The organism is Isoptericola sp. Y581 (genome assembly GCF_059445475.1).
Genome location: NZ_JCAIUK010000001.1, coordinates 1 through 55262, shown reverse-complemented (window position 1 = coordinate 55262; position 55262 = coordinate 1). Strand labels below are relative to the sequence as shown.

Annotated in this window: 56 protein-coding genes, 1 tRNA gene, 1 other RNA gene and 1 riboswitch (1 of these 59 running past the window's edge); of the genes, 28 read left to right on the top strand and 30 right to left on the bottom strand. The window is 71.6% G+C overall.

Going from position 1 to position 55262, the window contains the following annotated elements; genetic code table 11:
* The 7 genes from AC1C2W_RS00290 to AC1C2W_RS00260 form a co-directional block, all read right to left on the bottom strand.
* On the bottom strand, positions 1-386 hold the start of the coding sequence (locus AC1C2W_RS00290) for a TSUP family transporter (protein ID WP_495388355.1). 397 nt of this gene lie to the left of the window's left edge; 386 of the gene's 783 nt are visible here — the first part of the coding sequence; its start codon is at positions 384-386; its stop codon lies beyond the left edge, outside the window.
* Positions 387-407: 21 nt separating this feature from the next.
* Positions 408-977 (bottom strand): DUF5063 domain-containing protein, encoded by a 570-nt coding sequence (locus tag AC1C2W_RS00285; RefSeq protein WP_495388356.1) that lies wholly within the window; start codon positions 975-977, stop codon positions 408-410.
* A 62-nt stretch (positions 978-1039) separates the two neighbouring features.
* Positions 1040-1639, bottom strand: coding sequence for a recombination mediator RecR (gene recR, locus AC1C2W_RS00280; RefSeq protein WP_495388357.1), 600 nt, complete (start codon positions 1637-1639; stop codon positions 1040-1042).
* A gap of 19 nt (positions 1640-1658) precedes the next feature.
* Positions 1659-2264, bottom strand: a complete 606-nt coding sequence (locus AC1C2W_RS00275; protein ID WP_495388358.1) for a response regulator — start codon at positions 2262-2264, stop codon at positions 1659-1661.
* The gene (locus AC1C2W_RS00270; RefSeq protein ID WP_495388359.1) at positions 2261-3517 is read right to left on the bottom strand and encodes a sensor histidine kinase; all 1257 of its coding nucleotides are present in this window, start codon (positions 3515-3517) and stop codon (positions 2261-2263) included. The genes AC1C2W_RS00275 and AC1C2W_RS00270 overlap by 4 nt, the downstream gene beginning before the upstream one ends.
* A 41-nt stretch (positions 3518-3558) precedes the next feature.
* Positions 3559-4407, bottom strand: coding sequence for an ABC transporter permease (locus AC1C2W_RS00265; protein ID WP_495412050.1), 849 nt, complete (start codon positions 4405-4407; stop codon positions 3559-3561).
* Complete coding sequence (locus AC1C2W_RS00260) at positions 4404-5369, bottom strand: ABC transporter ATP-binding protein (RefSeq protein ID WP_495388361.1); 966 nt, start codon at positions 5367-5369, stop codon at positions 4404-4406. The genes AC1C2W_RS00265 and AC1C2W_RS00260 overlap by 4 nt, the downstream gene beginning before the upstream one ends.
* Before the next feature lie 344 nt (positions 5370-5713).
* On the opposite strand from AC1C2W_RS00260, the gene AC1C2W_RS00255 reads away from it, so the two are divergent.
* Complete coding sequence (locus AC1C2W_RS00255) at positions 5714-6229, top strand: NUDIX hydrolase (RefSeq protein WP_495412049.1); 516 nt, start codon at positions 5714-5716, stop codon at positions 6227-6229.
* 74 nt (positions 6230-6303) lie between these two features.
* Here AC1C2W_RS00255 and AC1C2W_RS00250 read toward each other — a convergent pair whose 3' ends face one another.
* From AC1C2W_RS00250 to AC1C2W_RS00235, 4 genes are read right to left on the bottom strand one after another with little or no spacing between them, the layout of a single operon-like run.
* Complete coding sequence (locus tag AC1C2W_RS00250) at positions 6304-6708, bottom strand: VOC family protein (protein ID WP_495388363.1); 405 nt, start codon at positions 6706-6708, stop codon at positions 6304-6306.
* Entirely contained in the window at positions 6705-7148 is a 444-nt protein-coding gene (locus AC1C2W_RS00245; RefSeq protein ID WP_495388364.1) for an NUDIX hydrolase, read from the bottom strand. Before AC1C2W_RS00245 ends, AC1C2W_RS00250 begins: the two co-directional genes overlap by 4 nt.
* Before the next feature lies 1 nt (position 7149).
* On the bottom strand, positions 7150-9927 hold the full coding sequence (locus tag AC1C2W_RS00240; RefSeq protein WP_495412048.1) for a DNA polymerase III subunit gamma and tau: 2778 nt from the start codon (positions 9925-9927) through the stop codon (positions 7150-7152).
* Positions 9928-9972: 45 nt separating this feature from the next.
* A complete protein-coding gene (locus AC1C2W_RS00235) occupies positions 9973-10497 on the bottom strand; it encodes a MarR family winged helix-turn-helix transcriptional regulator (protein WP_495388366.1) in 525 nt (174 codons plus the stop codon).
* Between the two features lie 74 nt (positions 10498-10571).
* Between AC1C2W_RS00235 and AC1C2W_RS00230 the strand changes: the two genes are divergently transcribed.
* Genes AC1C2W_RS00230 through AC1C2W_RS00215 form a run of 4 tightly spaced genes read left to right on the top strand, consistent with a single transcriptional unit; the run spans position 10572 to position 13234 of the window.
* Positions 10572-11108 (top strand): hypothetical protein, encoded by a 537-nt coding sequence (locus tag AC1C2W_RS00230; protein ID WP_495412047.1) that lies wholly within the window; start codon positions 10572-10574, stop codon positions 11106-11108.
* A 29-nt stretch (positions 11109-11137) separates the two neighbouring features.
* Complete coding sequence (locus AC1C2W_RS00225) at positions 11138-11692, top strand: TetR/AcrR family transcriptional regulator (RefSeq protein WP_495388368.1); 555 nt, start codon at positions 11138-11140, stop codon at positions 11690-11692.
* Positions 11685-12449: an ABC transporter ATP-binding protein gene (locus tag AC1C2W_RS00220; protein ID WP_495388369.1), complete on the top strand. Its 765-nt coding sequence runs from the start codon at positions 11685-11687 to the stop codon at positions 12447-12449. Before AC1C2W_RS00225 ends, AC1C2W_RS00220 begins: the two co-directional genes overlap by 8 nt.
* Positions 12446-13234 (top strand): hypothetical protein, encoded by a 789-nt coding sequence (locus tag AC1C2W_RS00215; RefSeq protein WP_495412046.1) that lies wholly within the window; start codon positions 12446-12448, stop codon positions 13232-13234. The genes AC1C2W_RS00220 and AC1C2W_RS00215 overlap by 4 nt, the downstream gene beginning before the upstream one ends.
* A gap of 149 nt (positions 13235-13383) precedes the next feature.
* Here AC1C2W_RS00215 and AC1C2W_RS00210 read toward each other — a convergent pair whose 3' ends face one another.
* From AC1C2W_RS00210 to ffs, 4 genes are all read right to left on the bottom strand, one after another.
* Positions 13384-14046, bottom strand: a complete 663-nt coding sequence (locus AC1C2W_RS00210) for a methionine ABC transporter permease (RefSeq protein ID WP_495412045.1) — start codon at positions 14044-14046, stop codon at positions 13384-13386.
* Positions 14043-15152, bottom strand: a complete 1110-nt coding sequence (locus AC1C2W_RS00205; protein ID WP_495388372.1) for a methionine ABC transporter ATP-binding protein — start codon at positions 15150-15152, stop codon at positions 14043-14045. Before AC1C2W_RS00205 ends, AC1C2W_RS00210 begins: the two co-directional genes overlap by 4 nt.
* 106 nt (positions 15153-15258) lie before the next feature.
* Positions 15259-16146, bottom strand: a complete 888-nt coding sequence (locus tag AC1C2W_RS00200; protein WP_495388373.1) for a MetQ/NlpA family ABC transporter substrate-binding protein — start codon at positions 16144-16146, stop codon at positions 15259-15261.
* A gap of 434 nt (positions 16147-16580) precedes the next feature.
* Positions 16581-16677: signal recognition particle sRNA small type (ffs, locus tag AC1C2W_RS00195), an RNA gene on the bottom strand.
* A gap of 174 nt (positions 16678-16851) precedes the next feature.
* Between ffs and AC1C2W_RS00190 the strand changes: the two genes are divergently transcribed.
* The 4 genes from AC1C2W_RS00190 (at position 16852) to AC1C2W_RS00175 (ending at position 18951) form a co-directional block, all read left to right on the top strand.
* Positions 16852-16936, top strand: a tRNA-Ser gene (locus AC1C2W_RS00190).
* Positions 16937-17083: 147 nt separating this feature from the next.
* The gene (locus AC1C2W_RS00185; RefSeq protein WP_495412044.1) at positions 17084-17845 is read left to right on the top strand and encodes a methyltransferase domain-containing protein; all 762 of its coding nucleotides are present in this window, start codon (positions 17084-17086) and stop codon (positions 17843-17845) included.
* Between the two features lie 112 nt (positions 17846-17957).
* Positions 17958-18254 carry a type II toxin-antitoxin system VapB family antitoxin gene (locus AC1C2W_RS00180; RefSeq protein ID WP_495388375.1) on the top strand — a complete coding sequence of 99 codons (297 nt, stop codon included), beginning with the start codon at positions 17958-17960 and terminating at the stop codon, positions 18252-18254.
* Between the two features lie 49 nt (positions 18255-18303).
* The gene (locus AC1C2W_RS00175; RefSeq protein WP_495388376.1) at positions 18304-18951 is read left to right on the top strand and encodes a LytR C-terminal domain-containing protein; all 648 of its coding nucleotides are present in this window, start codon (positions 18304-18306) and stop codon (positions 18949-18951) included.
* 11 nt (positions 18952-18962) lie between these two features.
* Here the strand turns inward: AC1C2W_RS00175 and AC1C2W_RS00170 are convergent, their stop codons facing one another.
* From AC1C2W_RS00170 to AC1C2W_RS00160, 3 genes are all read right to left on the bottom strand, one after another.
* A complete protein-coding gene (locus AC1C2W_RS00170; RefSeq protein ID WP_495388377.1) occupies positions 18963-20321 on the bottom strand; it encodes a uracil-xanthine permease family protein in 1359 nt (452 codons plus the stop codon).
* 144 nt (positions 20322-20465) lie between these two features.
* Positions 20466-21389 (bottom strand): LLM class F420-dependent oxidoreductase, encoded by a 924-nt coding sequence (locus AC1C2W_RS00165; protein WP_495412043.1) that lies wholly within the window; start codon positions 21387-21389, stop codon positions 20466-20468.
* Positions 21390-21415: 26 nt separating this feature from the next.
* Positions 21416-22069 (bottom strand): mycothiol-dependent nitroreductase Rv2466c family protein, encoded by a 654-nt coding sequence (locus tag AC1C2W_RS00160; RefSeq protein WP_495412042.1) that lies wholly within the window; start codon positions 22067-22069, stop codon positions 21416-21418.
* Positions 22070-22113: 44 nt separating this feature from the next.
* On the opposite strand from AC1C2W_RS00160, the gene AC1C2W_RS00155 reads away from it, so the two are divergent.
* The 4 genes from AC1C2W_RS00155 to pnuC all read left to right on the top strand — a co-directional run bounded on the left by AC1C2W_RS00155 (position 22114) and on the right by pnuC (position 25639).
* Positions 22114-22353 carry a hypothetical protein gene (locus AC1C2W_RS00155; protein ID WP_495412041.1) on the top strand — a complete coding sequence of 80 codons (240 nt, stop codon included), beginning with the start codon at positions 22114-22116 and terminating at the stop codon, positions 22351-22353.
* Positions 22354-22509: 156 nt separating this feature from the next.
* Complete coding sequence (locus tag AC1C2W_RS00150; RefSeq protein WP_495412040.1) at positions 22510-23610, top strand: class I SAM-dependent methyltransferase; 1101 nt, start codon at positions 22510-22512, stop codon at positions 23608-23610.
* A 70-nt stretch (positions 23611-23680) separates the two neighbouring features.
* Positions 23681-24541: a TetR/AcrR family transcriptional regulator gene (locus AC1C2W_RS00145; RefSeq protein WP_495412039.1), complete on the top strand. Its 861-nt coding sequence runs from the start codon at positions 23681-23683 to the stop codon at positions 24539-24541.
* Between the two features lie 132 nt (positions 24542-24673).
* Positions 24674-24804: riboswitch (FMN riboswitch) on the top strand.
* 121 nt (positions 24805-24925) lie between these two features.
* Positions 24926-25639, top strand: coding sequence for a nicotinamide riboside transporter PnuC (gene pnuC, locus AC1C2W_RS00140; RefSeq protein WP_495388383.1), 714 nt, complete (start codon positions 24926-24928; stop codon positions 25637-25639).
* 4 nt (positions 25640-25643) lie between these two features.
* Here pnuC and AC1C2W_RS00135 read toward each other — a convergent pair whose 3' ends face one another.
* On the bottom strand, positions 25644-26369 hold the full coding sequence (locus tag AC1C2W_RS00135) for a hypothetical protein (protein WP_495412038.1): 726 nt from the start codon (positions 26367-26369) through the stop codon (positions 25644-25646).
* Between the two features lie 40 nt (positions 26370-26409).
* On the opposite strand from AC1C2W_RS00135, the gene AC1C2W_RS00130 reads away from it, so the two are divergent.
* Positions 26410-27096: a GOLPH3/VPS74 family protein gene (locus AC1C2W_RS00130; RefSeq protein WP_495412037.1), complete on the top strand. Its 687-nt coding sequence runs from the start codon at positions 26410-26412 to the stop codon at positions 27094-27096.
* An 8-nt stretch (positions 27097-27104) separates the two neighbouring features.
* Positions 27105-27635: a histidine phosphatase family protein gene (locus AC1C2W_RS00125; RefSeq protein ID WP_495412036.1), complete on the top strand. Its 531-nt coding sequence runs from the start codon at positions 27105-27107 to the stop codon at positions 27633-27635.
* Between the two features lie 154 nt (positions 27636-27789).
* Here AC1C2W_RS00125 and AC1C2W_RS00120 read toward each other — a convergent pair whose 3' ends face one another.
* A complete protein-coding gene (locus AC1C2W_RS00120; RefSeq protein ID WP_495388387.1) occupies positions 27790-29034 on the bottom strand; it encodes an acyl-CoA dehydrogenase family protein in 1245 nt (414 codons plus the stop codon).
* A 179-nt stretch (positions 29035-29213) separates the two neighbouring features.
* On the opposite strand from AC1C2W_RS00120, the gene AC1C2W_RS00115 reads away from it, so the two are divergent.
* Positions 29214-29708: an NUDIX hydrolase gene (locus AC1C2W_RS00115; RefSeq protein ID WP_495412035.1), complete on the top strand. Its 495-nt coding sequence runs from the start codon at positions 29214-29216 to the stop codon at positions 29706-29708.
* Positions 29709-29805: 97 nt separating this feature from the next.
* Here AC1C2W_RS00115 and AC1C2W_RS00110 read toward each other — a convergent pair whose 3' ends face one another.
* Positions 29806-31179, bottom strand: a complete 1374-nt coding sequence (locus tag AC1C2W_RS00110; protein WP_495412034.1) for an Nramp family divalent metal transporter — start codon at positions 31177-31179, stop codon at positions 29806-29808.
* A gap of 127 nt (positions 31180-31306) precedes the next feature.
* On the opposite strand from AC1C2W_RS00110, the gene AC1C2W_RS00105 reads away from it, so the two are divergent.
* From AC1C2W_RS00105 to AC1C2W_RS00090, 4 genes are all read left to right on the top strand, one after another.
* The gene (locus AC1C2W_RS00105; RefSeq protein WP_495412033.1) at positions 31307-32632 is read left to right on the top strand and encodes a glycosyltransferase 87 family protein; all 1326 of its coding nucleotides are present in this window, start codon (positions 31307-31309) and stop codon (positions 32630-32632) included.
* 150 nt (positions 32633-32782) lie between these two features.
* Entirely contained in the window at positions 32783-33745 is a 963-nt protein-coding gene (locus tag AC1C2W_RS00100; protein WP_495412032.1) for a choice-of-anchor I family protein, read from the top strand.
* 50 nt (positions 33746-33795) lie between these two features.
* Positions 33796-34470 (top strand): ANTAR domain-containing protein, encoded by a 675-nt coding sequence (locus tag AC1C2W_RS00095; protein WP_495412031.1) that lies wholly within the window; start codon positions 33796-33798, stop codon positions 34468-34470.
* 75 nt (positions 34471-34545) lie between these two features.
* The gene (locus tag AC1C2W_RS00090; RefSeq protein ID WP_495412030.1) at positions 34546-35253 is read left to right on the top strand and encodes a GAF and ANTAR domain-containing protein; all 708 of its coding nucleotides are present in this window, start codon (positions 34546-34548) and stop codon (positions 35251-35253) included.
* A 21-nt stretch (positions 35254-35274) separates the two neighbouring features.
* On the opposite strand, the gene AC1C2W_RS00085 is transcribed toward AC1C2W_RS00090, so the two are convergent.
* On the bottom strand, positions 35275-35949 hold the full coding sequence (locus AC1C2W_RS00085) for a PAS and ANTAR domain-containing protein (protein ID WP_495412029.1): 675 nt from the start codon (positions 35947-35949) through the stop codon (positions 35275-35277).
* A gap of 102 nt (positions 35950-36051) precedes the next feature.
* Positions 36052-36591, bottom strand: a complete 540-nt coding sequence (locus AC1C2W_RS00080) for a PadR family transcriptional regulator (RefSeq protein ID WP_495388395.1) — start codon at positions 36589-36591, stop codon at positions 36052-36054.
* Positions 36592-36673: 82 nt separating this feature from the next.
* Here AC1C2W_RS00080 and AC1C2W_RS00075 point away from each other — a divergent pair, with 82 nt between their 5' ends.
* The gene (locus AC1C2W_RS00075; protein ID WP_495412028.1) at positions 36674-37741 is read left to right on the top strand and encodes a serine hydrolase domain-containing protein; all 1068 of its coding nucleotides are present in this window, start codon (positions 36674-36676) and stop codon (positions 37739-37741) included.
* A gap of 10 nt (positions 37742-37751) precedes the next feature.
* On the opposite strand, the gene AC1C2W_RS00070 is transcribed toward AC1C2W_RS00075, so the two are convergent.
* On the bottom strand, positions 37752-39593 hold the full coding sequence (locus tag AC1C2W_RS00070) for a GTP-binding protein (RefSeq protein ID WP_495412027.1): 1842 nt from the start codon (positions 39591-39593) through the stop codon (positions 37752-37754).
* 180 nt (positions 39594-39773) lie between these two features.
* Between AC1C2W_RS00070 and AC1C2W_RS00065 the strand changes: the two genes are divergently transcribed.
* The 3 genes from AC1C2W_RS00065 to AC1C2W_RS00055 are packed head-to-tail and all read left to right on the top strand — an operon-like array spanning position 39774 to position 41573.
* Positions 39774-40316: an AAA family ATPase gene (locus AC1C2W_RS00065; protein WP_495388398.1), complete on the top strand. Its 543-nt coding sequence runs from the start codon at positions 39774-39776 to the stop codon at positions 40314-40316.
* 53 nt (positions 40317-40369) lie between these two features.
* Positions 40370-40915, top strand: coding sequence for a GNAT family N-acetyltransferase (locus AC1C2W_RS00060; protein ID WP_495412335.1), 546 nt, complete (start codon positions 40370-40372; stop codon positions 40913-40915).
* 46 nt (positions 40916-40961) lie between these two features.
* Positions 40962-41573, top strand: coding sequence for a dihydrofolate reductase family protein (locus AC1C2W_RS00055; protein ID WP_495388399.1), 612 nt, complete (start codon positions 40962-40964; stop codon positions 41571-41573).
* On the opposite strand, the gene AC1C2W_RS00050 is transcribed toward AC1C2W_RS00055, so the two are convergent.
* The 3 genes from AC1C2W_RS00050 to AC1C2W_RS00040 form a co-directional block, all read right to left on the bottom strand.
* On the bottom strand, positions 41555-42073 hold the full coding sequence (locus tag AC1C2W_RS00050; protein WP_495412026.1) for a hypothetical protein: 519 nt from the start codon (positions 42071-42073) through the stop codon (positions 41555-41557). The two genes, AC1C2W_RS00055 and AC1C2W_RS00050, sit on opposite strands and share 19 nt — an antisense overlap.
* A 267-nt stretch (positions 42074-42340) precedes the next feature.
* Positions 42341-44095 carry an arginine--tRNA ligase gene (gene argS / locus AC1C2W_RS00045; protein ID WP_495412025.1) on the bottom strand — a complete coding sequence of 585 codons (1755 nt, stop codon included), beginning with the start codon at positions 44093-44095 and terminating at the stop codon, positions 42341-42343.
* A gap of 77 nt (positions 44096-44172) precedes the next feature.
* Positions 44173-44496, bottom strand: coding sequence for a hypothetical protein (locus AC1C2W_RS00040; protein WP_495412024.1), 324 nt, complete (start codon positions 44494-44496; stop codon positions 44173-44175).
* Between the two features lie 283 nt (positions 44497-44779).
* Here AC1C2W_RS00040 and AC1C2W_RS00035 point away from each other — a divergent pair, with 283 nt between their 5' ends.
* A complete protein-coding gene (locus tag AC1C2W_RS00035) occupies positions 44780-45172 on the top strand; it encodes a hypothetical protein (protein WP_495412023.1) in 393 nt (130 codons plus the stop codon).
* Between the two features lie 33 nt (positions 45173-45205).
* Here the strand turns inward: AC1C2W_RS00035 and AC1C2W_RS00030 are convergent, their stop codons facing one another.
* Positions 45206-45877, bottom strand: a complete 672-nt coding sequence (locus tag AC1C2W_RS00030) for a Type 1 glutamine amidotransferase-like domain-containing protein (protein WP_495388404.1) — start codon at positions 45875-45877, stop codon at positions 45206-45208.
* Positions 45878-48700: 2823 nt separating this feature from the next.
* Entirely contained in the window at positions 48701-48949 is a 249-nt protein-coding gene (locus tag AC1C2W_RS00025; RefSeq protein WP_495388406.1) for a hypothetical protein, read from the bottom strand.
* Between the two features lie 146 nt (positions 48950-49095).
* Between AC1C2W_RS00025 and AC1C2W_RS00020 the strand changes: the two genes are divergently transcribed.
* From AC1C2W_RS00020 to AC1C2W_RS00010, 3 genes are all read left to right on the top strand, one after another.
* On the top strand, positions 49096-49461 hold the full coding sequence (locus AC1C2W_RS00020) for a hypothetical protein (RefSeq protein ID WP_495388407.1): 366 nt from the start codon (positions 49096-49098) through the stop codon (positions 49459-49461).
* A 514-nt stretch (positions 49462-49975) separates the two neighbouring features.
* Complete coding sequence (locus tag AC1C2W_RS00015) at positions 49976-50464, top strand: hypothetical protein (RefSeq protein ID WP_495388408.1); 489 nt, start codon at positions 49976-49978, stop codon at positions 50462-50464.
* A gap of 365 nt (positions 50465-50829) precedes the next feature.
* A complete protein-coding gene (locus AC1C2W_RS00010) occupies positions 50830-51087 on the top strand; it encodes a hypothetical protein (RefSeq protein WP_495388409.1) in 258 nt (85 codons plus the stop codon).
* 326 nt (positions 51088-51413) lie between these two features.
* Here the strand turns inward: AC1C2W_RS00010 and AC1C2W_RS00005 are convergent, their stop codons facing one another.
* Complete coding sequence (locus tag AC1C2W_RS00005) at positions 51414-55133, bottom strand: hypothetical protein (protein WP_495412022.1); 3720 nt, start codon at positions 55131-55133, stop codon at positions 51414-51416.
* Positions 55134-55262: the final 129 nt, after the last annotated feature.

The following is a 55262-nucleotide window of genomic DNA, read 5'->3' as shown; positions in this document are numbered from 1 at the left end:
TCGTGCGCGCCGAGCTTCGGCTTCAGCACCGTGTAGGTGGCCACCACGACGAGGACGACGAGGATGATCGGCTTGAACAGGTCGGCGGGGATGCGGCTCGCCAGCGCCGCCCCGCCGAACGCCCCGACCAGCGCCGCGATCGCCATCGGCCCCGCGGTGGTGAGGTCCGGCCCCACCCGCCGGTAGTACGTGATCGAGCTGGTCGACGTGCCCATGATCGAGCCGAGCTTGTTCGTCGCGAGCGCCTGCACCGGCGAGATCCCCGGCACCAGCAGCAGCGCCGGCAGCTGGATCAGCCCGCCGCCGCCCACCACCGCGTCGACCCAGCCGGCGGTCAGTCCGGCGAGGACGAGCAGGACGATCGTCAGGACGTCGAGGTCAGGCACGCGCGAATTTTGCCACGCCGCTCAAGAGTGCAGCGCGTCGTACTCCGCCTCGGCGGCGACGTCGTCCTCGACGTCGAGCCGCAGGTGCGCGAGCACGCCCTGGAGCACGCGCAACGCCGACGACGCACGCTCACCCCACGACGACAGGTAGCTGAACTGCCACCACCACAGCCCCTCGAGCTCGTGCCCGTCGTCGAAGTGCTGCAGCCCCTTGGCGAGCTCCTCGGCCACGCAGGCCAGGTCGCCGGAGATCGTGGCCGGGGTGACCTCGGCGTTCAGCGCCGGGTCGGACACCTCGACGTAGTCGTCGAAGCCGTCGAACATCTTCGCGAGCGCGTCGCGCAGCGGGTCGACGTCGGTCTCTGGGCCGGCGTCGGGCTCGAAGCGTTCGGCGGGCACGACGTCGACGATCGCCGCGAGGCGCGCGCCCGCGGCCAGCAGGTCCGACGTCGCGAGGATGAGCAGGGAGAGCTCGGCCCCCGGCGCGGCACCGGACGCCACCTGCGTCGTCGTCGACAGGAACACGCGTGCCTGCGCCGACATCTGCTCGGCGACGTCCCGGAACTCCGAGCTGGCCTCGATCTCGCCCACGATGCTGCCTCCTTCGTCGTGCCGGCGGCCGTCGGGTCTCGACAGGCTCGACCAGCGGGGAATCAGCCGCCGACGACCCGCCGGCCCTCGAAAGCACGTCCGAGAGTGACCTCGTCCGCGTACTCCAAGTCTCCCCCGACGGGCAGGCCCGACGCGAGACGAGAGACGGTCACACCCATCGGCGCGATGAGGCGCGACAGGTACGTGGCCGTGGCCTCGCCCTCGACGTTCGGGTCGGTGGCGAGGATGACCTCGGTGACCGTGTTGTCGGCCAGACGGGACATGAGCTGGCTGATGCGCAGGTCGTCGGGGCCGACGTTGTCGATCGGGTTGATGGCGCCGCCGAGCACGTGGTACTTGCCGCGGAACTCGCGCGTGCGCTCGATCGCGACCACGTCCTTGGGCTCCTCGACGACGCAGATCACGTCGACGCTGCGGCGCGGGTCGGCGCAGATGCGGCACATCGCGGACTCCGCGACGTTGCCGCACGTCTCGCAGAACTGCACGCGCGCCTTGACCTCGGTGAGCGCGTCGGCCAGCCGGCGCACGTCCGAGGTGTCGGCCGCGAGCAGGTGGAACGCGATGCGCTGCGCGCTCTTGGGCCCGACGCCGGGAAGGCGGCCGAGCTCGTCGATCAGGTCCTGGACTGCGCCCTCGTACACAAGGGGTCAGCCTACGGGCTCAGACCCATCCCTTGGCCCGCGCGAGCCGCACGGCCTCGTGCCGGTTCGCCACCCCCAGCTTCGCCACCGCGGAGGAGAGGTAGTTGCGCACCGTCCCGGGAGCCAGCGAGGCGCGCTCGGCGATCTCCTCGACCGGAGCGCCGTCGGCGGCGAGCTCGAGCACGTCCGCCTCCCGCGGGGTCAGCGGCGAGTCGCCGGCGGAGATCGCGTCGGCGGCCAGCTCGGGGTCCACGTACCGCCCGCCGCCCGCGACCTGCCGCACCGCGCCGGCCAGCACTGCCGCGGAGACCGACTTCGGCAGGAAGCCGCACACCCCGGCCGCGAGCGCCTTCTTGAGGTAGCCGGGCCGTCCGTGGCTCGTGACGATCACGACGCCGCACTCGGGCACGGAGGAACGCACGGTCTCGGCGACCTCGATTCCGTTGGCGCCCGGCATCTGCAGGTCGAGGACCGCGACGTCGGGCCGGTGCCGCTCGATCGTCGCCACGGCCTCCGGCCCGTCGCCCGCCACCGCCACGATCTCCAGGTCGTCCTCGAGGTCCAGGAGCTGCGCGACCGCGTCGCGGATCAGCGCCTCGTCGTCGGCGAGCACCACGCGGATCATGCGGCCTCCCCGCCGGCGGGCACCCGGGCCGTGAGGACGAAACGGTCGTCGTCGGCCGCGACGTCGAGCGCACCCCCGACGCCGGCGAGCCGCTCACGCAGCCCGACGAGCCCGGCGCCGCCCTCCAGCCCGGCGACCCCGGCGACTCCCGCCCGGGCGCCGTCGTTGCTCACCCTCAGCACCATCTCTCCCGTCCCCTCCTGCACACTCAGATCGATCCGGCTCTCCCGGGCGGCCGAGTGCCGCACGATGTTCGTCACGGCCTCGCGCACGGTCCACGCGAGCGCGTCGGCCTGCGGGGCCGCGAGGTCCGGCACGTCGCCCACCACCCGCACGGACACCCCGGCGGCGCGCAGCACGGACCGGGCGCCGTCGAGCTCGGTCGCCAGGTCGGCGGCACGATAGCCAGCGACGACGCCGCGCACCTCGCGGAGCGAGTCGTGCGCGAGGGTGCGCACCTCGTCCATCTCGTCGGCGCCCCGCGGGTCCCCCCTGCGCGCGAGCGCGGCGGCGAGCTCGGACTTCACCGCGACGGCGGACAGTGCGCGGCCGACGACGTCGTGCATGTCCCGGGCGATGCGCAGCCGCTCCTCCGCGACCGCGAGCCGTGCCGACGTCTGCCGCGCGGCGTCGAGCTCGCGCACCACCTCGAGTATCCACATGGACAGTCGCAACGTACCGGCCCAGAACAGGACGAAGAGGTACGTCAGCACCGCGAAGGCGACGGCCCCGGGGGCCTGCCCGGCGCCGGTACCGGTGGCGAGCCGCACCACAACCACGACGAGCGGCACCGCGAGCCCCGCCAGCGCCACCGCGCGGATCCGGAGCGCGACGGCAAGCGCCCCGAGGGTGGCGCCCCCGCACACGGCGATCATCGCGGTGCGCGGGTCGTCGATGATCCCACCGCCGGCGGACGGCGGCAGCACCACGACCGCGGTCACCACCACGGCGCACGTCGCCAGGAGCAGGCCGACGACGACGGGCCGCGGCCGTCGCCCGGTCACCAGCGGCCCGTCGAACCCCGCGTGCACGGTCGCGAGGCAGAGCCCGACGTGTGCCGCGGCGAGGGCCACCAGGGTGATCGTCGCGCCGGTGCCGGGCAGCTCCGCCTCGGTGTTCGACACCGCCACGACCGCGTAGAGGTAGAAGAACGGCTCGAGCAGCACGAACAGGTACAGGCTGACGCGGGTGTACATCTCGACCCCGCGCGCGCCTCCGGCCAGGAGCGCGGTAGGCGGGTGGGCGGTCTTCACGGGCACAGCCTGCCACGACGCGCCCCGGCCGGGTTGGCTCGTCACCGACGCGGCTCCCAGCGCATCCACCGGCGCGCCGCGAGCAGGCCGAGCACGGTCCAGGCGGCCAGGACGGCGACGGGGAGGCCCGCCGCGGCGAACGTCTCGCCGAAGGTCAGCACCCGGCCGTCCGGGTCGATGCCGCCCGCCCCGAGCAGCATGAGGTCGGTGATCGGGCGCAGTGGCGTGAACGTGCCGACGGTGGTCAGCACCCCGCTGGAAGCGCCGGGCCCGCCGAACAGGCCGGCGAACGGCATCGCCACGATCAGCAGCGGGAGGGTCGTGAGCTGCGCGGACTCGACCGTCCGCGACAGGCCCGACGTCGCGGCCGCGAGCACCGTGAGCATCGCGGCCCCGCCCAGCACGGCCACCACGATCAGCAGCGGGTTCACGAACGGGGGCGGCTCGAGGAACACCGACACCGCGACGATGCCCAGCACGGTCTGCGCCAGCGCGACCGCGAGGGCCGGGACGGCGGCGCCGGCGAGGATCTCCGCCTTCGAGCACTCGCCCACGAGGTAGCGCTTGAGCACCAGCTCCTCGCGGCGCGCCACGTACGCGACCGTGAGGTTGTAGTAGACGACGAACGCGAGCGCCATGAACACCAGGAGATTCAGGAGCACCGCGCCCTGGACCCCCGAACCTGCGTCCGTCCCGCCACCGATGCCGCCGAGCGCGCTGGCCAGCGCGACGGTCAGGGGCGGCAGGGCGAGCGCGTTGAACAGGGCCGTGCGGTTGCGCACGAGCAGGCGGAGCTCCGCGCGGGCCAGCGTCGAAACCCGGCGCAGGCTGACGCGCCGTGCCGGGGGCGGGGTCGCCCGCCGGGACGCGGTCGGGGTCGTCGTGGTCATGCCGCCACCTCCGAGGTGTCGATCCGGTCGGTGCCGGCGTCGTCCATGGCGAGGAACGCCTGCTCGAGCGACGCGGACCGGGCATCCAGGTCGTCAAGGCGCAGCTGCCGGGCGTCGGCCCACTGCAGCAGGGTGAACAGGTCGTCCTGCAGGCTCGTGGTGCGCAGCCGCAGGCGGCCCGTGTGGTCGACGTCGGGCGTGCCGACGGCGCCGGCGAGCGCCGGCAGGTCGGCCGCCGTGGGCACGACCGCGCGGCCGCCGGTGTTCCGCACCACGAACTCCAGCCGGGCGGGCTCGCCGGCGACGATGTCGGCCACGGCCCCGGTCCGCACGATGCGGCCGTCCTGGAGTATCGCGATGCGGTCCGCGAGCTCCTCCGCCTCCTCGAGGTAGTGGGTGGTGAGCAGCACGGTGGTGCCCGCGGCGAGCATGTCCTGCACCAGGCGCCAGGTGGCGCGGCGGCTCTCCGGGTCGAGGCCGGTGGTGGGCTCGTCGAGGAACAGCACCTCGGGGTCGCCCATGGTCGCGAGGGCCAGGTCGAGGCGACGCTTCTCGCCGCCCGACAGGCTCGCGACCCGCACGTCGGCGCGGTGGGAGAGGTTGACGGCGGCGAGCACGTCGTCGACCGGGCGCGGCCGGGTGAGCGTGCCGGCCCAGGTGCGGGCGGTCTCCACGACGGTGAGGTCGCCGGAGAAGCCCGCGCTCTGCAGCATGATCCCGAGCGAGCCGACGACCTTGCGCCGCTCGCGGTAGGGGTCATGGCCCAGCACGCGGACCGTCCCGCCGTCGGACGGGGCGAGCCCCTCCACGAGCTCGACGAACGACGTCTTGCCGGCGCCGTTGGAGCCCAGCAGCGCGACGAGCTCGCCGCGACGGACGTCGAGGTCGACCCCGCGGACGGCCTCGAAGGTGCCGTACCGCCGCCGCGCCCCGCGGACGTTGATGATGGGTTCCGAAGTCATGACCCCAGCCTCGTGGGGGCGCGTCGCCGCAGGTAGTGCCGCCGCTCACCGGTTCCCGTGAACCGCGCACGGGGGGGCCATGACATCTGTCACGACGCCCCGTGCTTCGCGACGTCGGACGGCAAGCCGACCAGCCACGTGGTGCCCGGGGAACGGAGATCGTTCACGAGCGCGTGCATGGCGGGGAAGTGAGGAACGCTCGGCGGGGATGGCGAGGGCCAGCCGGGAAGTCTCACCTTCCGGGACGCGGGGGTGCACACACCCCGCGAGGTAGTCCCGATCTCGGCGAGGTAGTTCGAGACGGCGCGAGGTAGTTCGAGCCTGCCGCGGGGCAGGATGTCCGCATGGCACCCGGAGAAGACACCGACGAGATCGTCGCCCTGTACGACCAGGCCGGGAACGTGACGGGCAGCGCCCGCCGGTCGCGGGTACGCACGGAGAACCTGCGGCACGCCGCGACTGCCGTCGTCGTGCGCAACACCGCCGGCGACGTCTATGTGCACCGCCGCACCGACACCAAGGACCTCTACCCCGGCCGGTACGACTTCTGCGCCGGCGGCGTGCTGCGCGCCGGGGAGGACCCTCTCGAGTCCGCGCGGCGCGAGCTGGCCGAGGAGCTCGGCGCCACCGGCGTCGAGCTCGTACCCCTCGGCGTGGCCGACTACGCGGACGAGCACACGCGGATGCACGGCTTCATCTACGAGTGCACCTACGACGGGCCGATCACCTGGCAGCCGAAGGAGGTCGCCTGGGGCGCGTGGGTCACCCCGGCCCGCCTGCTCGAGATGCTGGATGAGTTGCCGTTCATGCCCGACAGCGTCGCCAACCTCTCGATCTGGCTCGACACCCTGCCGAGGTAGAGCCACCGTCGACGGAGAGGTGCTGGCGACCCTGCTCGAGGTGGTGCAGGACAGCGCGAGGTAGCTCGGCAGGTTCACCGTGCGACGAGCTCGACCTCGAAGCCGTCCTCGTCGACGAGGTAGGCCGCGCAATGCTCGGGGCCGCCGGCGAACGGGTGCCGGTCGGCGAAGAGCAGGCTCCAGCCGTGGGCGGAGGCCGCGTCGACGAGCGCGTCCAGCTGCTCGCGGGTGCCGGCGTGCAGGGCGAGGTGGTTGAGCCCCGGACGACGGCGGTCGTGCGCGTCGGCGGTCATCGCCGGGCTCTGCTCGACGACGACGTAGGCCGCGCCGAGCCGCCAGGAGCGGCCGTGCTCCCAGGTCTGGAACGGCTGGTATCCGAGGGCTCCGAGGAGCCAGCCCCACGACCGTTCCGCGCGGGCGAGGTCCGGCACCCACAGCTCGACGTGGTGGACGGCGCCGCGGTGCGCGCCGACGGTCACGCGGCTCCCGAGGCGTCGTCCCCGGTCGGTGCGACGAGCTCTGCCAGCAGGTCGACGGACAGCGGCGCGATCGGGTGGGTCGTGACCGGGCGGGCCGGGTCCACCCACACGTGCTCGGCGAGCTCCGCCTGCACCCGCAGGTCGAAGCCGGCGGGCAGGTCGAGCGTGAAGACGTGGGCGTCGACGACGTGGTCGGGCTCGTTGGCGGCGACGGCGGCGCGTCGGCCCAGCGGGCGGACGCCGGCCGGGTCGACGGCGAGGGCGATCTCCTCGGCGCACTCGCGCACCAGCGCGGCGACCGGGTCCTCACCGGGCTCGATCTTGCCGCCCACCTGCATGAACGCGCTGGTGCCCCGCTTGCGTACGAGCAGCGCGCGGCCGTCGCCGCGCACGATGACGGCCGCGACGATGTGCAGCGTCGTGGTGGTTCGCGCGGTCATGTCAGGGCTGCTCCGAGATCTCGTCGATGACCTTGCCCCCGAGCACCTGGACCACGAGCGGGACCCCCATCAGCCCGGACGACGTGATGTCCGGGTCGTCGGCGGACCGCTCGTCGTCCATCGGCGCGACGTCGGCGGCGGACCCGCGGGCACGGGTGGACGGCCGTCCACCCGACTGCTGCGCCTCGCGCACCCGACGCTCGGCCGCCTGGCGCGGCGTCTCCCGGACGGCCGGGCCGCTCGGCGCCGCCGGGGCGGCGGGCGCCGACGGCGCGCTGACCGCCGGCTCCTGCGCCCACGGCGGCGGCGGGCCGGCCGACTCGTCCGGGGCGTGCGCGGCGTCGGGCGTCGAGCCGGTGTCGGGCTGGGCCTCCGGGATCGACTCGGGGATTGCGTCAGGCATCGAGCCGGGCGCGGGCTCGCGCGCCCACTCCACGGGCTCGGCGGTGGGCGTGCCTGCGAGCCAGGCGGCGTCCGCCTCGTCGACGTCCGCCCGCGCGGGCGGGGCCGGGCGCTCGACGACGGCCACTCCCCCGCCGCCCTGGGCGACGCTCGCCGACGCGCGCGGTCCGGCGTCGGGCGCGCTGGCGGCCGAGACGGTGCCGACGGGCGTCGTTCCGGATCCCGCGCTCGACCCCCTGGGTGCCACGTCGGGCCAGCCACCGTCGTCCGGGGCATCGGACGCTCCCGGGCCGGGCCAGGCCGGCGGAGCCGTCGGAGCCGGCGGGGCGGACCCCGCGGCGGGCGGGGCGGTCGGCGGGGCGGTGGGCGGCGGGCCGCCCTGTCCGCCGAAGGACGGTGTGGCGCCGCCGCCGTCGCGCCCCTCGTCGACGGTGGCCTCGACGCGCACCTGCACGCCGAGGGTCTGGTAGACGGAGTCGCTCACGGCGTCGACGTGCCGGGGCTGCGAGAACGTGCGGGCCATCCCGGAGGCCGCGAAGCCGAGCCGCAGGACGCCGCCGTCGAGGGACACCACCTGCGCGTTGGGCCCCACCAGCGCCCGCGTCACCGGGCTGCCGATGTTGGCGACGACCTCGTCCCACCGGCGGCGGACCATCTCGGCCGTCGTGCCCTGATCGGACGCCGCGGGCGTCGTGGAAGCAGCAGGGGGCTCGGCCGCCGCGTCGGCCGGGGCGCTCGGCGCCGAGGCGGCGGGCGGCGTGTCGGACCGGTCGTCGGCGGGCTCCGCGCCTGTGCTCGCGGCAGGGTCAGCGTCAGCCAGGGTCTCTTCCGCGGCCGCCGGTTCGGCGCTGGGCTCGCGCGGTTCCGGCGCGTCCTCGACCGGCGCAGCGTCGCCGTCAGCCGCGTGGTCGACCGAAGCAGCGTCATCGACCGGCGCGGCGTCATCGTCCGGCGCACTCGCCCCGGGAGGCACCCGCGGGGCGGGCTCCTCGGTCACCGGGGCGGCGGGGGCGGCGTCAGGAGCAGGCGCCGGCGCCAGGGCGCTCTCCGCTGCGGCGTCCGTGCGACGGCTGGCCTCCAGCGCCGCGCGCGCGGCGGCGGCGCCGTTGAGGCCGCCGGCCGTCGGGGCGGACGGCGCGGGGTCGCGCGGACCCCCCGCCGAGTCCGAGCCGCCGCCGGGCGACGCTGTCGCCAGACCGCCGCCAGCCGCGGCGCCACGCTCGAGCCGGTCGATCCGCGCGGCCAGGCCCAGCGCGCCGTCGTCGGCCCCGGGCAGCAGCAGCCGGGCGCACAGGAGCTCCAGGTGCAGCCTGGGCGACGTGGCACCCGTCATCTCCGTGAGCGCGCCGTTGACCAGGTCCGCGGCCCGCGACAGCTCGGCCACGCCGAGGCGCCCGGCCTGCGTGCGCATCCGCTCGAGCTGGTCAGCCGGCAGCCCGCGCAGCACGGCCTCGGCCGCGTCGCCGGAGACGGCGATGACGATGAGGTCGCGCAGCCGCTCCAGCACGTCCTCCACGAACCGGCGCGGCTCGTGCCCCGTCGCGACCACCTGGTCCACGACGCGGAATATCGAGGCGCCGTCGCGCGCCGCGAGGGCGTCGACGACGTCGTCGAGCAGCGTGGCGTGCGTGAAGCCGAGCAGCCCGACGGCGGCGTCGTACCCCACCACGCCGCCCGTCGCGCCCGCGATGAGCTGGTCCAGCACCGACAGCGAGTCGCGCACGGAGCCGCCGCCGGCGCGGGTCACGAGCGGCACCACGCCGGCGGCGAGCTCGACCCCCTCGGCCGCGGTGAGCTGCTCGAGGTACGGGCCCAGCACGTCCGGCGGGACGAGCCGGAACGGGTAGTGGTGGGTGCGGGAGCGGATGGTGCCGATCACCTTGTCCGGCTCCGTCGTCGCGAAGATGAACTTCACGTGCGAGGGCGGCTCCTCGACGATCTTGAGCAGGGCGTTGAAGCCCTGCGGCGTCACCATGTGCGCCTCGTCGAGGATGAAGATCTTGTACCGGTCGCGCGCGGGGGCGAAGGTGGCGCGCTCGCGCAGGTCGCGCGCGTCGTCGACGCCGTTGTGGCTGGCCGCGTCGATCTCGACCACGTCGAGCGAGCCGGAGCCGCCGCGCGCCAGCTCGGCGCACGAGTCGCACTCCCCGCACGGCGTGTCGATCGGGTTCTCCGGCGTGTTGCGCGCGCAGTTCAACGTGCGCGCCAGGATGCGGGCCGACGTCGTCTTGCCGCAGCCGCGCGGCCCGGAGAACAGGTAGGCGTGGTTCACGCGCCCGCTGCGCAGCGCCTGCATGAGCGGTGCGGTGACGTGCTCCTGGCCGATCACCTCGGCGAACGTCTCGGGCCGGTAGCGGCGATACAGAGCGGTGGTCACCCCGGCAACTCTAGACGCCCGGACCGACAGCCACGTGGACCGTCCTCAGCCCTCGGACGACGCGCCCGGCGACGCGCCCGACGACCGGCGTCGGGCGATCTCGTCCACCTGCTCGCGCAGCGTGGCCGTCGTGAGCTCGACCCAGCGGGCGACGACGGCGAGCTCGTCCGGGGTGAACTGCGCCGTCACCCCGGCCATACCCTCCCCCAGGCCCGCGAACGCCTCGGCGACCTCCGGCGACGGCTCCGCGGTGGCCGCGATGACCAGGCGGCGGCGGTCGGCGGGGTCGCGCTCACGCCGCGCGTGCCCGCCCCGTTCCAGCCGGTCGACCAGCCCCGTCACGGCCCCCGCGCTCAGGCCGGTGCGGTGCGCGAGGTCGGTCGCCGACATCGGCCCGTCCCGTCGCAGCATCCCCAGCGCCTTGTGGTCACCCGCCGACAGCCCGCGCAGCGAGCCGACCGCGTCGTGGAACAGCACGACGGCGTCGCTGAGCTCCGTCCCGAGCGCCGTCCCTGCCGTGTCGGGCCCGTCCGCCGCGGTGCCGTCTTCGGTGCCGTCTTCGTCCGTCACCCCTCTATCCTCCACCACACCAGATAGTTTAGACTACTGAATCATTCAGTAGGCCGAACTAAGAAGGAGTCGTCATGCACATCGCCATCCACGAGGCCTGGACCGTGTTCGGCCAGGCCCTCTCGTTCACCGGTCGGCACTACCTCGTCGTCGCGGGCCTCGGCGTCCTCGCCTCCGCGCAGCGCTTCCTCGCGGTCGGCGGCGACGAGCGCTTCGCCTGGGCCGGGGGCGTGCCCGGCGAGGTCTTCACGACCGCCGTCCGCCTGCTGTTCCTGGCCTGGGTGGTCCGCGCCCTGTTCGCGGGGTCGGACGTCGCGTGGTCGCAGGTCGGCCCGCGGCTGTCGCGGTTCGTCCACGCGCACGCCGGGATGCTCGTCGCGAGCGGCGTGCTGCTCGTGCTCCTCACCGTCGTCGCCAAGGTGATCCCCGACGCCATCGCCGGGGCGCTCGACGAGGGCTCCCGCGCGACGTTCCTCTCCTGGGAGCTCGCCATCAAGAACGTGACCGTGATCCCGTTCGTCATGATCTGGATGACGACGATCGCCCAGGTCGCGATCCTCGGCGGAGTCGGCAGCCTCGCCCTCTCGACGGCCGCTGTCTCACAAAAGTGAGTGACTCACATTTGGGCTAGGGTGGGCCGGTGCCGACCCTCACCTCGCCCCGTGCGCTGCGCACCCGGGCCCGCATCCTCGACGCGGCGCTCGACCTCTTCGAGGTCCGCGGCTACGACGCGACGACGGTCGCTCAGGTCGCCGACGCCGCGGGCGTCACGGAGATGACGTTCTTCCGGCACTTCCCGACCAAGGACGCAGTCCTCGTCAGCGACCCGTACGACCCGCTGATCGCGGACACCGTCGGCGCCCAGCCTCGAGAGCTGCCGCCGTTCGAGCGCGTGCGTCGGGGCATGCTGGCCGCACTTCGCGACATCACGCCGACGGAGGACGCCACCGCGCACCGGAGGGTGGCGCTCGTCGCCGGGAACCCGCGCCTTCGGGCCGCGGTCGTCATGGCGACCGCCGCGACCGAGCGGGCGATCACCGACCGGCTCGTCGCCGACGGCGTGCCGCGCCTCGACGCGACCGTCACCGCCGCCGCGTGCCTGGGCGCCTGCACCGCCGCGCTTCTCGCCCGCGCCGACGCCGCGACCTCGCTCGCCGACACGGTCACTCGCGCGTTGGAGGTGCTGCATGCCTGACGCGCTGCAGCTCGACGGCGTCCACCACGCCTTCGGCGAGCGCCGGGCGCTGACAGGCATGTCCCTCGCCGTGGCACCGGGCGAGGTGGTCGCGATGATCGGCCTCAACGGCGCGGGCAAGACGACGGCGCTGCGTGTGCTCACCGGCCGCCTGCGCCCGACGTCGGGCACCGCGCGTGTGCTGGGTCACGACCCGGCGCGGCTGCCGACCGACGCGGCCCGTAGATTCGGCCACGTCGTGGGCGCAGCCCTGATGGACCCGGCACTCACGGTCGTCGAGAACCTTCGCGTGGCGGCGGACCTGCACGGGGTCACCCGCGCCGGGTCGGGTGCCGGGCCGAGCGCCGCGGCGACATCCGCTGCCGAGCGCCTCGACCTCACCGCGTGGGCGCACGTGCGCGCGCTGGCCCTGTCGCTCGGCAACGCCCAGCGGCTCGGCGTGGCGTGCGCGGTCGTGCACTCCCCGGCCGCGCTGGTCCTCGACGAGCCCACGTCCGCCCTCGACCCGCGCGGCGTCGTCCTGGTGCGCGAGCTCGTGCGGGAACGCGCTGCCGCCGGTGCGGCCGTACTGGTCTCCAGCCACCACCTGGACGAGGTGGCCCGCGTCGCCGACCGGGTCCTGGCGGTGCACGACGGCCGGGTCGTGGGGTCGCTCGACCCGGGCGGGGCCGAGCTGGAGCGCCGGTTCTTCGACCTGGTCCTCGCGGCTGACACCGTGGGCACGTCAGGCACGGCGAGCACGCGGGGCGCCGCATGAGCACCCTGCGCACCGCACTGCGCGTCGAGGCCCTCGCCTGGCGCCGATCGACCGTGCAGCGCCTCGCGACGCCGCTGCTCGTCGCGCTCGTCCCGCTCGCCTCGGTCGGCATGGTGGCGCTCGCCCGGTCGGGCGCCGTCGACGGAGCGGGCGCTGCCAAGCTGTCCGACTACTCCACGGGCGACCTCGCGACGACACACCTCGTCGTGGCGGGCCAGGTGCTCGCCGTCGCGGTCCTCGTGGCCGGCGGATTCGCCGTCGCCTCGGTCTTCGGGCAGCCCCTCGCCGACGGACGGGCGGGCGCGTACTTCGGCCTCGCGACGCCGCGTGGCACGCTCGCCCTCGCGCGGGGGCTCGTGGTGCTCGGCTGGGTGGCGGCGTGCGCCGTCGCGGCGGTGGCACTGACCGTCGGGGCGTCGGCGGTCGCCGCCGCGTCGGTGTCTGCACCGTTCGGCCCGACGGCGTGGGCCGCGGCGAGCCGCGCCCTGACGGCGGGCCTGCTCGGTGCCGGCCTCACGCTGCCGTTCGCCGCCGTCGCGACCGCGACCCGCAGCCCGCTCGCCACCGTCGGGGCGTTGATCGGCGTCGTCGCGCTGACGCAGGTCGTCGTGCTGGTCGGCGCCGGCGCGTGGTTCCCCTACGCCGTCCCGTCCCTGTGGGCCGGCACGGGCGGACCGGAGGCAGCGGCCGGCATCAGCGGCGCCTCGCTAGCGCTGACCGGTGCCGTCGCCCCGGCGGGGGTGCTGCTCGTCGTCCTGCAGTGGCGGCGCCTCACCGACGTCTGACGGACCTGCGCCGCGACGTCAGTGCGTCACGACCAGGCTGTGTACAGGACAGGCACGCAGCGCATCTCCCCGGCTCGAGCAGGATGCGGTCGGGCATGCCCGGATCATGCCGGTCGCTCCCGGCGGGCGCCAGACCTCAGGCGTGGGCGTCACCGGTGCAGCGCCGTGCGCGCCAGCTTGTTCCCCAACCACTGGACGACCTGCACGATCACGATGATCACGGCCACGGTGACCAGCACGACCATCCAGTTGTAGCGCTGGTAGCCGTACCGCAGCGCGAAGTCACCCAGGCCGCCGCCGCCGATGAGCCCGGCGATCGCGGACATGTCGAGCACGGCGATGAACAAGAACGTGTAGCCGAGGATCAGCGGGGCCAGCGCCTCGGGCACGAGGACGGTCGTGATGATGCGCCACGACGAGGCACCCATCGCCCGGGCGGCCTCGACGACGCCGGGGTCGATGCCCACGAGGTTCTGCTCCACGATGCGCGACGTGCCGAACGCCGTCATCACCGACAGCGGGAAGATGAACGCCTCCGTGCCCAGCGTCGTGCCGACGACCTCCAGGGTCACCGGCCCCAGCAGCGTCACGAAGATGATGAACGGGATGGGCCGCACGATGTTGACGAGCACGTTGAGGACGCCGAACACCGCACGGTTCGCCAGCAGGTTGCCCGGCCGGGTCACGTAGAGCGCGAGCCCCAGCGCCAGGCCGGCGATGCCGCCGGTCAGCAGCGCGATGGTGACCATCTGCAGGGTCTGGCCGAACGCCTCCCAGAGGAGCGGCCACAGGGTGGACCAGTCGCGGTTCATCGGGCGCCTCCGAGGTTGCCGTCACGGGTGAGGCGGGCACGCGGGTCGCCCACCGGGCGCTCTGCGGTGCCGAGGTCGACGATGTCGGCGTGCTCGCGCAGCGCGGCGAGGAACGCCGCGATCCTGTCGTCGGGGGCGACGAGCTCGACGGTGAGCGACCCGAACGGCCGCTCGCTCACCTCGCTGATGCCGCCGAAGACGACGGCCCCGTCGACCTCGTGCTCACGCAGGAGCCGGAACAGCTCCGTCCCCGTGCTCACGCCCTCGCGCACACCGACGGTGACGAGGCGGCCGGGGTGGCGCTCGCGCAGCCGGGCGAGCGCGTCGGGCGACGGCCGGTCGTGCATGGCGGTGCCGACGAACCGCTGGGCGGCGTCGGCCTGCGGGGCGGAGAAGACGTCGTAGACGTCGCCCACCTCCACGACCTTGCCGCTCTCCATCACGGCGACGCGGTCGCAGATAGAGCGCACCACGTCCATCTCGTGCGTGATGACGACGATCGTGATGCCCAGCTCCGCGTTGACCCGGCGCAGCAGCGCCAGCACGTCGCGGGTGGTCTCGGGGTCGAGGGCGGACGTCGCCTCGTCGGCGAGCAGGATGGTGGGCGACGTCGCGAGCGCCCGGGCGATGCCCACCCGCTGCTTCTGGCCGCCGGAGAGCTGTCGCGGGTACGACTTCGCCTTGTCGGCCAGGCCGACGAAGTCGAGCAGCTCGGCCACGCGCGCGACCCGCTTCTCCTTGGACCAGCGCGCCACACTGAGCGGATAGGCGATGTTGCCCGCGACCGTGCGCGACGCCAGCAGGTTGAACTGCTGGAAGATCATGCCGATCCGGGCGCGCACGGAGCGCAGCTTCCGCTCGGGCAGGGCGGTGACGTCCGTGCCCTCGACGACCACCTGGCCGGAGGTCGCCGTCTCGAGCGCGTTGACGAGGCGCACCAGCGTCGACTTGCCGGCGCCGGAGTAGCCGATGACGCCGAAGATCTCGCCCGGCCGCACCGTCAGCGAGACGTCGTCGACGGCGTGCACGGCGCCGGCGCCATCTCCGAAGGTCTTCGACACCCCGCGCAGCTCGATCGCCGGGACACCGGCCGTGGTCTCGCTCACCTGGTCCGTCCTCACTGGTCCGTCCTCATCCACTGTGTCCGCCCTGCCCGGCACGGCAGCCGGGGCGCGCCGCGGAGGCCACGCGCCCCCGGCCGTCGTCGTGGGGTCAGGAGGACGAGCTGATGTCGTCCTCGAGGCCCGCGAGGATCTCCTGCAGCTCCTCCGGCGAGTTGTCCTTGATGACGGCGGTGTCGTCCGAGGCCTCCTGCTCGGCGGCGACGACCTCGTCGGAGTGCGAGATCTCCGCAAGCTTCCGCAGGTCCGGGTCGTCGGCGTCCTCGGCGCGCGCCACCCACACGTTGATGTAGGGGGCGGCGGCGTCGGAGTCGGGGTCGTCCTGGAACAGCGCCGAGTCCGGGTCGATGCCGGAGTCCGCGAGGAAGTCGTTGTTGACGATCGACGCGTCCACCGACTGCAGCTGGATCGGGGTCTGCTCGGCCGCGACCGGGGTCACGGTGACCTTCGAGGAGGGCAGCACGTCCGCCTCGGTCGAGACGGCGCTGCCGCCGTCCTTCAGCTCGATGAGGCCGGCCTCCTGCAGCACGAGGAGCGAGCGGGCCAGGTTGGTCGGGTCGTTCGGCACGGCGACCTCGCCGCCGTCGGGGATCTGCTCGAGCGAGTCGTGCTTCTCCGAGTACAGGCCCAGCGGGTAGACGGCGGTGGCGCCGATCGGCGTCAGGTCGTCGTCGGCGTCGGCGTTGTAGCCGGCGAGGAACTGCAGGTGCTGGAACTGGTTGACGTCGAGCTCGCCCTGCGACAGGGACGGGTTGGCCTGCGTGTAGTCCTGCAGGTCGACCAGCTCGATGTCGAGGCCCTCGGCCTCGGCCTGCTGCTCGAACACGGCCCACTTGTCGTCGGAGGCACCGACGACGCCCACGCGGAGGGGGCCGTCGTCGTCGCCCGAGGCGCCGCCGCCGCAGGCGGAGAGGGTGAGCGCGGCGACCGCGGTGATCGCGGCCCAGGTGACGGTGCGGGTGCGGGTGCTGCGGGACATGGGTGGTCCTTCCGGGCGGGCGCCGGGTACGGCGCCGGTGAGGCGGGTGGGTGCGGCGGCCACGGCCATCAGCTCGAGGCGGCACGAAGAGCAGGTCCCCCGGGGCGACGCGGGGAGCGGGGTGACGGCAGGCGCCGTCGTCCGGCGGGTGACGTCAACAGGAGGTCAGCGGGACTGGCACATTCGCCCCACGAGGGCCGCACGGCAGCACATGTCGCCGCGGCGGCGGGTGCGCGCGGTCGACGAAGCTGCGGGAGCGATGCGGGGCATGCTCACAAGAGGACCACCCGGAACCGGCGTCCACCAAGCCGGAACCAGGGAATCTCACTGTTCGGACGAAAAACCGTCCACATCGTGGATTCTGTGACGTGGCGCACGGCGTGACTGCCGCGAGACGGGGGTTAGCGGCCCCGAGGCAGCTCCGGCTCGGGACATGAAAGGACCCCTCGCACACCCACCAGAGCTCACGTACCCTTGCTGCCTTCCGGCCCTGGGGGAGTTCGGCGAGATGGTGCCGCACGAGGGGTCTGCAGACAGCCTAACCGAGACCCCGCCCGGTCCCGAAACCGGGCGCCGGTTGACCCTGTCGAAACCGAGCGGGCGGTTTCGACAGGCTCAACCGGCGTCACCGCGTCGATTTCGGAGCCAAGGCTTGCGTCGGCTATTGTGCTGAGGCTGCCTGCGCACGACGCCGGCCGTGCACCAGGAGGATTCGCCTAGCGGCCTATGGCGCACGCTTGGAAAGCGTGTTGGGTTCACGCCCTCGGGGGTTCGAATCCCCCATCCTCCGCCGACCGACGGGCCCGGACCACACCAGTGGACCGGGCCCGTCGTCGTCTCCCCGGGCGGTGCCGACCAGGCGGTTGCTCCCGCAATCGGCCGCTCGCGAGCGATAATCCGGTAGCAACCGCCTGCTCGCGCCGGGAGGATGGGCCGTATGGACCGCACGTTCGACGAGCTCGTCGCCGAGGCCGACGCCGCACCGATGTCCGGCTGGGACTTCTCCTGGCTGGAGGGGCGCGCCACCGAGGAGCGCCCGAGCTGGGGATTCTCCCGCCTCCTGCATGAACGGTTGGGCACGGTTGGCGCCGCGCTCGACCTGCAGACCGGCGGCGGGGAGGTGCTGGCCGCGGCGCCGTCGCTCCCCCGGCTCCAGGTCGCCACCGAGGGGTGGCCCCCGAACGTCACGGCGGCGACCGCCCGGCTGCACCCGCGCGGCATCGCCCTCGTCGCGCACGACGACGACTCGCCGCTCCCCTTCGGTGACACCGCGTTCGACCTCGTCACGAGCCGGCACCCCGTCGTCCCCCGCTGGACCGAGATCGCCCGGGTCTTGCGACCGGGCGGAACGTACCTCGCCCAGCACGTGGGACCGGCGAGCGTCATCGAGCTCGTCGAGTTCTTCCTCGGGCCCCTGCCCGAGGACGCGCGGCGCGGCCGTGACCCCGAGGACGAGGTCGCCGCCGCCCGCGAGGCCGGCCTCGAGCTGGTCGACCTGCGCGCCGAACGGCTGCGGATCGAGTTCCTCGACGTCGGCGCGGTCGCGTGGTTCCTGCGGAAGGTGGTGTGGATGGTGCCCGGCTTCACGGTCGACGCCTACCGGCCGGAGCTGCGCGCGCTCCACGAGCGCATCCGCCGCGACGGCCCGTTCGTGGCGCACTCGGCCCGCCACCTGATCGAGCTCCGCCGCCCCGCCTGACGCCGCGTCGACCCTGCGCCGACCCCGGTCGTGACGGGATCGTGACGACATCGTGTCCGTATCGCGAGGCAACCGCGCGGGCCCGCGCGGGCCGGCCCCTACGATGGCAGCCATGATCTTCAAGGCCGTGGGGGACGGCCGTCCCTACCCCGACCACGGGCGCGTCACCCCCAAGGACTGGGTGGACGTACCCCCGCGCCAGGTGCGCCTCGACGAGCTCGTCACCACCAAGCGCACGCTCGACCTCGATCACCTGCTCGCGGAGGACTCCACGTTCTACGGCGACCTCTTCGCCCACGTGGTCGAGTACAAGGGCGTGCTCTACCTGGAGGACGGGTTGCACCGCGCCGTCCGGGCCGCCCTGCAGCAGCGGCCCGTGCTGCACGCCCGCGTGCTGGTCCTGCGTTGACCCGACGCGATTCCACGAACAATCCAGCGAACTCAGGTAGTTTCGTCGCGTGACCTCACCAGCTCCTGACCCGGTACGAGTGACGCGCCGCAAGCGCGAACACGAGCGTCAGGCTGTCGTCTTCGGGCTCCTCATCGCCTTCCTGCTGATCGCCGGCCTGGCCGCGGCCGCGATGTACTCCGGCGCGTTCAGCTCTCCGTTCTCCCGCCCCGTCTACACCCCGGTCGCCGAGGTGCCGCAGCCCGAGCCGTGCCTCCCCCAGGTCGACGGACAGCCGGACGGCGCCCTCCCGGTCCCGTACTCGAAGATCCGGGTGCGCGTGTACAACGCGTCCGAGACCGGCGGCGTCGCGAACGCCAACCAGGAGGTGCTCGTCGAGCGCGGGTTCGACGTCATCGCCACGGGTGACATGGGCCGACAGGTCGAGCAGTCCGAGATCCGCTTCGGCGTCAAGGGCATCACCCGCGCCTACGCGCTCGCGGCGCAGTACCCCGACGTGCGGCTGGTGCTCGACGACCGCGACGGTGCCGCCGTCGACCTGCTGGTCGGCAACCGGTACAGCCCGCCCCTGGCCGAGGACCGCGTGCTGCTCGCGGCCGACCGGCCCATGGAGGACGTCGCGGCATGCCTGCCCGCCGCGGACATCACGCCGATCACCCGCGAGGAGCCGGCCCGGAGCGCCAAGGCCGAGGCCTGACGCCCCCTGCGTCAGCCGGCCGTCTCGCTCCCCGCGGGTGCCGACGCCGGCGACGCGGGCTCCTGGCTGGTGCCACGCCACCGAGCGATCGCCCGCATGCCGTGATAGATCACCAGCGCGGACGCCGTGCCGAGCGCGATGCCCTCGAACGTCAGGTCGCCGGCCGCCCACGTGAAGTTCGCGATGCCGATGATGAGCGGCACGGCGGCCGTGGTGAGATTCACGGGGTTGCCGAAGTCCACGCGGTTCTGCACCCAGATGCGCGCGCCGAGGATGCCGATCATCCCGTAGAGCATGGTGGTCGCCCCGCCGAGCACGCCCGCCGGGATCGTCGCGATGAGCGCGCCGAACTTGGGCGACAGTGACAGCACCAGCGCCGTCGCCGCGGCCACCCAGTACGCCGCCGTGGAGTACACGCGCGTCGCGGCCATGACGCCGATGTTCTCGGCGTACGTGGTGGTGCCGGAACCGCCGCCGATGCCCGCGAACGTCGTCGCGAGGCCGTCGCTGAACAACGCCCGGCCCGTCAGGTGGTCGAGGTTCTTGCCGGTCATGGCCGCCACCGACTTCACGTGGCCCACGTTCTCCGCGACGAGCACCAGCACCACCGGCACGAACAGCCCCAGCACCGCCGGGTCGAACGACGGGGTGACGAAGTGCGGGAAGCCGAACCAGGCCGCGCCCTCCACGGAGCTGAAGTCCACCTCGCCGCGGATCGTGGCCACGACGTAGCCGATGATCACGCCGACCAGGATCGACAGGCGCCCGATGATGCCCTTGAACAGCACGGTCACGAGGATGATCGCGGCGAGGGTGATCGTCGCCGTCACGGGCGCGGCGCGGAAGCCGCTGTCGCAGGTCTGGACGATCTCGCCGTCGACGACGGACTCGCTGCACGACCCCCAGGCCGCGGGGGCGAGGTTGAGGCCGATCAGCGCGACGATCGTGCCGGTCACGACCGGCGGCATGACGACGTCGATCCACCGGGCGCCTGCGAAGTGCACGAGCACGCCGATCGCCGCCAGCATGAGGCCGGTGACGAGGATGCCGCCCACCGCCACGGACTCGCCGTGCGACGCCGTCGCCGCCGTGATCGGCGCGATGAACGCGAAGCTGGACCCGAGGTAGCTGGGCAGCCGGTTGCGCGTGACCAGCAGGAACAGCGCCGTGCCGATCGCCGAGAAGAACAGCGTGGTCGCGGGCGAGAAGCCCGTCAGCACAGGCACGATAAACGTGGAGCCGAACATGGCCACCACGTGCTGCATGCCGATGCCGATGGTGCGCGGCCAGCTCAGCCGCTCCTCCGGGGCGACGACGTCGCCGGGTCCGACGTGCTTGCCGTCTCCGTGCAGGGTCCAGCCGACACTCATGATGCTCCGTCCGTCACGCCCGCGAAGGGGCCGCGTGCTCACCGTCTGCGCTCGCCAGTGAACGTCCGGTGAAGATTGCCGCCGCACAGCGTACTGGGCGTGAAGGTCGTGCTCGGCACGTTCAGACCGTGGCCGGGCTGCGGATCAGAGCTGCGTCGCGACCTCGCGGGCGACGAGGTCCAGGTGGTCGAGGTCGTGCAGGTCCAACGCCTGCAGGTACACGCGCTGCACGCCCTGGTCGCGCAGCGAGCCGAGCAGGTCCACCACCTCCGAGACGGTGCCCGCGACGCCGTGCTCGCGCAGCTCGGCGGGCTCACGCCCGATGGCGGCGGCCCGGCGCGCGAACTCCGCCTCGTCCTTGCCGACGGCGAACACCAGCGCGACGGACTGGACGATCGACTCCGGGGGGCGGCCGGCCTCCGCGAGCGCCTCGTTGATGACGGCGATCCGCGGGGCGACGGTGTCACGCTCGGGGAACGCCTGGTTGTACTCGTCACCGAAGCGCGCGGCGAGCGCCGGCGTCCGCTTCGGGCCGCCGCCGCCGACGATGACGGGGATCTTCGCCTGCGCGGGCTTGGGCAGGGCCGGGGAGTCGACCAGCGTGTAGTGCTCGCCGGAGAACGAGTACGACCCGCCGACGGGCGTGCCCCACAGGCCGGTAAGGATCTCGAGCTGCTCGGAGAGCAGCCCGAACCGCTTGGCCGGGAACGGGATGCCATACGCCTCGTGCTCGCGCGCGAACCAGCCGGCGCCGAGGCCGATCTCGACGCGGCCGCCGGACATCTGGTCCACCTGCGCCACCTGGATCGCCAGCACGCCCGGATGGCGGAACGTGGCCGAGGTGACGAGGGTACCGAGCCGCACGGTGGACGTGTCGCGGGCCAGGCCGGCGAGCGTCGTCCAGGCGTCGGTGGGGCCGGGCAGCCCGTCGCCGCCCATCGTCAGGTAGTGGTCGGACCGGAAGAAGGCGCTGAAGCCGAGCGTCTCGGTCGCCTGGGCGACGGCGAGCAGGTCGTCGTACGACGCGCCCTGCTGGGGTTCGGTGAAGATGCGCAGGTCGAGGGTCATCGGTCCATCTCTCGGGCAGGGAGTGGTTAGGAGAACTCGGGCGTGCTGGTGCGCGACCGCTTGAGCTCGAAGAAGTCGGGGAACGACGCGAGCGCGACGGCCCCGTCGAAGATCCGCAGCGCGTCGTCACCCCGCGGTATGCGCGTGAGGACGGGGCCGAAGAACCCGACGCCGTCCACGTGGATCGTCGGCGTCCCGACGTCCTCGCCCACCGGCTTCATCCCCTCCTCGTGGGACACGGCGAGGGCGGCGTCGTAGGCGGCGGACGTCGCGGCGTCGGCCAGCGCGGCGGGCAGCCCGGCCTCGGCGAGCGCCTCGACCGCGACGGTGTCGAGGTCCTCGCGCCCGCCCGGGTGGATGCGCGTGCCGGCCGCGGTGTAGAAGGCGCTGAACGCCTCCGGTCCGTGGTCGGTCTGGACGGCGGCCGCCACCCGGCCGATCCCGCGCGAGGCCTCGATCTTGGCGCGGTAGTCGGCGGGGAGGTCCCGATCGGAGTTGAGCAGGTACAGGCTCATCAGCTTGAAGGTGAGCTGCACGTCACGCTGCGCCGCGACCTCGAGCGCCCAGCGGGACGTGATCCACGCGAACGGACACAACGGGTCGACGTAGACGTCGACGACGGGGGTGGTCGCCGGGGCGGTGGACGTGGTCGTGGTCGCTGTCGAGGTCCCGGAAGTCACGAGCGCCACCCTACCCACGCCGGGCGCAGCGGTAGCCTCGGGCCGTGCGCAAGGTGCGGTGGGCGAGCCTCGGGACGGTGGTCGGCGCGTGCGTCGTCGCCCTCGCCATGCTGCTGCTGGTGCTGCGGGGCCGGGTGTGGGCTTGGATCCCGTTCGCCATCGCCGCGGGCGTGGCGGTGCGCGAGGTGCGCTTCCTGCAGCGCGGGAGACGACCGACGGACGCCGGTTTCGACGAGCGCCGACGCAGCGACCAGGACCCCGAACGACGCCGCCGGCGCCGCTGAGCCCTCCCCGGCGTCCGCCCGTCGCGCGCCCGCGAGTCACCCGCTGCGGGCGTCGACGCGCCCGGCACCCGCGGACTAGCGTCGAGAACGGGGCGCCGCCGCCCGACGACGCCCGGGGTTCGCCCGCGTCGCGGGCGCCGGCACGGAGGCGCGGCCATGGGAACGACCGACGAGTTCGCCGACCGGTTCGTCACCTCCTGGCTCGGCGCGATCGACGTGCTGGCCGTCTACGTCGGCGACCGGCTCGGGTGGTACCGGGCACTCGCGGAGGCCGGCCCGCTCACCTCGGGCGCCCTGGCGGAGTCCACCGGCACGGCCGAACGCTACGCGCGCGAGTGGCTCGAGCAGCAGGCCGCGTCCGGCATCCTCCTCGCCGAGGACCCCGGCGCCGGCCCGGCCCTGGACGCCGACCCGCAGGAGGTCGGACGGGCGCGGACGTACGCGCTGCCCGCCGCGCACGCTGAGGTGCTCACCGACGCCTCGTCGCCGGCCTACCTGGCGCCCCTCGCGCGGTTCGTCGGGGCGATCGGCGCGCGGCTGCCGCAGCTCCTCGACGCGTACCGGGCCGGGGGCGGGGTCTCGTGGGACCAGTTCGGCGAGGACGCCCGGCAGGCGCAGGCCGACGTCAACCGTCCCTTGTTCGAGCGGCAGCTCGCGCCCGCGCTCGCCGCCGTACCGGAAATCCACGAGGTGCTGTCCCGTCCCGGGGCGCGCGTCGTCGACGTCGGGAGCGGCTTCGGCTGGTCGACCCTCGCTCTGGCCCGCGCGTACCCCGGCGCCGAGGTGCACGGGCTCGACGTCGACCGACCCTCCGTGGAGGCGGCACGGGTGGCGGCGGCCGAGGCGGGGCTCGCCGACCGGGTCACGTTCCACCTGGCCGACGCCGCCGAGCTCGCCGTCGCGCAGCCGTTCGACGCGGCGTTCGCCTTCGAGTGTGTGCACGACCTGCCGGACCCGGTCGCCGTCCTGGACGCCGTCCGGCGCGCGGTGCGGCCCGACGGGGTCGTCGTGGTCATGGACGAGGCGGTCGCGGAGGAGTTCCGCGCCCCGGCCGACGACGCGGACCGCGTCATGTACGGGTACAGCCTGTTCGTCTGCCTGCCCGACGGGCTGTCGACGACGCCGTCGGTCGGCACGGGGACCGTGATGCGGCCGGCCACGCTGCGTCGGTACGCGCGCGAGGCGGGCTACGCCGGCGTCGAGGTGCTGCCCGTGCACGACTTCGGCTTCTTCCGGTTCTACCGGCTGCTCCTCTGACGCCGCGGACCACGCCGCCGACACCGCGGGCAGGCCGACGTCGGGCGTGCTGCGGAGTAGCCTCCGTGGAATGACCGCCGTCCGGACGCACACCCACGCCCAGGCCGTCGACGCCGCGATCGACCTCTTCTCCCGGCAGGGCTACGAGCAGACCACCGTCGAAGAGATCGCCGACGCGGCCCGCGTCAGCCGTGCCACCTTCTTCCGCCGCTTCCGCTCCAAGGAGGACGTGGTCTTCGCCGACCACGAGCTGCTCCTCGAGGAGGTGGTGGTCATGCTCGCCGAGACCCGACCCGAGGCGCGCGCCAGCGAGGAGTCCGGCCGCGCGCCCGAGCGGGCATGGGACCCCGCCACCGATCCGTACCTCGAGGTGTGCCGGGCGGCGCGCCTCGTCTTCGACCACCACGTGGGGCAGCGCGAGACGTCGATCGCCCGGCACACGCTGCTCCAGCAGGTGCCCGCGCTGCGCGACCGCGAGCTCGTCACGACGCACCGCTACGAGCGGGCCTTCACCGCCTACCTGCGCGACACGCTCCCGCCGGACCGCTCCACGACGACGATGTCGATCGCCTTCGCCGCGTCCGTCGTCGCGGTGCACAACGCGATCCTGCGGCGGTGGCTGCGCAACCCCCACCTCGACCTGCGTCCCGAGCTCGAGGAGGCGTTCTTCGACCTGCGTCGGGCCGCCGTCGCCCCGTTCGCCCATCCCGACGACGAACCTCGGCACGCAGCCGGCACCGACGGCACGACGGCGGAGCACGACGTGCGCGAGGACGTTGCCCGCGAGAACGTTGCCCGCGAGAACGGCACCGGCACCTCGGCTCACGTCACCACCACCGGCGGCGACGGCCGGCGCGTCGTCGTCACCGTGCTGGAGCCCGGCGCCGGTCCGGACGACGTCGCCCGCGCCGTGCGGGACGCCCTCTCGTGATCGTCGTTGGTTGAGCCTGTCGAAACCGCCGCCGGGTTTCGACAGGCTCGACCAACGACGCCGGGGAATGCCGCTGTGGCATGCTGCGTTGCGCAAGAAGTCGCCGGGTCGTCCGGCGGCGAGACACGCACGTACGTGCTCCGGGGTCGGTGAAATTCCGAGCCGGCGGTGATAGCCCGCGACCCGCGCCTCCCTCGGGGGGCCGGTTGACCTGGTGGAACTCCAGGGCCGACGGTCAAAGTCCGGATGGGAGGCAGCGCGCGCGGCAGGCACCGGGGACCCGGTGCGTGCCGCCGGTCGTCGTGTCGCGGGTGCCCCGCCGGGCTCCCGCGACCGTCGTCCGTCCCCCCGGTCGCCCGCACGGCACGACCGGGAGAGGACTCGATGGACGCCATCCGCGCGCTGTTCGACGCGACGCTCACCATCGGCGACCAGACGCTGTACTGGCGCGAGATCATCGGCAACCTGTTCGGCCTCGCGTCCGCGCTCGGGGGCATGCGCCGCAAGGTGTGGGCGTGGCCGGTCGGCATCGTCGGCAACCTGGTGCTGTTCACCGTCTTCATGGGCTCGTGGTTCGGCGACACGAGCCGCGCCGACATGCTCGGCCAGGCCGGCCGGCAGGTGATGTTCCTGATCGTGTCCGTCTACGGCTGGGTGCAGTGGCGCCGCACGAAGCGCGCCGACCTCGAGCTGCGCGCCGACGGCAAGATCCCCGCCGCGGACGGCGCCGCGGTGCACCCGCGCTGGGCGTCGTGGCCGCAGCGGATCGGCATCGTCGTGGCCATGGCCGGCGGAACCCTGCTGCTCACGCCCATCTTCCGGTCGCTCGGCTCGTACGAGCCCGTGTGGGCCGACGCCTGGATCTTCATGGGCTCCCTCATCGCCACCTACGGCATGGCGAAGGGATGGGTGGAGTTCTGGCTGGTGTGGGTGGCGGTGGACCTCGTGGGGGTGCCGCTGCTCTGGTCGGCCGAGTACTACGCGACGGCCCTGATGTACGTCTTCTACGGCGCGTTCACGCTCGTCGGATTCTTCGTGTGGTGGCGCGTGCGCCGTCGTGAGCAGGCGGAGACTGCCTCGGCGATCGCGGCCGGCTGAGTCGTCAGTCGTCGATGTCGAGGACGGTCGCCGGCGTGGCCGCCCGCGCATCGAGACACGTGTCGGCGAGAACGGCGTCGACCAGGTCGGCCGGCCCGCCGAGCGCTGCCTCGCGCGTGTACTCGGGGACGCCGAGGAACCACGACCGGTCCTGCGGCCAGACGACCGACGGCGGGTCGCGGTGTCGCCGCAGGGCCAGCGCTGAACCCAGCGGCCCCGTCCACAGGTAGCGCGCGCGGTGGGGGTAGTCGAGCGGCTCGGCCGCCGGCCGCTCCACGCGCGTCGCCGCGAGCTCTGCGGTGACCTTCGCCTGCCCCCGGCGGAGCTCCTCCCGGTCGATGCGCGCCTGCCGGCCCCGCTGCCACCCGCGCGGGCGTTCGTCCGACACGTAGAGCGCCGCCATCCCGGGCGCGGTGGTCGGGTCGTCGCCATGGTCGTAGAGGTAGCCCCAGCCTTCCCACAGGCCGACGTGGACCGGCTGGTCGCCGGTGCGCGGCGCGAGCGCGGTGAGCAGTGTCACCAGGCGGGTGGACGCCCCATCGAAGTCGACGTCGCGCTCCTCGGGCTGGCTCTGGTCCAGCGGGAACGGCACCACCGCGTACGCCTCGTAGACCGGCGGGACGATCGCGTCGATCGTGGGCCCGAACTCGCCGAGGTGGGACAGAATCCACTCCCCCGCGCTCGGGTCGTCGTCCCAGGTGGCGCCCACGCGGGCCAGGTCGTCGCTCATGGCCCTCGACCCTACGCAGGCGGTGGGCGATGATCGACCGATGATCATCGCCGAGGACCTCCTGCTGCTGGCGTACGACGACGTGTCGGGCAGGCCGTCGCTCGACCGGACGCAGCTCGACTACCGGCTCGCCGGCGCGGTGCTGGTCGAGCTGGCGCTGGACGGCCGGGTGGACGTCACCGCGTCCCCGGAGACCGGCGCGGACGGCCGGCCGATCCGCGCGGGCCGAGTCGTCGTGCGCGACCCCTCCCCGGCGGGGCACCCGGCGCTCGACCACGCCCTGTCCTTCGTCGGGATCCGGCCCCAGGCGCCGAAGAACCTCGTCGCGCCCCTGGCGAAGGGCCTGCGCGAGCGGCTGCTGACCGGCCTCGCGGAGCGTGGCGTTCTGCGACGCGAGGAGGAGCACGTCCTGTGGATCTTCCCGACCACGTCGTGGCCGGCCGCCGACGCCACCCACGAGGACCGGCTCCGCGCGCAGTGCCGTGAGGTGCTGCTCGGCACCCGGGTCCCGGACGCGCGCACCGCCGCGCTGATCTCCGTTGCGAGCGGCTCGAAGCTGGTCCGCGGCCTGGTCCCGCCCGAGCAGCGGAGGCAGGCGGAGTCGCGCGCGAAGGACCTCGCCGCGCAGAGCTGGGCGAGCGCCGCGGTGAGGAAGGCCGTGGACGAGGTGATGGCCGCCGTCATGGCCGCGGTGATCATCCCCGCCGCGGTCACGGCGTCGAGCTGACCCTGTCCGTGCGGATCACCCTGGTCCGGCACGCCGCCCCGGAGGCGGCCGCCGACTCGCTCCCGGCAGCGTGGCCGCTGTCCCCGCCCGGCCGCGCCGCGGCCCGCGCCCTCCGGCTGCCCCGTGGAACCCGCGCGGTCGCGAGCGACGAACGCAAGGCGGTCGAGACGCTCGCCCTCGCCCTCGCCCTCGGCGTCGCCGAGATCATCGTCGACCCGCGCTTCGCGGAGGTCCGGCGCCCGGCCGAACCGCTCTCGCCCACCTTCCGGGAGGCACGACGCGCGTGGGTCGAGGATGTGCCCGACGCCCGGCACACCGGCTGGGAGACCAGCGTCGAGGCGGCGCGGCGGTTCGACGCGGGACTGCGTTTTCACGCCACCGGCGACGACCTCGTCGTCGCGACGCACGGCATGGTGCTGACCGCGTGGCTCGTCAAGATCGGCCGCGTGGCAGCAGGCCCGGCGGCGGGCGAGTTCTGGCATCGGCTCGAGCTCCCCGACCTTGTCACCGTCGATGTCAGCGTCGATCTCGACCCATGAACCTGCCACGTACGACGAAGGGGACCCCGCACGCTGCGGGGTCCCCTTCGTCGTGAATGGACGGCTCAGGCGAAGGCCGGACCTTCGCCGCGTTCGCCATCGCCTCCGCGTCGGCCGTGTGCCTCGTTCCTCGCCCCGCGACCTCTTCTCCGCCTCAGGCGAACGCGGAGACCCCGGTGATGTCACGACCCACGATGAGCGCCTGCATCGACTCGGTGCCCTCGTAGGTGTGCAGCGCCTCGAGATCGGCGAAGTGTCGGGCCACGCGGTTGGTGAGCAGGATGCCGTTGCCGCCGAGCATGTCGCGGGCGATGGACGCGACCGCGCGTGCCTGCCGGGTGGTCGTGTACTTGGCCAGCGACGCCTGCTCGCCGGTCAGCTGGCCGGCGTCGGCGAGGCGGGTGACCTGCGCGACCAGCAGCTGCATCTGCGTGATCAGCGACAGCATGTGGGTCAGGCGCTCCTGCACCATCTGCTTGGCGGCGAGCGGCTTGCCGAACTGGATGCGCTGCTTGGCGTAGGCGACGGCGGCCTCGTAGCAGGCGACGGCGTGCCCGACGGCGGACCACGCCACCGCGAGGCGGGTGGCGAACAGCACGGCGGCGGTCGCCTTGAAGGACGTCGCCCCGGGCAGCGCCGCGTCGGCGGGGACGAAGACGTCGGTGAGCACGATGTGCGCCTGCGTGATGGCCCGCAGCGAGAGCTTGCCCTCGATGGTGGTGGCGCCGTAGCCGGGGGCGTCCTGCGGGACGACGAAACCGTGCACCTGGTTGTCGCCGTCCTCGCCGACCAGCCGCGCCCAGACGACCGAGATGTCGCCGCAGGAGCCGAAGCCGATCCACTTCTTCTCGCCGTCGATGACGTAACCCTCGACGCCGTCGCGGGTCTCCTTGCGGGCCGTCGTCTCGAGCGAGACCGAGTCGGAGCCGTGCGTGGGCTCGGTCAGGGCGAAGGCGCCGAGGATCTCGCCGCGCGCCATGGGCTCGGCGTACTTCTCGATCTGCTCCGGCGAGCCGTTCATGACGATGGAGCGCAGCGCGAGCCCGCCCTGGACGCCGCAGATCGTGGCGACCGAGCCGTCGCCGCGCGACATCTCCATGCTGGCCAGGCCCTCGGCCATGAAGGAGATCTTCGGGCGGCCGGGCACGTCGACGCCGTCGCGGAGGAAGTCCTGCTCGGCGAGCTTCTTGACGAGGTCGAACGGGACCTCGGCGCGCTCCCAGTAGCCGTCGATGACGGGCAGCACCTCGTCCTGGACGAAGGTGCGGACGGCGAGCTGGTGCGCACGCTCCTCGGGTGCGACGTCGGCGAACGCGCCGACGTAGTCGAGGTCGAGCGGCTGCGACAGGTCGTAGTCGGGGGCGGTCACGCCGGGCATGACGGGGGCGGTGCGGGTCATCGACGACTTCTCTCTGCGCGGGGGTCCGTGCGGGCCCGGTGATGACCGGCGTCGCCAGCTGGTGGACTGGCGACGCCGGCCTGGTCCCATCGTCGCTCGCGACGGCGTCTCAGGTCAAGTGATACTCCGTCTCATCTCCGTTGGTTGAGCTTGTCGAAACCAAGGCCGATCCTGTGACCATGGCGACGACCAGCGCAGGCCTCCTGCTGTACCGCACGCTCCCCGACGTCGGGCTCGAGGTGCTGCTCGGGCACATGGGCGGCCCGTACTGGGCGCGCAAGGACGAGGGCGCCTGGACGATCCTCAAGGGCGAGCTGGAACCCGACGAGGAGCCCCACGCCGCGGCCGTGCGCGAGGCCGCCGAGGAGCTCGGCCTGCCGCTCCCGCCGTCGTCCATCCCCGACGTCGACCTCGGCGAGGTGCGCCAGCGCTCCGGCAAGCGGGTGCTCGCCTGGGCGCGCGAGTGGCCGCCGCCCGGCCCCGACCTGGACCAGGTGCGGAGCAACACCGTCGAGATCGAGTGGCCGCCGCGGTCGGGCAAGCGGATCGAGGTCCCAGAGATCGACCGGGTGGCCTGGTTCCCGCCCGACGACGCCCGCCGACTCGCCGTCAGCGCCCAGGCGGAGTTCGTGGACAGGCTCGTCGACCGCCTCGAGGCCGCCGTCGGCCGATAGCCCGAACTACCTCGCGCGGTCTCGAACTACCTCGCCGAATTTCGCACTACCTCGCGGAGATCCGAACTACCTCGCGCGGTCTCGAACTACCTCGCCGTCACGCGGTGAAGGTCAGCCAGAGCAGCGCGACGTTCAGCGCGACGATGACCGCGGCCACCGCCCATGCGACCACCTGCGTGGCCACGCCGTTGCGGAAGCGGCCGAGCAGGCCGGCCTCGCGGGTGATCCGCACCAGCGGGATCATCGCGAAGGGGATGCCGAAGCTCAGCACCACCTGGCTGACCACCAGCAACCACGTGGGCGACACCCCCGTGGCGAGCAGCACGATCGCCGGGATCAACGTGACGAGCCGCCGCGCCAGCAACGAGACGCGCACGCGCAGCAGGCCCGACATGATCTCGGCGCCGGCGTACGCGCCGACCGACGTGGACGCCAGGCCCGACGCGAGCAGCCCGACGCCGAAGAGCACCGCGACCACGGGGCCGAGCGAGGCGGAGATCGCGGCGTGCGCGCCCTCGATCGAGTCGGTGCCGGCGCGCCCCGGCAGGTTCGCGGCGGCGAGGAGCAGCATCGCGATGTTCACGCCGCCGGCCAGCACCAGCGCGGCGACGACGTCCCAGCGGGTCGCCTTCAGCAGGCGGCGCGCGGTCGCGACGGAGGGCACGGCCCGGACGGCGTCCTCCGCCGCGGCGGCGTCGTCGTCGGCGCCCGCACCGGAACCGGCCGCGAGGCGGTGCCGCTGCTGCACGCGCGCGTCGTGCCGCACGCGGTCGCGCGCGAGCGAGGAGTGCAGGTAGATCGCGTGCGGCATCACGGTGGCGCCGAGCATGGAGGCGGCCAGAAGCACGGACTCCGGCCCCGCGAGCCGCGGCACGAGCCCGCCGAAGACGGCGCCCAGGTCGGGCGGCGAGAAGAACAGGCCGGCGCAGAACCCCACGGTGAGCACGCCGAGCATCGACGCCACGACCGTCTCGAAGACCCGCTGGCCACGACGCTGCTGCACGGTGAGCACCAGCATCGACACGACCCCGGTGATGACGCCGCCCAGCACGAGCGGCACGCCGAACAGCAGATGGAGCGCGATGGCGCCGCCGATCACCTCGGCGATGTCGGTGGCCATCGCGACCACCTCGGCCTGCACCCAGTACGCGATCCGGCCGCGGCGCGACAGCCGTTCGCCGAGCACCTCTGGCAGCGACCGGCCCGTGACGACCCCGAGCTTGGCGGAGAGGTACTGCACCAGCACCGCCATCGCGTTCGCGGCGACGAGCACCCAGACCAGCAGGTAGCCGAAGCGAGCGCCGGCGGTGAGGTTGGCCGCGACGTTGCCGGGGTCCACGTACGCGATGGCTGCGACGAACGCCGGCCCGAGCAGAGTCACCAGCCGGGCGGGACGCACGCCCGCCGTACGGACGGGCGGCGAGCCCGTGGACGGACCGGCGGCGGCCTCGGCAGGGGTCGGTCGGCTCACGGAGCTCCTCCGGGTCGGACGGCGCGGCAGGTTTCGGCTACCCGAAACCATAGACGTCTGTACCCGTATCACGCATCCCGTGGACGGCCCGGCGCGACGCCGGAGCCGGTCTGACACCATGTCGGGCGTGCCCTCGACCGACCCGCCCGCCGCCCGGCGCGCCCGCAGCCCCCTCCGGGCGGCGCTCCGGTCCCGCTGGCTGCTCGCGATCGGCTTCGTCGTCGTGCACGCCTGGGTGGTGCGGGACGCGATCGGCTGGGCCTACACGATCTACGGCGACGTCACGCTCTACGAGTGGTGGGCCCGGAACGGTCTGACGACCGGCGAGTGGCCCGTGCTCGACTACGACTGGGTGTACCCGGCCGGCGCCCTCGTGCCGGTCACCCTGCCCGCGCTCCTGTCGCAGGGTGTGCTCGGCTACGAGATCGTCTGGACGGCGATGGTCGTGGCGCTCGACGCCGTCGCCGTCGTCGTGCTGGTGCGCGTCGCCCCGCGCGGCGTGCTCGGCGCCTGGTGGTGGCTCGCGTTCCTCCTCGCCCTCGGTCCGATCTTCATGGGCCGGCTCGACGGCGTCGTCGCGCCGCTCATCCTGATCGCCCTCGTCGTCGCATGGAGACGGCCCGTGCTCGCGGCGGCAGTCGCGACCGCCGGGGCGTGGATCAAGATCGCCCCCGGGGCTGTGGTCGTGGCGCTGGCGGCCACCCGCGCCCGCTGGAGCGACCTGGTGCGGCAGGTGGTCGTGCCGGGCGCGGCCGTCAGCGTGGTCGTCGTCGGGCTCGCCCTCGCGGGCGGCGCCGGGGAGCGCGCGTTCAGCGTGTTCGGCCAGCAGGAGGCCCGCACCCTTCAAGCCGAGTCCGTGGCGGCCACCTGGTTCAGCGTGGCGCGGCTGTGGGACCCGACGGTGCGCATCGACTTCAACGACACGATCTTCACCTACGAGGTGCAGGGCGAGGCCGCCCGCCAGGTGGCGGGTGCCCTCGACTGGCTTCTGCCGGTCGCGGTGCTGCTGCTCGCCGCCCTGACCTGGTGGACGGCGCGCCGCCGGCCCGACCACGCGGGCGACATCCTGCTGCTCAGCACCGCGGCCCTGCTCCTCGCGCTCATCGTGTTCAACAAGGTCGGCTCGCCGCAGTTCGTGGCCTGGATCGGCCCGCCCCTGGCCGCCGCGATCGCGCTGGCCGGCCCCGGCACGCGCCGCCTGTGGGGACCGCCCGCCGTCGGCGTGCTGCTCACGGCGCTGGCCACCCAGCTCGTCTACCCGGTCGGGTACGGCGAGTTCCTGAGCGGCGAGCCGGCGATGATCGTCGTCGAGGGCCTGCGCAACGTCGCGCTCGTGGTGCTGCTCGGCGGCGCGGTCTGGCGGATCGCGCAGCTCGGCCGGGACGGGGTCGGCGTGCCACGGGGCACCGTCGCGCCCGGTTCACCGGCCGCCGGTTCACCAGCCGCAGCCTGACCGTTCGTCGGTCGTTCACGCGAACCTCCCCCGGCGGCCACCCGCACTTCCCACCGTCACCTGCGACGGCGTGCGCGTCTTCGGGCCCGACGTCCCCGGACCGGACGGGGTGCTCGAGAACCGCGCGTCCCGCACCTCGAGCCGGAGTACGTGACCGTCTCGAAGGACTCCCGCACCGCGTACGTCGCGCTGCAGGAGGCGAACGCCGTCGCGGAGGTCGACCTGCGCCGCGCCCGCACCACCGACCTGTGGTCTCTCGGCAGCAAGGACCACTCCGCGGCCGGCCAGGGCATCGACCCGTCCGACAAGGACGACGAGGCCGCCGTCCGCGAGGTCCCTGTGCGGGGCCTGTATATGCTCGACGGGATGGCGTCGTACACCTCGCGCGGCACGACCTACCTCGTCACCGCGAACGAGGGCGACGCCCGCGAGTGGGGCGACTACGTCGAGCCCACGCGGGTCAAGGACCTGGGCGAGGACGGCGTCGCGCCCGTGTGCGAGGGCTCCCCCGCCGCGTCCCTGCTGGGCGACGCGGACCTGGGCCGGCTCAACGTCACGACGGCGTCCGGGCTGAGCGGCGACGGCTCCTGCTACGAGGAGCTGTACGCGTTCGGTAGCCGGTCGTTCTCGATCTGGACGACGGACGGCGACCTCGTCTTCGACTCGGGCGACACGTTCGAGCAGGTCACGGTCGAGGCATTGGGCGACGCGTTCAACACCAACCACACCGAGATCGGCTTCGACGGCCGCAGCGACGACAAGGGCCCCGAGCCGGAGAACCTCGCGATCGGGCAGGTCGAGGGCCACACCTACGCCTTCGTCGGCGTGGAGCGCGCGAGCGGGGTCATGGTCTTCGACATCACGACGCCGCGGAGGTCCGAGTTCGTCACTTACGTGCCGAACCGCGACTACTCCGTGTCCGTCGAGGACGCGATCGACGACGGTGCGGACCCGGCCGACGCGACGGCCACCGCCGGCGACCTGGGGCCCGAGGGCCTGGCCTTCATCCCGGCGTCCGACTCCCCGACCCGCAAGCCGCTGCTCGCCGTCGCGAACGAGGTGTCCGGCACGACGACCCTGTTCCAGGTGGACCGACTCTCCGGGCGCCGCTGACCTCTGGCACGGGACCACGCCGATCCGACCCCCGGCGTACCGTGCCTGCTATGACCCTTGCGCAGTACATCGACGAGTGCGCCAAACGGGCGGCGCTGGTCCTCGGCCACGGGGTCGAGGCGAGCGTGACCCTGCGCGAGCACGGGGTCTCGCTGAGAGCAGGGAACAGCACGCCCGCCGCCGGCCGGTGCGACCAGGCGGAAGCTAGGGCGGACACCGGACCGTGCATCGACGCGATGCGTGCCGGGTCGGTGCTGGCGACCGCGGTCCCGACGGCGCCCCCGGCGTGGAAGGCCTGGCAGTCCGCCGCGGAGCGCGAGGGCTTCGTCAAGGCGCTCGCCGTCCCGGCAGAGGTGGGGCCCGGCGTCCGGGTCGCCATCAACGTGTACTCGCGCGATCACGGCGACTGGCCCGCCGGGCTCCTCGACGCGGCGTCGGCGTCCGTCCGCCTCACCGCGGATGCGGTACGCCTGCAGCTGCAGTTCTCCGACCTGGGCGACGCCGTCGCCGGCCTCTACCGCAGGATGTCGGACCAGGCGGCCGTCCAGCAGGCGGTGGGCGCCATCATGATGTCCAACGACTGCACCGAGGAGGACGCGCGCCGGACGCTGTGGTCGGCGGCGAGCCGCCGCGACCTCAGTGAGCGCGAGGTCGCCGAGACCGTCGTCCGCTCGCTCGTGCTGGGCGGCGAGGGAGACGCCGTGGGCGACGATGTCGACCGCTGAGGCCTCGCCCGTGCTGTGTCGTGCATCCGGGATCGGTGGAAAACTGACAGCGCCGGCAACAGGACGGGGTGAGCGGTGAACACCTCCGAACTCCTGGGCCTGCTCGCCCGCACGCTCGCGACCCTCGGCGAGGACAGCCCCGTGGCCGAACGGATGTGCCGGGCCTGTGTCGCGGTCCTCGGCGCGCAGGGCGGCAGCCTGACGGTCGCGACGGCGCCGGGCGAGCAGCTGACCGTCACCACCACCGACTCGACGGTCGCCGAGATCGAGAGCATCCAGGAGGTCCTCGGCCAAGGCCCGGGGCGACGGGCTCTCGACGACGACCGGATCGTCGTCGAGCCGCTGCGGGGCCCGCCCGACACGGACGACGACTTCCCCCTGTTCTCCCAGCTGGCCGGCCAGGCGGGCGGGCCCGCGAGCTGGTATGCCGTCCCGATGCGGGTCGGCGGGCAGCCGATCGGCGTGCTCGGGCTCTACGTGACCGCCGAGGGCCTGGCCCGCGACCTCGAGGACGCGCAGTTCCTGGCGGACGCCGTCGGCACGGCCGTCCTCGGAGAGATCGACCAGCCCGGCTGGCCGACGCGCGCGCAGGTGCACCAGGCCACCGGCATGGTGACCGCTCGGCTCCGGGTATCGCCGGCCGACGCCCTCGACGTCCTGCGCGCCCACGCCTTCGCGTGCGACGCCACGCTGGAGGAGGTCGCCGAGGAAGTGGTGGCGCGGCGCCTCACCTTCGCGGACGACGCCGGAACCGTCGAGAGCCGTCGGTCGGAAGAACCCTGACGGGCGGCACCCACGCCTCCGTCAGATGTGCCCGAGCTCGAGCAGCCGGGCGACGGCGGCGCGCCGGTCGATCTCGTGCCGGTGCGCCACGTCCACGACTCGTTGGGCCAGCTCGCGCACCGCCACGTTGCTGTCGTTGGACGCCTTGCGCAGCATCTCGAACGCGTGGTCCGTCTCCACCTCGTACAGGACGGCGAGCACGCCCTTCGCCTGCTCGATCCCGCCACGGCTGGCCGAGGCGGCGCGGATGTCCGCCAACGCACGGTCGCTCGCTCGCTCGACCACCGCAGCGGTGAAGTCGACGAAGTAGCCCGCGACCTCGACGGCGCGCCCTCCGGTCGCGGTGCGCCCTCGGCCGACGAGGGCGACGGTGCGCTCGCGACTCCCGGCCGTCACGATCCGGTGCAGGCTTGAGAAGGGCACGGCCGCACGGCAGCCGGTGTCCAGCGCCTCCCGGACGGCCCCTCGGTCGTCCGGGTGGGTGTGCGTGATCACGAGGTCGGTGGTGGGAACGACCTCGTGCGGCTGGAACCCGTGCAGGAGGTACACATCGTCGGACCACGTCCAGCGATCGGTCTCCGGCTCGATGCGGAACCGGCCGACCAGGCGAGCGGACCGCAGAGCCGACGGCTGGTCGATCTCCGTGGTGTCCGCGGGCAAGGTGGTGTCCGCGGGCAGAGTGGTGTCTGTGGACAAGGCTGCCTCCGACACGGCTGAAGCGGACCGGCCACTCCTTGACCGGCGGCACGACTTTAGCAATCGCGCCGGGCTCGCGCCGGGTGCGAGACCGGAGGTCGGTCAGGAGCTCGGCGCCCCGTGCTGCTCGGCGTACCGCCGGAACCAGTCGAGGGCGAAGCGCTGCGAGGCGAGGCCGTAGTCGAGCGTGGCGCGCTGGAAGGCGAAGACGTCGCGGAACTCCTCGAGGATCTCCTCGGCGTCGATCTTCTCGCCGAAGGCCTCGAACCGGTCGAGGTCCTTCTCGATCCGCGCGATGATGCGCGTCAGGACCTCGGCCCGGTCCGCGGGCTCGAGCATGCCGAGGAAGAAGAGCCGGGGCAGCGCGGCGGCCTCGGCGTCGGGCCCGGTCATCGGGCCGTTCATCCAGGTGTGGAACGCGTCCCGGCCGGCGTCGGTCACGCGGTAGGCCTTGCGGCCCCGCGCGCCCGGCTCGGCCTCGTCCACCTCGATGAGCCCGCCGGTCAGCAGCGTCTCCAGCGCCCTCCGGATGCTGCCGGAGCTCGCGCTGTAGAGGAGCGAGACCGCGGCCTCGAAGTTCTTGACGAGGTCGTACAGGCTCTGCGGCCGGAGCAGGAGCAGGCCGAGGATCACGTGCGCCATGGGGCGACCCTAGACCGTTGACGCTCATAGACCTGTCTAGTAGACATGTCTATGAGACTGATGGTGGACGAAGGAGACTCCCATGGCACAGCAGGACACGGTCGACCGGCTGAGGGCGTCGCTGGAGCGGCGCGCGCGACGCCGCTCGTCGATGCCGGCGCCCCAGGTGCTGGTCGTGGCGCCCCGGTTCGAGCTCGAGTCCGGCGGCGCGCGGCCGTTCCACACGGCGAGCGTCGGCAAGGTCATGACGGCCACGCTCGTCGCGATCCTGGTGGAGCAGGGCCGGTTCGTCTACGACAGCCCGCTCGGCACGGTGCTCCCGGCGTCCGACATCGACGGCCTGCCCGCCGCGCCGGGCGTCGACAACGCCTCCGACGTCACGGTCGAGCACCTGCTCACGCACACGAGCGGGCTGCCGGACTTCTTCGAGCCGCCCCGGGGCACCCGGACGGCCGTCTCGACCCGCACCGTCGCGGCCCAGCCCGACCGGCACTGGGCTCCCACGGAGCTGCTCGACGAGGTGCGGACCCTCCCCGCCGACGGGCGCCCGGGCGAGAAGTTCCGGTACAGCGACACCGTGATGGTGCTGCTGGGCCGCATCCTCGAGGAGGCCACGGGCGAACCGTTCAACGCCCTGCTGCGCAAGCGGATCTTCGAGCCGAGCGGGATGGAGCGCAGCTCCACGCCCTACAGCGACGCCCGCACCCCGGCCGACCTCGCCGGGCTCGACGTCGCGCCGTTCTGGCTGGGCAGGCACGAGCTCAGCCACGCGCTCAGCATCAGCCTCGACTGGGCCGGGGGCGGGATCGTCGCCCCGCCGTCCGACCTTGTGGCCTTCCAGCGGGCACTGCATGGCGGGCGCCTCGTCTCCCCCGAGACCCTCCGGTGGATGGCCGCGCCGCGGCACCGCCGCCGTCGCGGCATCCACTACGGAGCCGGGATGGTGACCGTGCGGTTCGGGGAGTTCACGCCGCCATTCCTGCGCGGGCTGCCGGAGCCGGTCGGCGGGCTGGGCCACTTCGCCACGCACATGTTCTTCTACCCGCAGCACGACGCCCACGTGGTGCTGAACTACCACTCCTACCGGCGTATGAACCAGAGCTTCACGACCCACGCGCGCATCGCTCGGTTCCTCGCGGCGGGCGGGTGAACGCTGCCGGCTACGGCCGGCGCACCGGTGGCTCACCGCGGACCGGTGCGAACCGGTCCGGTTCGGTGCGGAGGAACCCCTCGCCCCGGGTCAGCCCCGAGAGCCGGGCCCGCAGCTCCTGGACGCTCCGCGCGGGCAGGCTGCCCGTCAGGACGGCGAGCCCGCGCTCGACACTGGTTCCCTCCGGGGTTCCACCGAGCGCGGCGACCGCGCCCGTCACCGGCCCCGTCGTGTCCTCGGGCACCTCGAGGACGATGCGGTGCAGCGGCTCGCACACGACCGTCCCCGCGCGCAGCAGCGCAGTGGCGAGCACCCGCGGCGTCAGCCCGCGGAAGTCCGCGCCCGTGCTCGACATCGCCTTGTTGAACTTCTGGTGCATGTGGCTCTGCCGCGGCGAGTAGCCGGAGTGCGTCATGACGACGGCGACGTCGGGCACCGGCCAGCCGTGCGGGCCGCGGGCCAGGCTGCCGCGCACCGTCTCCTCGACGGCGGCGAAGAACGCAGGCGGCATGGCCCCGAGCTCCACCTCGAGGCGAAACGTGACGCCCGCCCCCGGCGGCGCCGGCTCGACGCGCAGGCCCACCGTCGCGAGGAACTCGTTGGGCGCCACCTTGTTGAGCTCCACCGCGTGGCCGGGCCGCACCACCCGCTCGATGTGCGCGGTCGTCGTCACCGCGAAGCGCGCCTGGACGCCGTACTCGCGGGCGAGGGTCTCGGCGATCACCTCCCGCTGCACCTGGCCGTAGAGGGAGACGGCGACCTCGCCCGTCGCCGGGTCCCGACGCGCGCCGATCAGCGGATCCTGCTCGGCCAGCTCGGCCAGCGCCGCCCAGAGCGCGCCTCGGTCGGCGGCGTCGTCGACGTCGACCACCGTCTCGAAGGATGGCGGCGGGAACCCCGCCGCGGCGCCGTCGGCCCGGGTGCGCTCGCCGACGACGTCGCCGACGCGCGCCGTGTCCAGGCCGCGCAGCAGCGCCACCCGGCCCGCGCCGACGCCGTCCGCGGGGTGCGTCGCGCCGTCCGCGAAGACCCGGATCCCGGTGAGGCGCTCGCGCTTGCCATGGCCCAGGTCGAGGCGGTCCCGCACGCGCAGCTCGCCGGACCTCATCCGCACGTACGCGACCCGCCGGCGTCCCGGGTCGCGCTCGATCTTGAAGACGACGCCCGATGGCGCGCCGTCGCTGTCGGCGCTCGACGCCGGCAGGTGCGTGCGCAGCCCGGCGACCAGCGCCGGGACGCCGGCTCCGGTCAGCGCGGACCCGACGTAGACCGGGTGGGCGGCGCCGCGGCGCGACTCGGCGGCGACGAACGCCGCGAAGTCCCGACCCTCCGAGGCGCGCGGCCGCACCACGGCGCGCGCCTCGCCCTCGTCCGCGACGACGTCGGCCATGACGATCGCGTCGCGGGCGAGGCGGCGGTCGATCTCGGCCACGACGGCGGCGGCGTCCGCCCCGCGGCGGTCGACCTTGTTCACGAAGACGAGCGTGGGGATGCGCAGCCGCTGCAGCGCGCGCATCAGCACGAGCGTCTGGGCCTGCACGCCCTCGACCGCCGAGACCACGAGGATCGCGCCGTCGAGCACGGCGAGCGTCCGCTCGACCTCCGCGATGAAGTCGGGGTGGCCGGGGGTGTCGACGAGGTTGACCGTGAGGTCGCCGACGTCGAACGAGACGACCGCGGCACGGATCGTGATCCCGCGTTCGCGCTCGAGCTCGAGCGTGTCGGTGGCGGTGGTGCCGGCGTCCACGCTGCCCGCGTGGTCGCGGACGCCCGCCTCGACGAGGAGGCGTTCGGTCAGGCTGGTCTTACCGGCGTCGACATGGGCGACGATCCCGAGATTGAGGTACGACAAGGTCCTTCAGGTCCGTTCGATGGGGGGTCAGGTCACGGAGCGTGAAGGGGTTCGTCATCGGTCGCTTCTCTCTCGGGTGGGTTCGGCTCAGCCAACTGCAGCCCGGCACCGCACGGCAACGCCTTTTCCCCGTGGGAGCGCTCAGGGATGTGACGGCGCCCGGATGCTAGGTTGCCGCGGGTGCGCAGAGTCTCGGTGGTGGGTGCGTCCGGGGCGGGCAAGTCCACGGTGGCCCGTCGCCTGGCGGCGCAGCTCGGGGTGCGGCACGTCGAGCTGGACGCGCTGTTCTGGGGCGCGGACTGGACGCCGCGACCGCGGAACGAGTTCGAGGCGGACGCCCGGCGTGCCGTCGCCGGCGAGACCTGGGTGGTCGACGGCAACTACTCCCCCCTCCAGGCCGAGTTCTGGGCTCGCGCCGACGCCGTCGTCTGGCTCGACCTGCCCACGCCCGTCGTGATGGTGCGCGTATACCGGCGGACGCTGAGCCGCGCCGTCGACCGCACCGAGCTCTGGCCCGGCACGGGCAACCGCCAGCGCTGGCGCGACGCGCTCGCGCCGTGGTCGGAGGGCTCCATCGTCCGCTGGTCGTGGGACCAGCAGCAGCGGTACCCCGAGCGCTACGGGTCGGCGATGACCGACCCCGCGAACAGGCACCTGGCCTTCCACCGGTTGGGCTCACGCGGTGAGGTCGACACCTTCCTGCGGAGCGCGGCAAGACACTGAGGCCCGCCGCCCTGAGATCGCCACGCGAGTCCGGCTAGGTTGGTGCGGTGTCGATGCTGACGTCCCCTCCCCTGTCCGACGACGTGATCCGCCTTCGCCCGTGGCGCGAGGACGACGCGGACGCGCAGCTCGCCGGGCTCAGCGACCCCGTCTTCCTCCGATCCTCCGACTGGGTGCCGAAGGACCGCGCACAGATCGTCGAGCGGATCCGGGCGCTCGAGCGGGTGCGCGAGCAGGGCTCGGAGATCCACTGGGCGATCGTCGCCGTCGACGATGACTCCGACCTGCTCGGCGAGGTGTCCCTCGGCGGCGTCGACCACCGACAGCGGCGCGCGAGCGTGGGGTACTGGCTGACTCCCGGCGCCCGCGGGCGCGGCGTCGTGACCCGTGCCGTCCGGCTCGTCGCCGAGTGGGGCTTCACCGATCTCGGTCTGGCCAGGCTCGAGCTCACCTGCGCACCCGACAACCTCGCCTCGCAGCGGGTCGCCGAACGGTGCGGCTTCCAGCGGGAAGGGCTGCTCCGGTCGCACCTGTCCTTCCAGGGCGGTCGCCGAGACAGCCTGGTCTACGGGCTCTTGCCGCACGAGCTCGTCCGATGACGGTGCCGCCGCGATGACTCTCCGACGCCGCGCCGGTCCACCCTCCATGACCAGAGTGGTGGGCGACATCTCGATCTCGTTGGACGGGTTCGTCACGGGGCCGAACCCCGGGCCCGAGAACGGCCTGGGTGATGGCGGCGAGGCGCTGCACACCTGGGCGTTCAGCGACGACCCCGTCGACCGCGAGCAGCTGCGCACCGCCACGGAGAGCAGCGGCGCCGTCATCCTCGGCCGCCGCCTGTTCGACGTCGTCGACGGGCCTCAGGGCTGGTCCGACGAGGTGGGCTACGGCGCGCGCGAGGTCGGGACTCCGCCGTTCTTCGTCGTCACGAGCAGCCCGCCGCAGCGGACGCGTCTGTCCTTCTGGACGTTCGTCACGACCGGCCTGCCCGACGCCGTCGAGCAGGCGCGCTCGGCCGCGCGCGACGCGGCCGAGGCGACCGGCGCCGACCGGGACGTCGTCGTCATGGGCGGCGGAGCGACCGTCGGGTCGGCCCTGGACGCCGGGCTGCTCGACATCCTGAGCCTGCACTTCTCCCCCGTCGTCCTCGGCTCAGGCATGCCGCTGTTCGTCGGGGGCCGCCGGCACGTCCTCGTGCAGCGGAAAGTGTCGCCGTCGTCGACGGCGGTGCACGTGGTCTACGACGTCGAGCGCTGATCGAGGCCCGACGCGCCGGCGTCGAGCACGAGGGCGGCCAGCGCGCGCCGCAGCGCGTCGGTCTCCGGGCCGGGTTCGAAGGCGGGGATGCGCAGGAAGTCCTCGAGGTCGGCGCGGGAGAAGTCCCCCAGCAGGTCGGCGCGGCCGTCGCGGATCGACTCGAAGACCGTGGGGCCGTGGACGAAGACGGGGTCGGTGAGCCGCAGCCGGCCGTCCGCGGTCTGCATGATGTTGCCCGGGCGGATGTCCGAGCCGCCCCAGAGCCCGTAGCGCCGTGCGCCGTCCGCGAGGAGGTCCTCGATCCGACGCCGCAGGTCGACGACGGCGGGATGGTCGGCGAGGTCGGCGCCCGCGTCCTCCGGCGCGATCGAGTCCGTCGCGCTGCCGACGCCGAGGGACGCGGCGAGCTCGCGGGCCCGGCCCTCGTCCGCCGGGTACAGCCGCTCCATGACGACGACGTAGCCCCGGTGGCGCAGCGGCACGACCTCGTCGACGCGCACGACACGAGGAACGGGTGGGGCGCGCCCGCCAGGCAGTCGTCCGCGAACAGGCGGAACGCCGGGTCGAACGCCGTCACGCGCGCTGCCAGCGTGTCGTCGGGGGACGCGAGCACCCAGGCCCATTCCCCCGTCCCGACCTCGTGCCAACCTGCGGACTCGAGGAGTGCGCGGGCGTCGTCCGCGGTGGTGTCGGGGGAGAACGTCGGAAGCACGACCCCAGGATCCGCCCTGGCCACCGGTCCGTCAGGTCGTTTCGCGCTCTCTCGCCTACATGCGTTCGGGAGCCTCGATACCCAGGAACTCCAGGCCCGCGGCGAGGGTCTGCTCGGTGAGCTCGCACAGGGCGAGCCGGTTCGACCGGACGGTGGGGTCCTCCGCGCGCAGCACCGGGCAGGTCTCGTAGAAGTCCGTGTAGGCGCGGGCGAGCCCGAAGAGGTAGGTGCACAGGCGGTGGGGCTCGAGCGTCTCGGTCACGTCGCGCAGGGTCTCCTCGAACTGGTCGAGGGTGAGCGCGAGCGCGCGCTCGGCAGGCTCCAGGCGGACCTCCGGGTGCACGACGGCGTCCGAGGCCCCGGCAGCCGCGGCCTTACGCAGGATCGACCGGATCCGGGCGTGCGCGTACTGGAGGTACACGCCCGTGTTGCCGTGGAACGCGACCATCTGGTCGACGTCGAAGACGTAGTCCTTGGTGCGCGTGTTGGACAGGTCGGCGTACTTCACCGCGCCGATCCCCGCTGCGTGGGCGATGGCCTCGAGCTCGCCCGCGTCCAGGTCAGAGGCGCGCTCGGCCAGCACCTCACGGGCGCGCTCCACGGCCTGGTCGAGCAGGTCCGCGAGCCGGACCGTGTCACCGGCGCGCGTCTTGAAGGGCTTGCCGTCCTTGCCGAGCACCGTGCCGAACGGGACGTGCACGGCGTCGACCGTCTCCGGGAGCCACCCCGCGCGTCGCGCGGTGTCGAAGACCATCCGGAAGTGCAGGGCCTGGCGCGAGTCGACGACGTACAGGATCCGGTCGGCCTTGTACTCGTCCACCCGGAGCCGGATCGTCGCCAGGTCGGTCGCGGCGTAGCCGAACCCGCCGTCCTTCTTCTGCACGATCAGCGGGACCGGGTCGCCGTCCGGGCTGAGGACGCCGTCGGTGAACGTCACCACCGCGCCGTCGGACCGGGTCGCGATCCCGGCGGCGAGCAGCTCCTCGACGACGCCGGGCAGGGCGTCGTTGTAGCGGGACTCGCCGTCGAAGTCGTCGCGGTCGAGAAGCACGCCGAGGCGCTCGTAGATCACCTGGAAGGCGTCCGCGGACTCCGCCACCAGTTCCCGCCACGTCGCCACGGTGGCCTCGTCGCCGGCCTGGAGCGCGACGACGCGCTCGCGCGAACGGTTCACGAACGCCGCGTCGGCGTCGAACTGCTTGCGCGCCGCACGGTACAGCGCGTCCAGCGCCGCGATCAAGGCCTCGCCGCGCCAGACTGCCTCCGGATGCTCGTCGAGGTACTGGATGAGCATGCCGAACTGGGTTCCCCAGTCCCCCACGTGGTTCTGGCGCACGACGACGGCGCCGAGGTGGCCGAACGTCCGCGCGAGGGTGTCGCCGATGATCGTGGAGCGCAGGTGCCCGACGTGCATCTCCTTGGCGACGTTCGGGGCGGAGTAGTCGACGACGACGCGCTCGTCGCCGCGCGGGTGCCCGACGCCGAGCCGGTCGTCCGCGAGGCGCGCGGAGACGTTCTCGAGGATCGTCCGGTCCGGCACCGTCAGGTTGACGAACCCGGGCCCGGAGACCTCCGCCGTCGCCGCGTCGCCCAGGTCGGCCGCGAGGCGGACCGCGATGTCGCCGGCGATGTCCCGCGGGGCTCGCTTCGCCTTCTTGGCGACGGCGAGCGGGGCGTTGGACTGGAAGTCCGCGTGCTCGGATCGTCGGACCAAGGGGTCGGACCCGGCCAGGTCGGCCGGGAGCGACGTGGCCATGGCTGCGGAGGTCGCCGCCTCCATCTGCTCCTTGATCGTGACGACACGAGACATCGAGTGAGCCTTCCGCTCAGCAGGGGTGGGACGCCGTCGAGACGGCGAGCGCCAGTCTACGGAGCGAACGCGGGAATCTAGCGGGGGCCCAGGGCCTCGAGCAGCACGGCGACGGCCATCGCACCGGTCGCCAGGGCGACCACCAGCAGCGGCGCCTTCCGACCCCGCACCAGCGCGCGGATCTCCGCGACGACCACCCAGACGAAGAGCACCGCGATCAGCAGGTGCCACAGCACCGGGCCCACCGAGGGCGCCTCGACGATGTTCTGCGCATGCCGCCACCACGTGCTGATCAACAGCCCCGCGATACCCGCCTGGATGAGGAGGATGCCGACCACGGCAGCTCCCCGCAGCAGACCGGGGCCCTGCTCGCCCGGGCCTGTTTCGAAAGAGGCCGTCACGCGCCGCGAGTCCATCTGTCGGTCGTCTCCCCGAGGTCATGTCTTCGACGTCGGTCGTCCGACGCCTGGCCGACAAGTGTCTCAGGCGGCCACGGGGCGACGGGGCGGCGGCACCAGCCCCTCGCAGACCGGACACCATTTCGCCCCGTGCGGCCGCTCCCGCCCGTGAGCCTCGTGAGCGCGGCGTAGCATCGTGGAGATGGCGGCGCTCGCTCCGGATTCACCGTACGCAGCACGATCGGGATGGACCGATCCTGCGGTCACGACGATGCGTCGAGCGTTCTTGAGCTCACTCGCCGTCGTCCTTGTGGTCGTCGCCGACGCGGCCTGGAGGATGCCCGGGCCGCACTGGCTCTTCCTGGTCGGATACTCCGTCCTGATCTGGGCCGTCCTCCCCGTGCTGGCGACACTCGCGGTCACGGGCCTCATCGCGCTCTTCTCAGACGTCGGGCTCCCGCGGTGGGTGACGGCCGCGATCGCTGCGCTCGCGACGGCCGCGTGGGCCTCCTGGGGAGTCGGTTACCGCTACGGAGGGCTCGTCTACGGACTGGTGCTCGGGCTCGGCATCGTCGGCGCGAGCCTCGCGCTCGGGGCCCGCTGGAGGATGGGTACGCGCGTCGTGGCCGCGTGTGCGATCGCCGCTTCCACTGGTGCGATCGTCGCCCTGAGCCTCTGAGCTGACGAGCACGCGCACACCTGCGCGCCGGCCTCAGCCGCGGAACTGCTTCCAGGTCCCCTCGGAGACGACCTCGACGGCGCCGTCGACCACCGCGAAGGCGGTCTCGTCGTCGACCGCGTACGCGGGGCCACCGAGGCGCGCCGCCCACCGTTCGGCGGCGCCCATCGTGTTGTCCGGCAGGTCCGGGTTGTCGAGGTGGGGGAACATCGAGAAGTCGACGACGCCGAGCGGCGAGACGTCGTCGTCCTCGGGCGGCGCCCAGCCGACGAACTCCTCCCCGATGTCCGGCGTCATCACCATGCTCCCGCCGCTCATCCCGACCCACACGGTCCGGTCGAGCGAGGGCAGCAGGTCCGCCAGGCCCGAGCGGCGCATCCAGTACGCGAGGTACAGGGCGTCGCCGCCCGCGGCCAGCAGGACGTCGGTCTCCCGCACCAGCGGCACCCAGCGCTCCTCCGGGATGCTCGGCAGCGCGGTCAGCTCGAGCACGCCGACCGACTTCCAGCCGATCCCGGTCATGTGGTCGGTGGTCCCGGTGATGAAGTTCCAGGCGTTGAGGCCCGGGCCCACCCACGGGTGCCCGTACAGCGCGGTCGGGATGCACAGGGCTGTGCAGCCGGAGATCGGCCGGCCCAGCAGGTCCTCCAGCGCGGTCCGGATGCTCGGGTTCCTGACGCCTGCGGATGTGAGCAAGAGCTTCATGGCGCGCCTCTCTGTTCGACGGATATCCCTGCAGACCGTGCCGCCGTCGGAAACTCATCGCCCCGGTGCGGAGCGGTGGGATCAGGTATTCGCTGTTCCCCGGCTCCGCCGAGACTCAGGATGGTGCGCATGCCGTTGGCCACCCCCACGCTGCCCACCGCTCACCTGCGACTGCGGCCCTTCATCGAGGCCGACGCCCCAGCTCCCGCTACGTCGACCATCCAACTCCCGAAACGTCGCACCATGAACTCCCGTTTTGGCGGAGGCCCAACTCCTGAATCGTCGCGGCCCGAACTCCTGTTCGGTCGCAGACGTGCACGCGCATCTCCGGCGACCAGCACGAGGCGGCCCCATCGTCGGCGCGCGATGTCGCAGCTCGTCCAGGTAGAGCCCTTCGTCGAAGCAGCGAGACCATGGCTGCTCGTACTCCGTGCCTAGCAACGACGGTGGGCCCCCACATCCGCGGAATCTCGCGGGTGGGGCCCTTCGGGTGGCGGTAGCGGTGGGCTTCAAAACGGCGCGTTGGCCCGCCCTGCTCGCCCGCGTCGTTCTGGCATCTGACCTGGACTTTTACGGCGCCGCCTGTTGGATCGGGTTGCACCCGCCGGCACCAATCCCCAGTCCAAAACGGAGGCAATCCGGCGACCTGTCGGCACCGCGGCCGGTTGGGACACTCGGAGGCGCCGTACCGATAGCGGAGCACGAGAGGTCGGCGGAGGTCCGGGTCAAGGGTGGCCGCAGGCCATCGCGCAGCGACGCCGCAGGCGCCCTTGATGCGGGCCGGAGCCGGCCGGATGCTCGGCTGTCGGTGCGGGGCCGGGCAGCTACTGTCCGCTATCGTCCTGCCACCGGCGATCCCGCCGGCTCGAAGGCCTGGAGGGACGGGCTGCAATGGGGTCGGTAGCGAGCCAACCAGCCTGGCTAGAGCGTATGAACGCCTGGGACAGGAGCTTTCGGCTGTGGGCTACCCCGATGCTCGGGCCGCCCCTGCTGGTTCTGGCGCTCCTCGCTCCGTTCCCGCCGGCGTGGTTCTGTCTCATCCTCGCCGCCCTGACGCCCGGGACGCTGGTCCTGATGTGGGTGCAAGCGCGCAAGTGGCGACTTCATCCCATGGCGGACGAGAGGACCTTCCTTCGAATCGCGGGGGGCCTCAGCGCGGTCGCCTTGCTGCTAGTTGCAGCGTTCTACGCAATGCGCCAGTGGGGCCCCGTAGCTGGCGCCGTCGCGGCAGTCGCCTACTACCTACTGGTGTGGGTGACAGCCCGGCACGTGGCCGCGCAGCTGGACGCCCGGCAACGGAGACGGGATGGAGCGGAGCGCGCCACGACTGTGGAGTGATGGCAGCGCCAGCGGCTTGTCCTGACGGCCACATAGCGAGGCGGTTCCGAGACTGACTCGGGACCGCCTTCGTCGTGCCGAGAGACCGAGCGGGTGGGGTGCGCAGCGAGCTTGCGAGCGGAGCGCGGAGCCCCGCCCGCGAGGTCGACCGCGTGGCGGAGCCGCGCCTTGAGTCAGTAAGGAAAGTACTCCCGACGGTAGTCGCCAAGATGGCTCCGAGTCCGCGGTTGGTGGCACGTACTCCAGGCATCAAGGGATGGCGTCCGCCCGTCCGTAGATCTATACAACCGCCCTGGTCGCGAACGCACATCATCGCAGGCAAGAGACGGCGCGCTCTCATCAGGCCGCATCGTCGCGACCGTCACGTGAATGGCCCTCTGATGTGAACTCACCGAGCTCAGGCATATATGCCTCGAACCGCTGACGGCATGGAAGAGCCACACGAGGACGCGGGAATGCCGCGGCGCCCCGCGCCCACGCGCAACAGTCGTTGCTAACTCACTGCCCTCACGCCAAGGACTTTGTCCTAGTTCGAATCGAGCTGTGGATCGCAGCAAGCCACCCGGCTGCCGCGATGACTGCGAGTACGACCCACCAGGCCTCGATCCTCCGTGCTTGATGTAGACACGTGGTTGCGAAGTTCGTTAACGGTATCGCCCCGTCGTAGACCAAACCCTTGGCAGCAGGGCCATACGAACATGTCACGGCGTCGACGATCACGGGGGCAGCGGAGAACCATAGCGCGCCGCCGACGACGAGCACCGCGACGATGCCGGTCACCCAGCTCGCAACGCTGCCTCGGCCACGGACCGCCACGGCTAACGTGACGACAACGATGGCGATCGCGGCAAGGAGCAGCACGACCCAAATGAGGACACCTAATAGCTCCCTCATTAGCGGTGCTTCAACGCGTAGAACTTCATCGAGGTTACTCCGCCGTCCCTCGCAAGCTTGAGCGACTGCGAGAACGGAATGTTGTAACGATTGGTCGACTTCTCGGATGGTACGGCATGTTATTACTGCCGGTCTTCTTCATTCCCGTGACGACCATGGTGTGGTCGATCGAGCCGTCCGCCTTGCCCTTGGGGTCCCGGTCGGCGAAGATCAGATCGCCCTGCTTGGCGCTGTACACGCTCTTGTACTTGGCTGCAACTCTTCACGTTTCCTCCACCTTGAGAAAATGACTCAGCCGGCACGGATCCCCCGCCATCGGCTCGTCCCGCAGGCCTTGCGGAACTGGAGCCCGCCGCAACGAATAGAACCACACGATTCGTCAGGGCGTTTGACAGACACGAAAACTCACCCGCTCTTGCGGTCACCCCCGCGGCGCGCTCTCTACCAGCGCCTTCGTACTCTCTCGCTATGCGTTCGACGCCGAGCACTGCCCACTTCGCCGCCTCGTGCCGTCGCACCGGTTCCCGCAGTCCTCACCCTCGCATGGAGAGAGGCCCGAGGGAAGCGCTTGTGACGCGGCGTTTGTAGCCACTACCTCACGGAGCACGGCCAGCGCCGTCGCGCGCCGCCCGCACGTGCGATCTGCCTCTGCCTGAGCCAATACCGCCGCTGGCGGGCGACCTGGATCACCCAGCGGTACGCCCGCACGGGCAGGAGCGGCGGATCCACGATCTCCACGGCGATCTGCATCACCTCTCCGTAGGTGCTCGAGAACTGGAAGGACGACCGCGTGAACGCCTGGCCGAAGTTCTCGTCGGGCAGCACCAGCACGTCGGTCACTTCGCTCAGCTCTCCCCGATCACTGGGGCGGCGGCCTACCCGGCGCACGACACTCAGACCTCGGGTACCGATATGAGGACGTCGATGGGCGTGAGGGACAGCGGCGGATCCGCACCGGTCGCGACGGCAAGCAGATGCTCGTAGCGATGAACGCTGCCGTGGAGGCAATGTTGCGCGTCGGCCAGGGCGTCATCGTGGACGGGCAAGCGTTCGAGCCCGACATCAACCGAGACCTCGAGGCCAGGCTGCGAACACTGGAGCGGCAAGGGCTGGCGACAGTCGCGATTGCCGAGCTAATAGTGGATGACCCCGAACTCGAAGACCGGCACAGCCGACACGAGCACCCGGTGCGACTGTCGCTCTTCCACAACAGCCTGCCTCCGCAGTCGGAGAACCCCAGCGTGGTCATCGACACGACCAGCCTCGATGCCGAGCAGGTGGCCGATCGGCTGTGGGAATGGCTCGTCCCGGTCTATCCGGCGGTCCGGTCCGGCAACGACCCGATCCGGTGAGTCTCCGGTGACCTGGGAACGACGAAGGCCCCACATCCGCATGATGCTGCGGGTGGGGCCCTCGTGTGGCGGTAGCGGTGGGCTTCAAAACGGCGCGTTGGCCCGCCCTGCTCGCCCGCGTCGTTCTGGCATCTGACCTGGACTTTTACGGCGCCGCCTGTTGGATCGGGTTGCACCCGCCGGCACCAATCCCCAGTCCAAAACGGAGGCAATCCGGCGACCTGTCGGCACCGCGGCCGGTTGGGACACTCGGAGGCGCCGTACCGATAGCGGAGCACAAGAGGTCGGCGGAGGTCCGGGTCAAGGGTGGCCGCAGGCCATCGCGCAGCGACGCCGCAGGCGCCCTTGACGCGGCCCGGAGCCGGCCGGATGCTCGGCTCTCGGTGCGGGGCCGGCACGTGAGCAGGAAAGCGACACCAGCCGACTGCCGGCGCACGGTCCGGTCGGCCACGGCGACCTGCGTAGACTCCGCGCCGTGCCTCCGTCACCGCGTCGCCGCCGACTCGTGTCGTTCTTGCTCATCATCGTCCCTGCCTGGATCGCCTCGATCGCGGTCGGTGGCCTGTGGCTTGCCGTCGGCGCCTTCTGGTCTGTGGACAAGTGGCAGGCCACACACGATGGCATCCAGGGTCGTTTCATCCCTCAGGTTGAGGACTGCGGGCCCAAAGAATGCCACTGGCGCGGCGACTTCGTGTCAGATGACGGAACGGACGACGTCGAGGACGTGCAGTTCTCCAGCGCTGGCGAACCCCAGCCCCAAGGGACCGGCGAAGCGATCGAACCGGTCGTCATCGCTCCAGGCGGGTCTGACGTCTACAACGCACATGACAGATCGTGGGGCCTCACGTGGGTCATGGTCGCGACGGCACCGCTCCTCACAGCGGCCCTGATCGCAGGAGCTCACCAGACGCGTGCGGACTGGCTGCGTAAGAAGCAGGCCTCCGAAGCGCACCCGGAGCCAGTTGCAGCACTCACGGTTTCTTGGAACAGGAGCGAAGGTTGACAAGAGACGTGGAGCAAGCTCGTCCGGAACCGGGGTCAGCGAACCTAGGTGCCGCCGGAGGCAAAGAGCTCGGGGGCGGGGACGTGATCTATCGAACGTCGCCATTTCTCCGCTATGCGTCCGCCATTTTTGGGCCGCTCTTCGCACTCCTGCTCCTACCACTGGCCACCCTCCCCGCGCACCCAGACGACACATTCGGCAGCACCCTCTTCGGGTACGCCCTCATGGGCGGAGGCGGGGTCTTCGCCCTCCTAAGCGGCCGCGGATGGATTCGCGTATCTGACGAGGGTCTGTGGGCTCGCAACATCGTGACATCCACATGGGTCCCGTGGAGCGAGGTCGTTGCGCTTGAGGCTGGGTCGAAGGTGGGCGTCGTCCTGCGTAATGGTCAGACATGGTGGTTCTGGGCGGTCCAGCGCGCGAACATCTCGGGAATGCTCAATCGCCGGTCGCGTGTCGACCGCGTCGTCGCTGAGATCGAGGTGCGTCGCACCAGGGTCGCTTCGCTCCGCACGCCAGCGAACGACACCTCGCGGAGGTCGCTGGTTCGACCCGCGTGGTGGGAGTGGATCGTCATCTCCGGATATGTGGCCGCAGCGATCGTCGGTCTCGCCGACGTCTAAAGGCCCGAGGACGCCCACGCTCGGCTCAACGCGGGCTGTGCGGCGGCTCATGCGATGCGGCAGACGGAGACGACACCGCCCGTTATGACCGTTCTCGATAGGTGGCGAAGGCCCGTACGGCACCAGGTGACAGCACCCATAGCTGACGCCAGGGCCATCGTCGTCCTGCGCGGCATGCCGGCCGGGCCAAGCGGTGGGGTGCGCGAAGCGAGCGGAGCGAGCGAAGCGCGGGGCCCCGACGCGGCGGTCCCGGGCGGCATGCCGCCCGGGGCGCAAGCCGCGCCTTGAGTCAGTAGAGAAAGTTCTCACCGCCAGGGCCGTAGGCCTTACCGGTAGTCGATACCGTCCTCGATCCGCACGTCACGCTCATCCTCGCGAGCCCCGTCAAACCGATACGCAGCGGCCATACCACGGAACATTTCGCTGGTACGAGGTGCTGATTCTCTGATTTCCTTAGCTATAGCGGCATAATTCTCAGCAATGTCGTACTCTTGTTGACCACCGTGGCCACGAAATACCACACCCCGATCATTAAAGAGAGCAATTCGAAATCCGCTGAGCATGGCGTCTCCGGGCGATGCCTCCAACGCCAAAAGAATCGCCGCGTCAGGATACGGTGCGCCAACTCTCGGTTTGACCCGAGCCAGCACTTGCCCCACCTCGTGCATCGCCTCCTCGACTCGATCCGAAGCGCTAGCCATCGACAGAACGTCGGCGATCCATGAGAGCAGCGTCTCCGCGGCTATCTGGTTGCCGTCAAGTTCCGGGGCGTATCGCATCCGGGACAGAAAGCCGAACGCCCGGAGCCTCACACCTGAATCCGTGACAGGAGGCTCTTCGGTCTCCAGCTTAGGCCGATGAACAAGATTGACGAAGTACATAAAGTCTGCCGCCGACCTTGAGGCCTCTACCTCTAACGCAAGAGGACCACCCCCGTCGAACTCAAGTACAGGAAAGAATGCCCACTCCAATTGGCAAACAACAGAGCGATCAACGGTTTCGTCCTCACGGACTACAGCAATCAAACCCTGGATCTCATGAGCCGACGGAAGACTCGCAGCCTCAGCCTCCGGTATGCCAATAATAAACTGAAGCCCTTGCACAATTAGCTCCGATCGCGCAGAGGCTTCGATTGAACTGTCATATAGGGAAACAAGATTCAGCGCGGCCGGGGCGCGGCCGTTATCGATCATTTCTCTCGCGACTGTTTCAGCATGCGCAAAATCCATGCCATGACCGTAGATTCCGAACTCTGCCCAATACGCCTCCGCCACAGGTTCGCCTAGTTCTTCTGCGCAATTCCACGCCTCCACCTCGCTTACATGCGAAAGAAGCAGTCTCGCCTGCAAGACCGGATCACCGGTGAGCGAGCGCGCAAGCTTCGGAACGTCTACGTTGCCGATAATTGAACAATTCACAAAATAGCCTCGTGCGAAGTGCCGGACCCCGGGATCCTCAGATAGAAGCAATTGTGCCATTGCTACAGGATCAGAGGGGTGATCGCCTCGTGCGAGAATCTGACCCGCACTCCAAACTCCGTTCGGATGAATCTTCGCCAATTCGAGGAGTCCTGCGAACCCCTCTTGGGCGAGAATGGCACCGACGGCTTCGGATTGCAGTTCCAATAGACGTGAATCCTCACCGCGAAGATCCGCAGGATCCAGCCCAAGATCCCATCTACTATCGCCAAAGAGCCACTCGACGCGCAGCCGTGCGAGCGCTGGCTGCAAGTGCTCAATCGCAGATTCAAGTCGCACTAGGTAATCCTCCGGCAGCGCCCACCCCGCACCTGAATGCTGGCGGTGCCTCCGGAGAATACTCTGTGATTCACGCCATACAAGCGATGTGCTGCGGTCCTCCGAAGGAAGTCTGCGAACTGCGGTCAAGATCTGGCTGAACCCCTGCGGTCCTACGTCGTCGAGTCCTTTGACTAAAGTAATCCAAAGCTCAGGGTATCGGGCGACAAGTGCAACCGCACCGTCAATCAGAGCCGCATAGATTTCGTACGCATCGGCCCAAGTGATCCGCTGGACGTTCGTCTCCCATGATCGAAATGACGTCCGATGCACTGCGATAAAGCCGCGCGAATCGCCAATTGTCCTCTCGATCAATTGTTTGGCGACGTCGGGCGCTAGACGCACACACCGTGAAATCGCAGCAACCCGACCGGATGTGTCGAGCGCACACTGAGGGGCTGTCGGCAGGAGCGCATCGTGAAGGACTCCCACCGGGGAAGGGTTAACACCTTCTCGCTCAACCACACGTGCCAAGGCTGTGGCCACTTCAATCGCACGCTCGCAGTGTTCAGCTGACCACATGATGGTTTGAATGGACCAAAGAATTGGAGCAAGGTTGTCCGAGCCGCCAAAGCCGATGGGAGACTCGACAGACGACTCGAGCGAATGCAGATTCTCCGCACTGCCCACAAGTTCAGTGCGGATCCGTTCGATGACAATGTCAGGTGATGCTTCGGCCAGAACCGGAAGTACGTTGGCTAGGGACATCCATCGGGCAGGCCCCCCGCCATTCGCCTGGAACAGATCGCGGACGACTTGATCAATCCGATCCTGTACTGTCGCGCCGGAGGATAAGGGTGTCGACCCGCACTCAGCTGCAAGGACCGCCAGCGTGTTCGCAATATTCTCCTGTACGCGTGGACCATAACGCCGACTCTTACCGCGCACGTTTGCAAGCCAACGCTCAGCAAGAGGAAGATCCAGAGCTGGGTCTATCTCGCCAAGTACTTCCAATGCAATCGGGCGAAACTTCGACAAGTCTGATTCGACCATGTCCGAACGCTCTGCGAAATACATCGCGGAATCGTTGGGCGTCGTGACTCGCCAGACGTTGCCGACATGAGCAAATATCGGATCGGCCGAGTTTACATCTCGGCTTACGGACGCGATCGCATCGTCAATGCCGGCGCCGGTTAGGGAATGAACGAGCGACTCGCTCTCATCGCTACCCTGCTCCCAGCCACCAAGTAGCCACAAGCGTCTGAACGAAGTGTCCTCGAATTCCCGTGTCCAAGACGGGTGAGCTGCTTGACTGCACACAAGTCGATACCGATATAGACTTTGACGAGCAGCCAGCGCGAACTTCTCGGCCAGTTCGAATCCTACGTCGCTCGCTTTTAGGAGCTCCGCGAGCTCACGCCTACTCGACTTTGGCAGAACTATGGCGCTCGGTCCAGACGTGTTGATCTTTATCGCACGATGTTCTTGAAGCGCGCCTAGATCAGAGATGTTCAGTTGTGTAACGAACACAAGTGGAGTTTTGGACCTGCCGATAAGACTACGAAGTGCGGCCAGATCGTCGCAGACGATCAGGTCTGGACCCTGCTCAAACGTTGAGCCCAGCGCCGCAGCCACAAATGCACGCCCGTCTTCACCGCTAGCGGCTCGCAACTCGATGGAGGTCCGCGTGCCGTGCAACCAGTCCACTAGTTGGGCGCGCTCATCAGAACGGGTTGCCAGCACGAATCCTGGCGTCAAGGGTACGGTGAACACCTTGCTGTAGTGGTCCCACCATTGTTCAAGAGTTTCTGCTTCGACACCCCGAAGCTGGGCGAGATCGCAGAACAGGAGCGCCGAGGAGACATCGCGATCGAGCGCCGCGGACAGGTCGTCGACGTCATACGCTCTCACGTCCTTCCATATACCGACTGCGCGCTGTTGCGCTACCCACTCGTCTTTTTTGGGCCAGGATCGCGAAGTCACCGCGACATAGGTCGTCTGGGAAGGCTCGACGTTGCCAGGCTTTCGACTGCGTTTGTCCAGATCTTCGGTGGCCTTTGCCGATGGATCGGCGTTGACGCCTAGCTCCCACACCGAACGCCCTGCGGGAACGAGGATCGACGATTCGCCAGCTTCTATCTCACCGTCATAACCACGCAGCCGGGCACCCTCGCTCGCGCGCATTTGGAGGTACGTGATTGTTGCGTTGTCGTGCGAGATGATGCTTCGCAGGATCCGCGGCAGATCAAATCCAGCACTGACCTCATTGGACCAGTGCAGGACATCCTGACGATCCACTAGAAACGACATGCGACCCCCTTCGTCCGCGCAAGCCCACTCGTCATCGAGGCGGCGCGTTGTGATCAGTGAGGTGTTCTCACCAGGGACAGTGAGCTGATCGGCGCGACGGTGCGCTGACCTGCGGTTCGTCCGGCGGGT

Coding starts and splice junctions, on each gene's coding strand:
- AC1C2W_RS00255 (WP_495412049.1), top strand. CDS start 5,714: ATGGCACCCGGAGAAGACACCGACGAGATCGTCGCCCTGTACGACCAG.
- AC1C2W_RS00165 (WP_495412043.1), bottom strand. CDS start 21,389: ATGACCCTCGACCTGCGCATCTTCACCGAACCCCAGCAGGGCGCGTCG.
- pnuC (WP_495388383.1), top strand. CDS start 24,926: ATGGACGCCATCCGCGCGCTGTTCGACGCGACGCTCACCATCGGCGAC.
- AC1C2W_RS00120 (WP_495388387.1), bottom strand. CDS start 29,034: ATGACCCGCACCGCCCCCGTCATGCCCGGCGTGACCGCCCCCGACTAC.
- AC1C2W_RS00115 (WP_495412035.1), top strand. CDS start 29,214: ATGGCGACGACCAGCGCAGGCCTCCTGCTGTACCGCACGCTCCCCGAC.
- AC1C2W_RS00260 (WP_495388361.1), bottom strand. CDS start 5,369: ATGACTTCGGAACCCATCATCAACGTCCGCGGGGCGCGGCGGCGGTAC.
- AC1C2W_RS00245 (WP_495388364.1), bottom strand. CDS start 7,148: ATGACCGCGCGAACCACCACGACGCTGCACATCGTCGCGGCCGTCATC.
- AC1C2W_RS00220 (WP_495388369.1), top strand. CDS start 11,685: ATGCCTGACGCGCTGCAGCTCGACGGCGTCCACCACGCCTTCGGCGAG.
- AC1C2W_RS00055 (WP_495388399.1), top strand. CDS start 40,962: ATGACCAGAGTGGTGGGCGACATCTCGATCTCGTTGGACGGGTTCGTC.
- AC1C2W_RS00200 (WP_495388373.1), bottom strand. CDS start 16,146: ATGTCCCGCAGCACCCGCACCCGCACCGTCACCTGGGCCGCGATCACC.
- AC1C2W_RS00145 (WP_495412039.1), top strand. CDS start 23,681: ATGACCGCCGTCCGGACGCACACCCACGCCCAGGCCGTCGACGCCGCG.
- AC1C2W_RS00095 (WP_495412031.1), top strand. CDS start 33,796: ATGACCCTTGCGCAGTACATCGACGAGTGCGCCAAACGGGCGGCGCTG.
- AC1C2W_RS00210 (WP_495412045.1), bottom strand. CDS start 14,046: ATGAACCGCGACTGGTCCACCCTGTGGCCGCTCCTCTGGGAGGCGTTC.
- AC1C2W_RS00170 (WP_495388377.1), bottom strand. CDS start 20,321: ATGAGTGTCGGCTGGACCCTGCACGGAGACGGCAAGCACGTCGGACCC.
- AC1C2W_RS00185 (WP_495412044.1), top strand. CDS start 17,084: ATGGACCGCACGTTCGACGAGCTCGTCGCCGAGGCCGACGCCGCACCG.
- AC1C2W_RS00130 (WP_495412037.1), top strand. CDS start 26,410: ATGATCATCGCCGAGGACCTCCTGCTGCTGGCGTACGACGACGTGTCG.
- AC1C2W_RS00135 (WP_495412038.1), bottom strand. CDS start 26,369: ATGAGCGACGACCTGGCCCGCGTGGGCGCCACCTGGGACGACGACCCG.
- AC1C2W_RS00005 (WP_495412022.1), bottom strand. CDS start 55,133: ATGTCGTTTCTAGTGGATCGTCAGGATGTCCTGCACTGGTCCAATGAG.
- AC1C2W_RS00215 (WP_495412046.1), top strand. CDS start 12,446: ATGAGCACCCTGCGCACCGCACTGCGCGTCGAGGCCCTCGCCTGGCGC.
- AC1C2W_RS00150 (WP_495412040.1), top strand. CDS start 22,510: ATGGGAACGACCGACGAGTTCGCCGACCGGTTCGTCACCTCCTGGCTC.
- AC1C2W_RS00180 (WP_495388375.1), top strand. CDS start 17,958: ATGATCTTCAAGGCCGTGGGGGACGGCCGTCCCTACCCCGACCACGGG.
- argS (WP_495412025.1), bottom strand. CDS start 44,095: ATGTCTCGTGTCGTCACGATCAAGGAGCAGATGGAGGCGGCGACCTCC.
- AC1C2W_RS00275 (WP_495388358.1), bottom strand. CDS start 2,264: ATGATCCGCGTGGTGCTCGCCGACGACGAGGCGCTGATCCGCGACGCG.
- AC1C2W_RS00030 (WP_495388404.1), bottom strand. CDS start 45,877: ATGAAGCTCTTGCTCACATCCGCAGGCGTCAGGAACCCGAGCATCCGG.
- AC1C2W_RS00265 (WP_495412050.1), bottom strand. CDS start 4,407: ATGACCACGACGACCCCGACCGCGTCCCGGCGGGCGACCCCGCCCCCG.
- AC1C2W_RS00020 (WP_495388407.1), top strand. CDS start 49,096: ATGAACGCTGCCGTGGAGGCAATGTTGCGCGTCGGCCAGGGCGTCATC.
- AC1C2W_RS00080 (WP_495388395.1), bottom strand. CDS start 36,591: ATGGCGCACGTGATCCTCGGCCTGCTCCTGCTCCGGCCGCAGAGCCTG.
- AC1C2W_RS00075 (WP_495412028.1), top strand. CDS start 36,674: ATGGCACAGCAGGACACGGTCGACCGGCTGAGGGCGTCGCTGGAGCGG.
- AC1C2W_RS00060 (WP_495412335.1), top strand. CDS start 40,370: ATGCTGACGTCCCCTCCCCTGTCCGACGACGTGATCCGCCTTCGCCCG.
- AC1C2W_RS00230 (WP_495412047.1), top strand. CDS start 10,572: ATGCACATCGCCATCCACGAGGCCTGGACCGTGTTCGGCCAGGCCCTC.